The organism is Salinisphaera shabanensis E1L3A (genome assembly GCF_000215955.2).
Classification (GTDB): Bacteria; Pseudomonadota; Gammaproteobacteria; order Nevskiales; family Salinisphaeraceae; genus Salinisphaera; species Salinisphaera shabanensis.
This window is the reverse complement of the sequence record NZ_AFNV02000019.1, coordinates 1-57,671: the sequence shown is the minus strand read 5'-3', so window position 1 is coordinate 57,671 and position 57,671 is coordinate 1. Positions and strand designations below refer to the sequence as shown.

Below are 57,671 nucleotides of genomic sequence, written 5' to 3'. Positions count from 1 at the left end.
CCAGGCTGCAAGTGCGCGTACGTTCATCACCATCGGTTCGGGCTCGACCACCGGTTTGTACTATCCGACCGCGGTCGGCATGGCCAAGATCGTCAACGAAGCCGGTATCGACATCCGGGCCAACGCACGTTCAACCGGCGGTTCGGTGTTCAACGACCGTGCCGTGGGCGCTGGTCAGCTGCAGATGGGTGTAAGCCAGAACAACGTCGCCTACTACGCCTACAACGGCAGTGGCGTGGAAGCATTCGAGGGCAAGCCGGTCGACAACCTGCGCGGCGTCGCCGTGCTCTATCCGGAAACCATCCAGGTGCTCGCGCGCAAGGACGCGGACATCAAGACGCTGGCCGATATGAAAGGCAAGCGCGTCTATGTCGGCGATATCGGCTCCGGCACGGAACAGGACGTCAAGAACCTGTTCGGCGCTTTCGATATGAGCATCGACGACCTGAAAGCGCCGGTACGCGGCAGCGCGGGCAGTGCCGTCGGTCTGCTGCGCGACGGCCAGATCGATGCCATGTTCTATACCGTGGGGTTGGGCGCCTCGGCGATCACGGAGGCCGCCCAGACCGCGCCGATCGAACTGGTTTCGGTCGCACCGGAAAAGATCGAGGAATTGAACGCCAAGTATCCGTTCTATACCCGTATCGATATTCCCGAAGGGACCTATCCGAATATGGGCTCGGCGAGCGCGGTCACGCTCAAGGCGATGCTCGTGACTTCGTCGGATTTGTCGGAAGATGCCGTCTACCAGTTCATGAACACCGTCTTCAACGAAAAGAAGGACGCGTTCTATAACGATATCGCCAATCCGAACCTGAAGAAGTACTTCACGCTCGACAGCGCTCTGGAAGGCATGTCCATTCCGTTGCACTCGGGCGCGGTGAAGTTCTTCAAGGAACAGAACATCGACGTCAAGGATAGCCTGCTGCCGTCGTCGTGATCGACCGGCCTTAGCGCAACAGGATGATTGAACCCCGGCCCCTGCGGTCGGGGTTTTCACGTTTGGGCCGCGTGCAACCGGCGCCGCCTTTGAATGGCAGGAACGAGCGATGAGCGAACACGTATCGCGAGAAGCTGAAGACATCGTCAAGGCCACCGAATACGGTGGGCGTGAGCCGGCCTTGAATTGGCAACGCTGGTTGCTGGTGGCGATCGCGGTGGCGTGGAGTCTGTTTCAGCTCTATGCGAGTTATTTCGGCACGCTCAACCCGCAGAAAATAGGCTCGATCCATCTCGCATTCGGCTTTGCGCTGGCGTTTCTGGCCTATCCGCGCAAGGGCGGGCCGCTTGATCGTATCCCTTGGTACGACTGGATTCTGGCCGCCGCCAGCGTCGCCAGCGCGCTCTATATTCTGTTCAACTACTACAACATCGTGATGATTCAGGGCGGGCTGCCCGAAACGCGCGATGTCTGGGTCGGCTCGGCGCTGATGCTGTTTCTGGCCGTTGCTTCGGTACGCTTGCTGGGTTTCGCGCTGCCCATCATCGCCGCGATCGTTGTCCTGTACGGCGTGACCGGTCCGGCCGGCATCATTCCGCTGACGCCGCCTGACGTGATCTATCTGCACAACGGCTATCAATGGTCGGAGATCATCCAGCAGCTCTATATCACCACTGAGGGGATCTGGGGCACGCCGATCCAGGTCTCTGCGACCTTCGTGTTTCTGTTCGTACTCTTTGGCGCGCTGCTCGACAAGGCCGGGGCAGGTCAGTATTTCGTCGACCTGGCGTACAGCGGCCTGGGCACGTTCCGTGGTGGACCGGCCAAGGCATCGGTGGTGGCCAGCCTGTTGACCGGCGTGATCTCGGGTTCGTCGACGGCGAATACCGTCACGACCGGCACGTTCACCATTCCGTTGATGACAAAGGTGGGCTATCCGGCAGTCAAGGCGGGTGCGACCGAAGTGGCTGCGTCGGTGAACGGCCAACTCATGCCGCCCATCATGGGCGCGGCCGCGTTCATCATGGCCACCTTTATCGATGTGCCGTATTCGCAGCTCATCGTCTATGCGCTCGTGCCGGCGGTACTGACGTATCTCGGCCTGCTCTACGTGGTGCATCTGGAAGCACTCAAGCTCGGGCTCGAGGGGCTACCACGTTCCGAACTGCCGCCGTTCTGGCCCACCTTCATCAAGGGCATCCACTACCTGATTCCGGTGGCATTTCTGCTCTACGAGCTGATGTGGGCCAATCTCACCCCCGAGCGCAGTGCGCTCAATGCCACCGTCGTACTCGCGGGTCTGATTCTGGTACAGGAAACGGTCAAGGGCGTGAAGAGCGACGGCGGCTTGGTGGGCGGCCTGTGGCAGGGCCTGCGCGCCATCGTCGCCGGCCTGGAACTGGGCGCGCGCAACATGACCACGATCGCCGTGGCCACCGCCGCCGCCGGCATCATCGTCGGCATGGTCACGATGACCAATCTTGGCTACGGCCTGACCCAGGTGCTCGATGTGCTTTCGGGCGGCAATATCTGGATCGTGCTGATTCTGTCGGCGATCACGTCGCTGATTCTGGGTATCGGCCTGCCCACGACGGCGAACTATATTGTCATGGCCGCGCTGGTCGCGCCGGTGATCTCCAGCCTCGCCGCGGCCGCGGGTATGGATGTGCCGTTGGTGGCCGTGCATCTGTTCGTGTTTTATTTCGGCATTCTTGCCGACGATACGCCCCCGGTCGGTCTGGCTGCCTATGCGGCTGCGGCCATCTCGCGGGCCGATCCGATCGCCACCGGCGTACAGGGGTTTATCTACGATCTGCGCACGGCGATCCTGCCGTTCATGTTCTTCTTCAACCCCGAGTTGCTGCTGTATAACGTCAGCAACTGGTACTACGCTGCGTGGGTGATCGTCACGGCACTGGTCGGCATGCTCGCATTCGTGGCCGCCACTCAGGGTTACTTCAAGATTCGTATGACCTGGTATGAGCGACTGGTGATGCTCGCCGGTGCGCTGTTGATGCTCAAGCCGGGGTCCTGGACTGATATTGCCGGCATCGGACTGTTGATGGCCGTTGGCTTGTTTCACCACATGCGGGCAGCGCGACAGCCCGCGCAGGCGCTTTGACGCATGCGGCCCGCGGGTCGGCGTGCAACTGGGCCGACGAAAGACCGAATAAGGTCGTTAAGGTGCTAGCCAGGGCGAGGTCTGGTGCCGAGAGAGAGCGTCGGTCGTTGAGCAGGGCGGGATGCTGCGGCGGTTACCTGAAGAACGTCTGTGCGCGCTTGTGGCATTGGGATGGGTTTTGGCAGAGCCGGTGTGTCGCTGCAAGCCGAGTCGCAACGTAGCCCGAAGCGCATAAAAAAGGTCGATCGACCGACGGTTCAGACAATCCCCGCGCGATCGATCGACCTATGCTTCGCTATTCAAAATCAGCGAGTACTAGCGTTGCTGGCTGTTTTTCCATTGCTGGTACTGCTTCCATTCCTGCCAGTCCTTGAAACGCTGGTATTCAGGCGAGTCTTTCGGCATGTTCCGGAAACGCTGATAGGCCTCGTAATCGGAAAATTCCTGCTCCTGCGCGGCACTCGGCGCCGATACGGCGGTTGTCCCAACGTCGTCGGCCGCGCGGGGCTGTCCGGCCGTTTGCCGCGCCCGGTCATCCCGATTGATCAACGCCGGCTTCGATGCATCGTCCGAGTAGACACGAACGCCGTCATCGTAATCGTCGCCCCGAGCGGGACTCATCAACCCCGGCCCTTCGGCCATCTGGTCGCCCGACCCCGGTAACCGATTGTAGTTGACGGGCTCGCGCGTGCCGGTGCCAGCGCAGCCTGCAATAAGCAGGCTGCACAGGGCGACACAAAGACCGGAGGCCGCGGTTTTCATAGAGTGCTGCATACGGTCTTCGACTCGGCTTTAGAGGAATTTCAGGCGGGTGCCAACGTACAGGATATCAAGATCCTGGGCGTCGCCGGTGGCGGTGATGTTGATGTCATCCCCGGCTGCGTCGGTTTCGGTATAGCTGTAGCTCGCATCGTCCAGCGTCAGGTGATGATAGGAGGCGAACAGCTCGACGCTGTCGATCACGTCATAGACATAGGCCAGACCGTAGCTGCGGCCCTTGCTGCCATCGCCGGCCAGGTCGTTGGTCTGCATGTAGCTGGCTTCGAAGTGGTGCTTGTCGAGCACGTAACCCACGCCACCGAAATAGTTTTCTGCGGTGGCCCGGTCTTCAGCCATGTAGTCGCGCTGCTTGTAGGAGGCCGTCAGGGTAATGCCGGAGGGCAGCAGCAAAGAACCGGTGCCACCGGTTTCCTGGAAACGCGGGCTGTTGTCGTTGACGGTACCGTCGGGCTCGATATCGAAATCCTGGTCTTGGGTATCGAGATGCGAGAGCACGAAACCGGCCTTGCCGCCATCGGCGAACGGGGTTTCGTAGCGGGCGGCCAGTTCATAGGCATGGCCGTTGTCCAGCGAAGCAGACAGCACGGCGCCGCCCAGGCTGGGCGTGTCGTAGCGCACACCGTTCTGGCGCGAAATACCGTCGAAGTGGTTGGAGGCTGCCGACAGATTGGTGATCACGCGGCCTTCATCGTCGAGGAAGCTCACGCCGCCGGCATACATGGAAATACCCTGGCCACCGCCGAGATACATGGTGCCGCTATAGTTGAGCTCGGACGAGCCGTTGGCCGCGCCATCGAGCTTGCCGAACGTGAAGCGACCGAAATCGCCTTCGACATAGACATTGGCAAGACGGTTGTCGAGGAAGTCGTCTTCGCTGCCGCCGCCGTTGTTGACGTCGAAAGAGGTGGATGGGTTTTCGTTCAGGCCGATTTCATAGGCGAAACCGATGTTGTAGCCGTTGTCGAGATCCTGGGCGCCGGTGAAACGGAAACGGCTGTTGGAGCCGACGTTGTCGACGAAGCCGATATCCCGGTCTTCACCGTTGTCGGCGGCGATCGCGGCACGGTCGACCTGACCGGATACCTTGAATTCGAAAGCGTGGGCCGGCGCGGCGAACGCAAATACGGTGACTGCCGACAGTGCCGACGGCATCAGATAGCGTGAGTGCAAGGTCTTCATGGATGCTCTCCCCGAGCGGTTACGTGATCGGCGGGCACGCCTCGGGAAGCCTTTCCAACAGCGTAGATCCTGAACGCTCGGCCCTCCGGCCGGTCAGCGTCTTGTCGGCACGGAGCCGCAAAGTGCAGTGCTGTGAGATCCCCAATACGCTTATCGAACGAGCCTTAACGCTCGACGGTCGATGAAGGCTTTATGCTGCTTCAGCGAGTCTCGTTATCCCCAACAGACTCTTCGAAAAATGCTGATAGCTGCCAATGAGTTGTGCCCAATATTTAATGTCAGTTCAAATGGTGAGGCGATGGAAGTAGCGCGCCCATTAAAAGCCATATATTAGACTTTAGTCGTATATAGTTTTTTGGGTGCATACGATGCACGCCGTAGGCAGTTATGCACCGTATGGATGGTGCGTGCAAACCCGCCGTTAGAATGGTGTTCACGTTGTGACGAAAGAATGCAAATGAGCGACAGGCAGTGGATGCAGCGCGCACTCGATTTGGCACGTCGCGCGCAGACCGAGGGTGAGGTGCCCGTCGGTGCGGTGGTCGTGCGAGACGGGGCTGTGCTTGGCGAGGGATGGAACTGTCCGATCGCGCAACACGATGCCAGTGCGCATGCTGAAATCCAGGCGCTTCGCGCCGCCTGCCGCGCCGTCGGCAACTATCGGCTGCCTGGCGCTACGCTCTATGTCACCCTTGAACCCTGTGCCATGTGTGCCGGGGCGATCGGGCATGCGCGTATCGGACGCGTGGTGTACGGCGCCGACGATTTCCGTGCGGGCGCGGTGCACTCGATTTTTTCGGTTTTCGACGAGCCGCGCCTGAACCATCGTGTCGAGCATGTGGGCGGCGTATTGGCCGAAGAAAGTGCGGCGCTATTGCGGACGTTTTTCAGGGCTCGGCGCGCGATGCGCTAGCAGCTCGGTCGCGTTTTTTCAGAACGTATGGCCCCCGTTCCGGCGCGGATGGTGTGGCGGTGGAAACAGAAAAACGCCGCTTTGTCGACCAAACCCATGCGTATGGGTACAAGTCAGTGATAGCCTGCGGCGCATGACTACGAAAAAGACATGGCGCGTCGCGGTTCTGCCCGGCGACGGTATTGGCCCGGAAGTGATCGCGCAGTCCACCCGCGCGATTGATGCCCTTGTGGCGAGCGATCCGGATCTGACGATCGACTACGAGACGTTCGAGTGGCCGTCTCATGCCTGGCATGAAAAGCATGGCGAGAGTGCGCCGGCCGATTACCTGGAGCGCCTCGAACAATTCGATGCGATTCTGCTCGGCGCGCTCGGCGACCCGGGCCCGATCGACGATCCGAACCGCTACCTGCTCTCGGATGCGGTATCGCTATCGCCGTTGCTGGAAATCCGTAAAGGCTTTGATCAGTGGTGTTGTGAGCGCCCGTGCCGGCCGATGGCGGGCGCCCCGCAGTATCTGGCCGATCCGCGTGCCAACGATATCGACATGCTCGTTATCCGCGAAAATAGCGAAGGCGAGTACGTCAATCAGGGTGGCCGACTGGCGGTGGGCACCGAAAACGAAATCGCGACCCAGGTGGCTCTGTTCACGCATCGGGCGACCGATCGCATTATCCGTCATGCCTTCGAACAGGCACGCGTACGGGCTGCCGAGCGCGCCGCCGAAGGGCGCGACCGCACCTTCGGGCGCGACGCAAAAGCCAGCCAGGTCTGTGTGGTCACCAAGCGCAACGCCCAGCGTTTCTGGGGGGACATGTGGACCGACATGTTCGCCGAGATCGCCAAGGAGTACCCCGACGTGGCCACGCACCACGAACTGGTGGACGCCGCGTGCATGAAGTTCGTCAGCCATCCGTGGGCGTTCGACGTCGTGGTGGCATCGAATCTGTTCGGCGATATCCTCACCGACCTTGCGGCCGTGTTGAACGGCGGCATGGGCGTGTCGCCGTCGTCGAATATCAATCCATCGGATCGCACGCGCCCGCCGATGTTCGAGCCGACGCACGGTAGTGCGCCGGATATCGCCGGCAAGAACGTGGCCGGGCCGACCGCGATGCTGCTGACCACGGCGATGATGCTGGAATGGATGGGCGTCGAGGATCCCGCCGCGGACCGTGCGGGCAAACGCCTGCGTGAAGTTGTCGCAGCGGATCTGGCTGAACACGGGCGCGAACGACGCGCCACCGACGAAATCGGCGACGCCATCGTCAACGCTCTTTGATTTTTCACGTTTTTCGCTAACGATACCGCGGCGGGGTCTGTCCAGGCGTTGAAACTCGTATTCATCCCGTCTAGGCTCGCGCGCAATCTGTAACAAGGCCATCCAGGAGTGCCGTCATGATAGGAAGCAACAAGAGCAATCTATCGCCCCTGCTCAAGCAGGCTACCGACGTCCATGTCGATCGCGGCGAAGGCTGCTACCTGTTCGATACCGACGGCAAGCGATACCTGGATTTTACAGCCGGTATCGGCGTGACCAGCACCGGCCATTGCCATCCGAAAGTGGTCGCGGCCGCCCAGGAGCAGATCGGTAAGCTGATCCACGGTCAGTACACCACGATTCTGCACAAGCCGATTCAGGATCTGTCGGCGCGTCTGGCCGACAAGATGCCGGGCGATATCGATTCCATCTTCTATGCCAGTGCCGGCACGGAAGCCGCCGAATCCGCCATGCGGTTGATGCGTCACGCAACGGGTCGGCCCAATATCGTGGTCTTCCACGGCGGCTTTCATGGCCGCACCATGGGTTCGGCGTCGATGACGACGTCTGGTACCGCGTATACCGCCGGCCTGCAGCCGCTGATGGGCGGCGTGATCGTCGCGCCGTTCCCGAGCGCGTTCCGTTATGGCTGGTCCGAAGATCAGGCGACCGAATTCTGCTTGCAGGAACTGGATTACATCCTGCAGACGATCAGCGCACCGAGTGACACCGCCGGCATGCTGATCGAGCCGATTCAGGGTGAGGGTGGCTTCATTCCGGCCAACACCAAATTCATGCAGGGCCTGCGTGAGCGCTGCGACAAGCACGGCATGTTGCTGGGCGCCGATGAAGTGCAGGCCGGCTATGGCCGCACGGGCAAGTTCTGGTCGCACAGTCATTTCGATGTAGAGCCGGATATCGTGGTCACGGCCAAAGGCCTGGCCAGCGGTTTCCCGCTATCGGCCTGTGCCGCGCCGCGCAAGATCATGGAAAAAGGTCTGCCCGGTTCGCAGGGCGGTACCTACGGCGGCAACGTCGTGGCCTGTGCCGCGGCGCTCGCCACGCTTGATGTCATCGAGGAAGAAGGTCTGGTGGATAACGCCGGCACCCAGGGTGCGCACCTCAAGGAGCGCCTTGAACTGCTGGCCGACAAGGATGATGGCATCGGCGATGTCCGCGGTAAGGGCCTGATGGTCGGCGTCGAGTTCCAGAAGGACGGCAAGCCGGATGGCGCACGCGCCGAGAAGGTCGCCAAGGAATGCGAAAAGCATGGTCTGCTCCTGCTGCGCTGCGGCCCTGGCAAGCAGGTTGTGCGCTTTTTGCCGCCGCTGGTCGTTACCCGCGAGCAGATCGACGAAGGCGTGGATATCTTTGCCAAGGCTGTCGACTCAAGCAGCTAATCGCATAGGCCGGGCGTAAGATCAAGCCGCCGTGTTCGCACGGCGGCTTTTTTTTTGCGCTGATCCATGCCTATTCGTGTCGCTGAATTCACGGCGCTGGTACGCGCCGGCGTCTGGTTTAAAGAGCGTGCGCATGCTCGGCGGAACGGGCGCCGCGGTGCCCCTCGATGCGGCTCACAGCGCACTCGAGGAAAACGATATCGACTTTCTCGAGTGTCAGTTCGAAGGCACCCCTGAAGCGCTGTAGCGTGCCGCCTGAACCAGGCTTACGCCGCGCCGCCGAGCAGGTCCTGCATGGCCTGAAGAACAAGGCGCGTCGATGCGGGCTCGTAACCGGGGCCGCCGGAACAATGGCCGAAGTCCGATTCGATTATGCGACATTCGCCCTGCGCGATTTGCGCGATATCACGGGCGGCATCTTCGGCGGTGAAGTAAAGATCGCTACGACACGGCATGGCGATGGTCGGCGCATTGATGCTCGCAAGTGCTGCGCCCGTATCTTCGCCAAACCCCGGCATAGCGGCGATATCGCCCTGCTGCCAGGTATCGAGCATCGCCAGGAGATTGTGCGGGTTGGCCCGTAGATGATCGGTTTCCCAATGCGCGACGAGCGCTTCCATGCTCTCGAACCCAAGCGCGCGATAGCCGCCATCGCGAAAGAAGCGTTGCGAATAGGCCCACCCGGCATACACACGCGCGAAGGCGCGTAGCCCGTGTTGCGGAAAACCGCCGCTTGCCAGTGCCGGATCGGCTTGCAGCGCAGCTTTCACCCCATCAAGAAATAATGCGTTGTGTGGATAGCATTGTGCGGTCGCACAAACGGCGAGCAGGGCCCTGACGCGCTCGGGATAGAGCGCGCCCCATTGCAGGGCTTGCATGCCGCCCATCGACCAGCCAGCGACCAGACGCGGGCCGGCGTCGTTGAATCGGGCCGCGATGAGTTGCCGCTGTGCCCGTACGTTATCCGCCAGCGTGGTACGCGGAAACGCCGTGCCGGCCTGTTCAGCACAGGCGTTACTTGGCGACGACGATTCGCCGTTACCAAACAAGGCCGGAATTAGCAGGCAGTAGTCGCCGCTGCTGAGCGGGCTGCGTTTGCCCTCGGCCCAGGCGCGGTTGGCTTTCATCGCACCGCCGTAGTGCGTTGGCAGCACCACAAGGTTGTTGCCTGCGCTGTTCAGGGTGCCGCTAACGCTATAGGCGAGATGAGCATTGCGCAGCGTTGTGCCACTATCGAGGACGAAATCGCCGAGCGGTAAAGTCTCATCATGCCATTGTTCTGTATGCATTTTATCGGGCCTGGTCTATTGCTTTTAAGTAACTATTTTTAATTAAATATACAGGCTGGCATGTATATTGTAAGGGCTTGGTTAAGCGCGGCAGGGCTGCGTCGGATGACAGGGCGATCTCGCGCTGACGTTTCATACGGAAAAACCAAGGACCGATTCGATGGGAAATATCGTGGATACCGCCTCGCTGCAGGCGAGTCTTGCAGAACAGGGCGTGAAATACGCGATGGCCAGCTATGTGGATATCCATGGCTGTGTCAAAGGCAAGTTCGTGCCGCTCGACCATCTGGACAACATGTTCCAAGGCAGCGAGCTGTATACGGGCGCTGCCCTCGATGGTGTACCCCAGGATATTTCGGATAACGAAGTCGCCGCCATGCCGGATGCGGCCTCGGCGACCGTATGCCCCTGGGATACACGCCTGGCCTGGTTTGCCGGCGATCTGTATTTGGACGGCGCGCCATTCGAGGCCTGTTCGCGCACCATTCTCAAGCGCCAGCTCGAACGTGCCAAGGCCATGGGCTTTACCTTCAATCTAGGTATCGAGACCGAGTTCTTCCTCTTTCGCGATACCCACGACGGCGGCTTCGCGCCGCTGAGCGAACGCGATTCGCTGGCCAAGCCGTGCTACGACCCGCGCGGTCTGATCGACAACCTGCCGATCATCGACGAACTGGTCGATGCCATGAACGGCCTCGGCTGGGACGTGTATTCCTTCGACCATGAAGACGCCAACGGCCAGTTCGAAACCGACTTCAAATTCGCCGATGCGCTGACCATGTCTGATCGCTTCGTGTTCTTTCGCATGATGGCCAACGAGATCGCCCGCAAGCACGGCGCGTTCGCGAGCTTCATGCCCAAGCCATATTCGGACAAGACCGGCAGCGGGGCGCACTACAACATGTCGCTGGCCGACGCCGAAACCGGCGAGAACCTGTTTTCGCCAGAGAAAGGCGATCCGTATGGCTGTGGCGTATCCGAACTGGGTTATCAGTTCATTGCCGGCGTGCTCAAGCATGCCCGTGCTATCAGTGCGGTGATCGCCCCGACCGTGAACAGCTACAAGCGCCTGGTGCGTCAGGGCAGCATGTCAGGTTCTACATGGGCGCCGGTGTTCGCCTGCTACGGCAACAACAACCGCACCAACATGATCCGTATTCCCGGCGTGGGCTCACGCGTGGAATGCCGTGCAGCGGATATTGCCTGCAACCCCTATCTGGGGGCGGCGCTGGTCTTGGCCGCAGGCCTGGAAGGCATCGAAAACGCCATGGATGCCGGCGAGCCGCACCGCGAGAACATGTATCGCTACAGCGACGCCGAGATCGACGAGATGGGCGTGACCATGCTGCCACGCACGCTCGGCGAGGCGATTACCGACTTCGCCGCCGATCCGTTGGCACGGGATGTGTTTGGCGATCGCATGTTCGATGCGTACGTCGATTTCAAGCGCAGCGAGTGGGAGAGCTACCACACCGCGGTTTCGAACTGGGAAATCGAGCGTTATCTGAAATTGTTTTAAGCCATTTTCGAGTGACTGGACCACGAACCGGGAGACCTGACCGATGAACTTCAAGAAATCTTTAACGCTGGCTGTCGCAGCGATTGCACTGACCGCCAGCCTGGGCACAGCCCAGGCCGCCGGCAAACGTGATTCGTTTCGAATCGCCTGGACCATCTATGCCGGCTGGATCCCCTGGGACTATGTAAAAACCTCCGGAATCATGGACAAATGGGCCGATAAATACGATATCGATGTAGAAATCGTTCAAATCAATGATTACATCGAGTCCATCAACCAGTACACGACCGGCCAGTTCGATGGTGTGGTGGCAACCAGCATGGATGCGCTATCCATTCCCGCGGCCTCCGGCGTCGACACCACGGCGTTGATCGTGGGCGATTATTCCAACGGCAACGACGGTATCGTTTCCAAGGATGCCAAGTCGGTTGCCGAACTCGAAGGCGAGACGATCAATCTCGTGCAGCTGTCCGTCTCACACTATTTGCTGGCCCGCGCATTGGAACAAAATGGCCTGGCCGAACCCGACGTGAATCTGGTCAATACCTCGGATGCGGATATCGTTGCCGCGTTTCAGGGCAACACCGTCCGTACGGTCGTCACCTGGAACCCTTTGCTGAGCACGGTCGCTGAAACGCCCGGTTCTCACGAAATCTTCGATTCCAGCCAGATCCCGGGTCACATCAAGGACCTCACGCTGGTGAATACCGAAACGCTGAAAGTGAACCCGGCGCTCGGCAAGGCACTGGTCGGCGCCTGGTACGAAATGATGGCCGATCTCGGCGCGGATACCGCCAAGGGCAGAGAAGTGCGAGCCTATCTGGGCGAAGCCTCGGGTACCGATCGTGAAGGCTACGAAGCCCAGCTCGACGGTATGAAGATGTTCTATACGCCGGGTGCCGCGATCGAGTTCATCTCCAGCGACCAGGCCTATGAGGCCATGGATAGCGTGCGTCAGTTCTCGTTCGAAAAGGGCTTGCTGGGCGAGGGCGCAGCCAGCGCCGATTTTGTCGGTATCGAGTTTCCCGGCGATCGGATCCTGGGCGATGAGAGCAATCTCAACCTGCGCTTCGATACCACCTATATGCAGATGGCGGCTGACGACGCGCTCTAGAGCGTAGCTCACCCCGGCACTACAAACGGGCGGTCGGCGGCGAAGTCGGCCGCCCGTCTTGCGTGCAGGGGCCACGCTACCGATCATGACGCCATGAGACGTACTCCAGAACAGGCCGAGCAGACCCGGCTCAAGGTCATCGATGCTGGCCTGCGGCTATTCAGCCGGCACGGCTATTCCGGCACCACTCTGGCGATGATCGCAAAGGACGCCGGCATGAGTCGCGGCCCGATCTATTGGCATTTCAAGAACAAGGACGAACTGTTCGAGGCGGTGATCGCCTATTCGCAGACGCCGCTACAGGCGCTGGTCGACACTGCGCGTGCCGATACGCCTGATCCGGTCGACCGCCTGAGCTCTTTTATCATGGGCTGGTTCGATCTGCTGGTGGATGACAAGCGTCATCGCCAGTCGTTCGAAATTCTCATGAACAAGACCGAACTTACCCAGCGTATGGCTCGAACCGTACGTCGCGAGCGTGAACTGACTCGAGCGATTATCGAGCTGTTCGAAACGCTGATCGGCCAAGCGCGGCAACACGGCCTGTTGCCCGAGGGCGACCCTGCGCCAGCGCTGGCGCTCCAGACCTACACCTATCTCATGGGCGTAACCCAAACCTGGCTGTTCGCACCTCGATTGTTCTCACTGCGTGAACAAAAAGACTACTTCCACCGCAAGTGTCTGGCTGCTTTGTACGACCGCGCGGCAGCTTCCCCAGCGTCTCACGGAACCGTTTCCGGCTGAAGCACCGTGCGGCCGCGCAGCATGCGGGCGCTGTCAGCATCCGGTGATGCCCGCGACCGCAAGCTGTCACGTATCGTCGCCAGGCTGGAGTGGTTCGTATTGAACGCGTAATCGGTTGGCATGCGCCTTATCCACGCTGCACGCGCTTCGTCTGACCGCGGCCGCGCTCTGTTGTTCTATTGCGACCGGTGCCTATGCGCAGGCGTCGATTCTCATTAACGAGGCCGATTCCGATACGCGCACGTTTGTCGCCGCGCTCGCTACACTGAATATGGCCACAGCAGTAGGCCAGACACCGGTACGCCGGATGACGAAGGCATTCCGGATAACGCCGTCATCGGCTTGCGTATTTACGATATTCAGGGCGCGGTGCACCTTTCACCCCAGCGCGACAATGCGGTGGCAGGCGTGCCGGGTGTAGCGACGGCAATCACCAGTAACAGCTTCTATTTTCAGGATCCGGTCGGCGATGCGAACAGCGCCATCAGCGACGCCGTTCTGGTGTTTACCGGCGGTGAGCCGATCCGTCGCGACGGCGCTCCGGTCGCCGTCGGCGATGTGGTCGAAGTGGCGGGTACGGTCACCGAGTTTGAGCCCGGCGGCGACGAGACCAATCTGCCGACCACCGAAATCGTGATCGGCAGCGACGGCAGTACATGCCTGATTATGGCCAAGCCTTTGAACGAACCTCGGTAATCATGCCTAACCCGCGTGAAAGGTTCGCTTGGTACGTCGTGGTTAGCCACGCATGACCGACGGGGTTATCGCCAGTACGGCAACGCGGAACGTGAATTGGCGAACGCAACGGTGGTCTGGCGGCCAAATCGTTGCCTTCGGACATAGCCAACCCATGCAGCAGTGCACAGTGCAATTTGTCACTGTGCACTGCTGCGGTCATTATATGCGCCAAATCACGGTCGGTTGGCGTGCTGCGGTGCGGTAACGACTATTACGCTCTCCGTATCTATCGAGGAAAGACGCGATATGAATCGAGCCTGCGCTTCGCGACCGGCGTTTGACGCCCTGCGGATATTCGTTCTGTTTTTTGCCCTTGTAGTAACGGTCATTGCTCCCCAGGCGATGGCCCAGCAGTCGGGTGAAACGCCCAACGGCGATACCGCCAGCGAAGTGTTGCCACTCACGCAACTCGCCGATTTACTGGAAAACGACGAATCGCGCGCGCAGATCGTCGATCAGCTGCGGCAGGCGGCACAGGCGGGTAATGACGAGAACGCCGAGAGCGCATTGCCGCCGCCGCCCGAGGCCGGCCAGGATCCGGCGCTGGAAAAAGCCCCCGACGGCGATAGCGCGACAGCCGAACAGGCCGCCGCCAGCGAAGAGCGGGTGTCCTTTGCCCGGCGTTTCGCCCAGACCACGGCCGGGTGGGCCGAGGTAATCGGCGAGCGTGTATCGGCTACGTGGACGATGCTCACGTCGCTTGATGAAGATCGCGGCCCGGGGCCGGAATTCGATATGTCCGCGTTCGTCGCCGCGATTACTACATTTGCGTTGGTGGGCGTCGCGACGGTGGCTTCCTTTCTGGTTCTGCGTTTGCTCGCGGGCACGGTGTTTTCGGCAATCGGCCGGTTTTCACAGCGCGCCGAAACCGGCGCCGGCGTGCTGATTCGACGAGGTACAGCCATCGTACTGGCGGCAATCGTCGATGTTGCGGTCGTTCTTCTGGCCTGCGGCGCGGGCTATCTGGCCGGCCTCTACGCGTTCGGCGAGGCCGGCAGCATCGGCACGCGCGAGTCGTTGTTCATCAACGCTTTCGCGCTTATCGAGCTCACCAAAGTCGCGATTCGTGCCGTGTTTGCAGCGCGTTACGACAGCCTGCGGTTGATCAACATACCCAGTTCCATCGCCGGTTGGTGGAGCGTGCGTCTGCGCTGGTTCGTCGGCATCATCGGCTACGGCCTGCTGGTGCTGGTGCCGATCATCAACGTACAGCTGTCGTTCTTTCTGGGCGCGGTTGTGAGCTTTCTGCTCATGGGTGGCGCCTATATCTACGCGCTGGTGGTTATTTTCAAAAACCGTCAGCTGTTCAATGAACGCCTGCATCGGATGTCGGAGACGGCGTCGATCGGCTTCTTCGGTGTGCTGTTCAAGCTGATGTCGAAGCTGTGGGTGATTCTGGCCGTGGCTTATTTCACCACGCTGTTCGTTTCCAGCCAGGTCGATCCGACGAATGCGCTGCCGTTCATGTTGTCGGCGACCCTGGAAACACTCATCGCGGCGGCGGTTGCCCTTGGCCTTTCCGGCTTGCTATCGAAGGCGATCGGTAAGCGTGTGACGTTCTCGGACAACGTCCGCGCCAAGCTGCCCATGCTCGAGGCGCGGGTGAATTCCTACGTGCCCAATGCGCTCAAGGTTATTCGGGTGGTGATCCTGGTGGTATTCGCGCTGGTGGTGGCCAATGCCTGGGACCTGTTCGATCTGGGCGCATGGCTTGCCTCGGATGTCGGTCTGCAGACCGTTTCCACGCTGACCCGCGTGGCGATCGTGTTGCTGGCCGCGGCACTGCTTTGGCTGATTGCAGCCAGCATTATCGAGCACCGTCTGAACCCGAATACCGGTGCGGGCAAGCCTACACCGCGTCAGGAAACGCTTCTGGAGCTGTTCCGTAACGCATTGGCGATCGTGATCATCACCATGACGCTGATGATTTCGCTATCTCAGATTGGTGTGGATATCGGCCCGTTGATCGCCGGTGCCGGTGTGCTGGGTCTGGCCATCGGCTTCGGCGCCCAGAAGCTGGTGCAGGACATCATCACCGGCGTGTTCATCCAGCTCGAGAATGCGATGAACACCGGCGACGTAGTCACGGTAGGTGGTGTGACCGGTACCGCGGAACGACTCACTATTCGTTCCGTCGGTATTCGCGATCTGGACGGCTCATACCATATCGTGCCGTTCTCGTCGGCAAGCACTGTAACCAACTATCAGCGCGACTTCGCTTACTTCCGTACCGAGTACGGCATCGGCTACCGCGAGGATATCGACAACGCCGTCTATCACCTGCGTCAGGCTTTCGAGGAACTCAAGGCCGACGAGAACGTACGCGGCAATATCCTCGAGGACATGACCGTGCCGGGTGTGACGGCGCTGGCCGACAGCTCGGTCAATATCCGGATCATGATCAAGACCAAGCCGGGCACGCAGTGGGGCGTGGGCCGTGCCTTCAACCGGTTGGTCAAGATGCATTTCGATCGGGCCGGGATCGAGATTCCGTTCCCGCATCAGACGGTCTACTTCGGCGAGGACCGGGACGGCAAGGCGCCGCCGGCGAACTTGCGTATTCTCGAAGCGCCGGTGGACAGTGGCGAACATGCCGAGCCGCGTAAGGCACGGCGTAAAGGCGACGATGCCGCACCGGAGGAAACCGGTGATGCGCCGGCAGATACCTAGCGTACTGCTGCTTTAGGAGCGGTGACCCGCGGCCATGCCAGGCCGCGGGTTTTTTTTGCTCGCCATACGTGATTGCGACATCAACCGCATCGCGAATTATGTATGTGCTCGGCGCCGTTTAGTCGGTTATCGGATAGATTGCGGGGCGCGCCGGATTGCGCAAGCCGGGCGACGGTGCGGCGTTGTTGCGCATAAATTAGCCGCCGATGTGACAGTCCAGTGACGACCGGCGTTTGCGGCGTCTGTGCTCGATTTGTCCACAGCGTTATCCCAAGGCTGTGTGTACAAACCTGGGCGGATATTCGACCCTAGTGTGGATCGGCAAAAACCCCGTACGTCAAGGCCTGCGGCGCGTGATCAATAATTGCGCAGCGTGGCCTGAATGCAGGTCCGCCAATGCTTTGCGAGGTTTGACTACGGCTTGTCCACAGGCTTGTCCAGTGCGATTGTGAAAACTATTTTGTACCGCCGAGCAGCCCGCAAAGACCGTTCTAGGCGTCCGACTCGGCCTCGGATTCGCTCCAGTCGCGTGCCCAGCCTTCGTCGTCGCGAAACATTTCATCGCCGGCATGCTGGGTGAATTCGATAGCAATGCGTTCGCGTGGCACTTCCAGATGTTCTACACACAGGTCGAGCAGGGCGATCGCCAGCTCTTCGCGCCATTCGGTTGGGCGTCCGCGGCGGATATCGCACATCATTACCACGCCCGGTTCAGGCTCCCCCTCGCCGCAACGCCAGAGACTGCCACCGGTGAGTTCGCGAAAACCCACGCTTACGCGACGCGGTGTGGTGTGCATGCGCTCGGCGTAGGTTTCACCCAGCCGCCGTGCCAGCGTCCGTTTGGTTTCCTGGGGATATTCGATGGGCACGTCGAGTTGCAGATAAGGCATGAAGGCTTTCCGTTCGTTTGATGAACGCCCATGAATGCACATCGCAGCCAGCGCATGCAATGCGTGATGTTCATGGGGCGCCGTAACGCGCCTGGATGAAAATTGATCGATACCGATCCACACGGCCTCGCGTGGGCGATTCCGCGCTCTGTGCGCATTTTTTCCACAGGCTTATCCCGTCCTCCTGTGTGTAACACCGCATTCGGGATGTGTCCGCCCACCGCGCTGAACAATACCCACAGCAGAACCGCGAGCGTTTGTGACGAACTGGCTTTTAGGCGACGCAACTCGTCGCCAGCGCCGCTATATCTTTGGTATTCGAGGCTGATCAATAATTGCGCAATAAGCCCGCACACCCTGTGCCGCAAGCGTTTCGCGACGGTACCAACGGGTTGTCCACAGCGTTGTCAAAAGCCTGTGTGCACAATGCGGCGGCGTACTTTGTCGAGGGTCAGCAGGACGGTATCCGGTCGGGCGACGCCACGGCGCGATTGGTGGCTTCAACCGGTCAGCGGCCAGACCCAGGGCACGAGGCCGATGGTGATCACGCCCACGAGCAATGTCAGCGGCGCGCCCAGGCGTAGAAAATCGGTGAATCGATAACCGCCCGGGCCATAGACCATGAGATTCGTTTGATAGCCGATCGGGGTAAGAAAGCTCGCCGACGCTGCGATCACCACCACGATTGCATACGGCATGGCCGATTGCGACGCGCCGTGGGCGAGTGTGACGGCAATCGGGAACATGATCACGGCTGCCGCGTTATTGGTCACGATCGACGAGATCAACACCGTGCTTACAAACAGGCCAGTCAACGCGGCATAGCTCGAGCTGCCGGCCAAACCGACGAATGCCTGGGCGATCGTTTCGGCCAACCCGGTTTGCTGGACGGCTGCGCCAATGCCGATCGCTGCACCGATGGCGACCAGCAAAGACCAGTCGAGAGTCTTGCGCACAGACCCCAGCGAGCAACAGCCGGTGAGTACCATGAGTACGGCACTCGCCAGCGCACCGTGGAGAATGTCGATCAGACCGACCGCAACCGAGATCACGAGCAAGGCGATAATCCCGATTGCGGCATAGGCACGCTGGTGCTGAGGTGGATGCGAACCCTCGATCGTGCTGACCAGAAAGAAGTCGCGCGAATGCCGCTGCTGGGCGGCGAACGATGGACGTGCCTCGAGCAGTAGCGTATCGCCCGGCTGGAGCACGATATCGCCGATCTTGCGTCGAATGCGTGCGCCGTCGCGCGCGACGGCGAGTACAACCGCGTGGTACAAGCCGCGAAAGCCGCCTTCGCGAATGGTCTGACCGACCAGCGGACAGCTATGCGATACCACCGCTTCGATGAGTACCCGCGCCCGGCGCGGTGTATCGAGCTTGAAGATCTGCTCGGTGGCCGGCACCAGACCGCGCGTCTTGTGCAGATGCACGACCGAATCCACGATGCCCACGAACACCAGCCGGTCTTCCCCCTGTAGCGGTTCGCGCGGTGACACGGCGGGCAGAATATGGCCGTCGCGTTCGATTTCGGCCAGATACATGCCCGGGAGCTGGCGCAGTCCGGCTTCTTCGATGGTCTGGCCTTCGAGCGGGCCGCCGGCGGCGACCATCATTTCGACGCTATATTCGCGCGGATTGTCCATACGATCGAGCGCGGGTGTCCGGTCGGGTAGCAGCCAGTGCCCGGCGCCGATCATCAGCGCTGTGCCCAGCACGGTGATGGGCAAGCCGATCCAGGCGAGCTCGAACATCCCCAGGCCGTCGTCCAGACCCTGTTGCACGAGCAGACTGTTAACGAGCAGATTGGTGCTGGTGCCGATCAGCGTGCAGGTGCCGCCCAGGATCGCGGCAAAGCTTAACGGCATCATCAGCTGAGACGCAGACATGCCGTGTTTCCGACACCAGTCGGAGACGGCCGGGATGAGGGCTGCCACCACCGGCGTATTGTTCAAAAATGCGCTGAGTATGGCGGTTGGCACCACCAGCTGGGTCTGCGCATGGGCGATCGAACGCGGCTTTCTGAGCACGCGTGCGGCCAGCATCTGGGTTGCGCCCGTGTCGCGCAGGCCTGCGACCACCACATAAAGGGCTGCGATAGTGATCACGCCCGGGTTGGCAAAACCCGCGAAAGCCGATTCTGCGTCGATGACGCCGGTGAGCAGCAGCGCGATCAGCGCCCCCACGAGCACGGCATCGACCGCGACCGAGGTCAGCGCCAGCGCCGCAAAAGCCGCGACAAGCACGGCCAGCGTGAACAAGGCGGCTAGTGACATGGAGAGCGGGTCGGGGCTGGGCTATGCCCGAGTCTGGCCTTGGACGGGGTAAGCGAAGACACGCGACGGTTGTCTCGTCTCATTCGACTCGGGTACCTGGCGGTGGCGGCATACGATCAGTCGTCATGCGCAACTTCACGCCTCTGCTCGGCCCAGTAAGTGAAGCCGCCTTCCATATGCGCGACTTCGGTGAGCCCCATATCGAGCAGCGTCGCCGTAGCGAGGGCCGATCGCCAGCCTTTGTTGCAATACAGGATCAGCGAATCGGCATCGAGCAGCGCCGGCTTGTGATACGGGCTGTCGGGGTCGATCCAGAACTCGAGCATGCCCCGCGGCACGTGCATTGAACCGGGGATATAACCCTCGCGTTTGCGCTCGCGTATGTCGCGCAGATCGACAAGCAGCACATTGGCGTCGCCGCGGCGAGCGGCCACGTCGGCGGGTGAAAGCGTGGTTACCCGTTCCTGGGCCCGTGCGACAAGCGTCTGAGCGCTGGTTTCGATCGGCATGTTTCGCTCTCTTTGATATTCCGGCACCGGTTATATCATGCGCGCCATACAGCGAATGGCACGTTGACAGGTGAGCCGGCACCGTTGCTGTATTGGCCGTGGCCGAAACGAAAAACCGATACGCCTGGCCGTTTGCACTCCGGCGCGCGCTACAAGCAACACGCCAGGGTAATGCGTCGTCATGTACCCGCGGCCAACCCGCTTTATTATATGCGGCAATTGGATTTCGGCTGACGGGCACGAACGCGAGCGCGTAACGCGTATCGTGGATAAACGGCAGCCGCACTCTGGTGCGAAAACCTCGAATCGAAAAACTCCAGGATGGCTTGATGACCAAACACAGCGAGAAACGTTCGCTCTATATCCCCTACGCCGGCCCGACGCTGCTGGAAATGCCGTTGCTCAACAAGGGCAATGCATTCGATGCAGACGAGCGCGTGGCCTTCAACCTGATCGGGTTGCTCCCGCAGAACGTCGAAACCATCGAAGAACAGGTCGAGCGCGCCTATCGTCAGTATCAGAGCTGTACCAACGATCTCGACAAGCATATCTACCTGCGCGGGATTCAGGACGATAACGAGACCATGTTCTTTCGCCTGCTCGAAGAACATCTCGAAGAGATGATGCCCATCATCTATACGCCGACCGTCGGTCGCGCCTGCGAGAAGTTCTCCGAAATCTACCGCAATCACCGCGGCATCTTCGTGAGCTATCCGGACCGCCACCGTATCGACGATATCGTGCGTAGCGCGACCAAGGACAACGTCAAGGTCATCGTGGTCACCGACGGCGAGCGTATTCTCGGCCTGGGCGATCAGGGCATTGGCGGTATGGGCATCCCGATTGGCAAGCTGTCGCTGTATACCGCCTGTGGCGGCATCAGCCCGGCCTATACGCTGCCGGTGGTGCTGGACGTGGGCACCAACAACCAGGATCTGCTCGACGATCCCATGTATATGGGCTGGCGCCATGAGCGTATTTCCGATGCCGAGTACGCCGAGTTCGTCGATCTGTTCGTACAGGCGATCAAGCGCCGCTGGCCGGGGGTATTGCTGCAGTTCGAGGATTTCGCCCAGGCCAACGCCATGCCGCTGCTCAAGCGCTATCGCGACCAGCTGTGCTGTTTTAACGACGATATCCAGGGCACGGCGGCCGTGGTCGTCGGCTCGCTGCTGGCGGCCTGTAAGGCCAAGAAGGAGTCGATTGCCGATCAGACCATCGCGTTCGTGGGGGCCGGGTCGGCCGGTTGCGGTATTGCCGAGCAGATCGTGGTGGCGATGACCGCCGCCGGGCTCGAAGAAAGCGAAGCACGGGCCCGTATCTATATGATCGACCGCGATGGCTTGATCACCGATGCCATGAGCGGTCTCTACGATTTCCAGAATCGTTTGGCTCAGCGTCAATCCAAGGTGGATGGCTGGAACGATTCCACCGAAACCGATCCGTTGTTGACGGTGATCGATAATGCCAAGCCCACCGTATTGATCGGTGTCTCCGGCCAGCGCGGGTTGTTCTCGCAACAGGTCATCGAAACCATGCATCGACACTGTGCGCATCCGCTGGTCATGCCGTTGTCGAACCCGACCTGGAAAGTCGAGGCGACGCCGCAGGAGATTCTCGACTGGACCGATGGCGAAGCGCTGGTCGCCACCGGCAGTCCGTTCGATCCGGCGACGGTCGGCGACGAGAAGCGCCCGATCGCACAATGCAACAACGCCTATATCTTTCCCGGCATCGGGCTGGGGGTCATTGCCACCGGTGCCGGTCGTGTTACCGACGCCATGCTTATGGCGGCCTCGCAGGCGCTCGCCGAGAGTTCGCCCTTGGGCACGACCGGCGAGGGCGCGCTGTTGCCGCCGCTCTCCGAGGTGCGTGAACTCAGCCAGTCGATCGCGTTTGCCGTGGCCAAACAGGCCCAGGCCGATGGCGTTGCCCTGAAGTCCAGCGACGACACGATCACCGAGCGTGTCGAACGTCATTTCTGGTATCCGCGCTACCGTCGCTATCGGCGCGCCGCGTTCTAGCACTGGGCTGAGTCGCCTGCAAATAAGCGCGGTTCGATCGCCTTTTCGGCGGCTTCGACCAAAGTCGGGGCCGTCGAGCGCGCCGCTGTCAATGGGCACGACACGGGCGTTTGGCGCCGTCGTCTGGCTGTTGCCGCCACGGTCGCTGGCGGCCGTCTTGTCTTCGTCTGTAGTTCGTCGCTTAATCGAGCGATAACAACAAGCACGCAGCGCGTGCGATCAAAGCAGCGTCGGCGGATGCTGCGAGGAGCGAAGACATGAGCAGCGCCCAGCCCAGTTATGCGCACGGTGCGCACGCCAAAGCGTTGTCTGGTCAAACCATCGGTCAGGCGTTCGATTTCGCGGCAGCCCGCTGGCCGGACCAACTGGCGGTGGTCAGCCGCCACCAGTCGATTCGCTTGACCTATGCCGAACTCAGGCAACAAGTGGATCGCTATGCGGCCGCGTTTGTCGCGCTCGGGCTCGAACCCGGCGAGCGGATCGGCATCTGGTCGCACAACTGCGCCGAATGGCTGATCACGCAATACGCCAGTGCCAAGGCCGGGCTCATACTCGTGAATATCAATCCGGCCTATCGGCGCGCCGAGGTCGACTATGCCTTGAAAAAGGTGGGCTGTCGGGCGCTGGTGGTCATGCCGCGTCATTCCAGCAGTGACTACATCGAGATACTCGAGTCGCTCGCGCCGGAGCTGGCCGATTGCGCGCCCGGCGAGCTGGCCTGCAAGGCCTTGCCGGATCTCGAGATGATCATCCGTCTGGGCGATGAACGCACGCCCGGTATGCTCAATTTCGATGACTTGCCGGCTCGTGCTGGTCCGGCAGACGCGGCTCGAGTCGAAGAACTGGCCGGTCTGCTACAGGCCGACGACCCGATCAATATACAGTTCACCAGCGGCACTACGGGACGCCCGAAAGGCGCGACACTGTCGCACCATAATATTCTCAACAACGGCCTGTTTGTCGGCGAGGGCATGGGATTGACCGCCGACGACCGTATTGCCGTGCCGGTCCCGTTGTATCACTGCTTTGGCATGGTGATGGGCAATCTCGGCGCGCTCACCCACGGCGCGGCGGTAGTCTATCCAGCGCCTTCGTTTGAGCCGACGGCCACCCTCGAGGCAGCCGCGGCCGAGCGTTGTACGGCGCTTTATGGCGTACCCACCATGTTCATAGCCGAAATGGGCGTTCCCGATTTCGCCGACTACGACCTGTCCAGCCTTCGCACCGGCATCATGGCCGGCTCACCGTGCCCGCAAGCGGTGATGCAGCGAGTGATCGACGAAATGCATATGCAGGATGTGATCATCTGCTATGGCATGACCGAGACCTCGCCGGTGAGTTGTCAGACCGAGATGGACGACGAAATGCAGGCACGGGTGGCCACCGTCGGACGCGTCCTGCCGCACCTGGAAATCAAGATCGTGGATATCGACGGGCGGGTGGTGCCGCGCGGCGAGCCGGGCGAATACTGTACCCGCGGCTATAGCGTGATGCTCGGCTACTGGGACGATGCCGAACGCAGCGCCGAGGCCATCGATAGCGCGCGCTGGATGCATACCGGCGATCTGGCCGTGATGGACGAGGCGGGTTATTGCCGGATTGTCGGCCGGCTCAAGGATATGGTGATTCGAGGCGGCGAGAATATCTATCCGCGCGAAATCGAGGAATATCTCTATCGCCATCCCGCGGTGGCCGATGTGCAGGTCGTGGGTGTGCCGGACGCGCGTTACGGCGAAGAACTATGCGCCTGGGTCCAGTTGGCCGCGGGCGAAACACTCGATGAAGCGGCCCTGCGCGCGTTCTGCGACGGTGAGATCGCCCACTACAAGATTCCCCGTTATATCCGCTTCGTCGAGGGCTTCCCATTGACCGTCACCGGCAAGGTGCAGAAATACCGGATGCGCGAACAGATGATCAGTGAGCTGGGGCTGGCGTCGGCAGCGGGCATCGAGGCCTGACGACGACGCGTTCGAATCAGACCCCCAAACGCTCGCGCGGGTTGAAATCCAGCTCCTCGGCCATGCGTTCGTAAACCGCGCGCGACTTGTCGCTGTTGGCCGGCGGCAGGGCGATACGCAATACCGCATACAGATCGCCTGGCGTCTTGCCCGGCATGCCGCGCCCACGCAGGCGCAGGCGTTTGCCATCGCGCGAATTCGGCGGGATACGCAAATCCACGGCCCCTGCCGGCGTCGGCGCTTTTACGGTCGCGCCAAGCGCGGCCTCCCAGGGAGCGACCGGCAGCTCCAGAATCAGATCGGCGCCATCGAGGGTATATAACGGATGCGGCTTGAAGCCGATTTCGAGTAGCAGATCACCCGGCACATCCGCTGTATTGCCCGATTTGGCCTGGCCGGACAAGCGCAGCTGCTGGCCTTCACGAACGCCTTTCGGAATGGTGACGTTGAGCGCGCGCGAACGCTCGACGGTCTGGCCGAGTTCGTTGATCTCGGGCGAGCGCAACGTCACACGCCGGCGCCCGCCGGTAAACGCATCCTCCAGATCGAGTTCCACGCGGGCGATATGGTCCTGACCACGGCGCTGGCCGAAGCCCGGCCCGAAACCGTGAGTACGACGTGAGTTGCCGCCCGCTCGCGTACCGGCAAAGCCGCGCCCGAACAACGACTCGAAAAAGTCGCTGAAGGTTGATCCGTCGGCGCCGGGCGGCGGTTCAGCGTGCGCGCCACTGCTGAAATCGAAACCATGATCCCAGCCGGGCGGCGGTCGAAAACCGGTCTGAGCACGGGCGCGCTCCGGGTCGATACGATCGTAGGCCGCGCGCTTTTCCGGATCCTTGAGTACTTCGTACGCTTCGTTTGCTTCTTTAAAGCGATCGTCGGCGTCGGCTTCCTTGCTGACATCCGGATGGTACTTGCGCGCCATGCGTCGATACGCCTGCTTGATCTCGTCTTCCGAGGCGCTGCGCTCCAGACCCAGAATCTTGTAGTAGTCCTTGTATTCCAATATTTATCTCCGGTGAGTCTCGTCCTGCATGACCCACGGATTGAACATATGGGCGCGTGGCTCGGCTTCAATCGACCGCTATAAAACATCGGCCGTTGCGAGGCGCTACTTCAATGCGCTGGCGGTCGCGGTTGTCGACATGTGTGCGCGAGGCATCGTTCGGTCTTATCGTCGTCATGACGGCAGGACAGAATCAAGCCGTGTTGCGGAACCGGCTTGTATGGGCATATCACGGCTCGTCTGTCATACCCGATGAAAAAGCCGTATCGTGGTGGGCAACCGCCGCGCTCGTGCATGGCGCAGGCCGCGTCCTTTCATCGTCATCACCCGCGTCTTCAATGATCGATTATCTCAGCGGTATCGCCGAAGCCCATGAAGTGGATCCGCTGTTGTTCGTGCTGATCTATCTGGTGAGCACCGGGCCATTCCTGCTGGTCAGCGGTTGGCTTTTTCACCATATCCGCAAGCAGCGGCCGCTCGCGCTGCTCACCTTCATCTGGGCGCTGTGCTACACCGCGCCTTATCTGTACGTGCTCGCCGTCGGCCGTGATCTTCCGCTCTGGGTGTATGGCATGGTCGCGCTATTGATCATCGGCGGTCTATGGCTGGCTGCGCGCGGGCTGATGCGGCGACTGTATCGTGCGGACAACCGCTAGCTGTTCGCGGACCGGCATTTCAGACTAACCTCGGCCGCGAACGCCTCGATTGACCACGAACGCACGGTCACTGCGTTCGCCGGATAATGGGGGAGGCGCTGCGGGGCCAGGCCTTTGTCAGTCTGTCGCAGTGATACGAAACACGTATTCGTCGGCGCTTTTGACGCCACGCTGGGCAAGCATGTCCTGGCCGCCAAGTCGAGATCCGCTTTCGAGGGACGCCACCTCGCCGCGGTGCTCGAACAGCGTATTGACTTCGGCCGTATCGACGGCGAAGGGCGGCCCGTTCATCTGACTCTGATCGTAGTCGAGCGTTATGAGCAGACCGGGCGCGTCTTTGGTGAGCAACGTACATAAATGCTCGACGTAACGCGCGCGCATCGTCTGCGGCAATGCGATCAGGGCAGCGCGGTCGTAAAAAGCCTGGAACGCGCCGAGCGTTTCGGTATCGGCCGTGAAGAAATCACCCACCAGGATTTCGATGGTGCCTGCACCGCACTCGGCGCGATAACGATCGAAGCCACCTATCTCGTCGCTGTCGACGGCCAGATGCTGTTCGATGAAAAAATCCTGGGCTGCGATCGGGCTGAGTTCGATGCCGGTCACGCGATGGCCGCGCTCGGCGAGTGTGCGCATGTCGGGTGTTTTGCCGCACAAGGGTACGAGCACGTGGGCATCGGTGCCGAGTTCCAGCGTGGGCCACCACTTGTTGAGCATCGGGTGCCCATCCGGCTGATGGAAATGGGTCTGTTGCTGTGACCAGCGTTCGTGCCAGAACTCGGGCTCCATGGATTCTCCCTCGAATCAGTGTGCCACCCCCCTCAACGCGCTACATCGAGTTCGGGGTAATGGCGAAAGATGCCATCCTCATTGAACGCTATACGCCGCGCCGAGTCGAGATAGCGGGCGATCCCGGGTCGGGCGGCGACGCGTTCAGTCAATGCTGCAATACGCGCCATGGCGTGTTTGTGTTGCGTCATCGCCGCGGGGAAGGCATAGCGCAGGCCGCGTACCACATGGAATAAGCTCAAATCGGCTGTCGTGCAGGCATCGCCCACGAGCCACTCGTCGCCGGTCGGGTTGTGGGCCAGTACCTGCTCGAAGTAGTTCAGAAATTTAGGCAACCGCTGTTCGAGAAAGACGGCGCTGCGTCGTGTGGCTTCCCGTTTCTGATCCTCGTAATACAGACCGGGGCCAAGCGGATGATGGGTATCGTGGATTTCGGCCACGAAATCGGTGAGGGTGAGCTGCAGGCCGTGCCACCACAGTTGCGGCGCCTCATCCGTCGGCGCAAGCCTCAGCCGCGGGCCGAGAAACTGCAGAATGTTGGCCACGTGCGAGACTTCGATATCGCCCGCGCGTAGATAGGGCGGGGCGAACGGGGCCGCCGAGTTATGGTCGAAGTCCAGCCCCCGGTTGACGCGATCGAGGCCGTTCTCGGTGTCGTAGGCTATATCGATATAGTCTGCGTCGGCATCTTCGAGTGCTAGACGCACGAATTCGCCGCGGCCGGGAATACCCGGCCAGTAATAAAGTTCGTAGCGCATACGGTCACCACCGTTCGAGGGTTCAATCGGGCATCGCAGCAGAGCGCGCCGGTGCGGTCAAACGCGAAGCGTTCGACGCATGCGGTTGGATCGCGATCAGAGCAGGCTGGGTTGAACCGCTTCTTCGCGACTATCCACGAAACCGGACAAGCCGACGCCGACCAGGCGATAGCGGGTGTTCGGATCGGCGTCGACCCGGTCGCGCAGTGCGCAGGCGATATCGGCCAGTTCTGTGGCCGAGGTCGGCCGGCTGGGCGGTGTGAAGCTACGCGTCAGGATCTGGAAATCGGTGGTCTTGAGTTTGAGTACCACGGTACGGGCGACGCGCGGGAGCTTGCGTTCGTGGTTCGCCCACGTCTTTTCGGCCAGGCGCTGAATATGCTCGGCGAGTTCGTCGAGGCGTAGATCCTCACGCAGCGTATCTTCGCTGGAAACCTGTGCGGCATCGCGTTTTGGTTGCACGGGGCGTTCGTCGATACCGCGCGCGAGTTCGTATAGTCGGCGGCCCCAGCGGCCGTAGCGCTTGACCAGCTCGGCCTGCTCGAAGGCGCGTAGATCGCCCACGGTATGCACGTCCAGCGCGGCCAGTTTTTCTTTCATCTTCGGGCCCACGCCGGGCACCTTGCCGATCGGCAGCGGCAACAGAAAGGCATCCACGCGCTTGGGTGTAACCACGAACTGGCCGTTGGGCTTGCGCCAGTCCGAGGCGATCTTGGCCAGAAACTTGTTCGGCGCGATCCCGGCGGATGCGGTCAACCCGGTGACTTCGAGTATCTCGGCTCGAATCACACGTGCGGCTTCGGTGGCCGAAGGCATGTTGGTATGGGTAACGGTCACGTCGAGATAGGCCTCGTCGAGTGACAGCGGTTCGACCAGATCGGTATGGCGCAGGAAGATCTCGCGAATCTGGCGCGAGATCGCACGATAACGATCGAAATGCGGATCCACGAAAATGGCCTGCGGGCACAACCGTTCGGCGCGCATGGCCGGCATGGCGGAACGCACACCGAACACGCGCGCTTCGTAGCTGGCCGCCGTCACCACCGAGCGTAAACCGCGCTTTGCCACCACGACCGGTTTGCCTTGCAGACTCGGGTCATCGCGCTGTTCGACCGACGCATAGAAGGCGTCCATATCGACATGCACGATCTTGCGCAGCGGGGCAGACGCGGACGTCTCGGTCTGCGCATTCATGGCATCAGGCCCGCGTGCGCGTTGCGCGCTACCATAGCGGGCTTTGTCGCGGGCCGTACGTCGGCCTGTTCGCTCATTTGGTCAACGGCATCAATCATGGATCGTCCCCGTCATTTTACCCTGCGTTTTTCCTGTCCGGATCGGGTCGGTATCGTCGCCCGGGTGGCGAGCTTCTTCGCCGGCCACGGCGGCTGGATTCTGCGTTCGAGCCAGCATTCCGATGAAGACAGCCAGCGATTTTTCATGCGCGTAGAAGTGCGTGCGGATTCGCTTGATCTCGATGAGGCCGGGCTGTGCGAACAGTTCGAGCCGATCGGCCGTGATTTCGATATGGACTGGCAGATCAGCGACAGCGCGGTGAAAAAACGGGTCGTCATTCTCGTTTCCAAACAGATGCACTGTCTCTACGACCTCCTCGAGCGCTGGCAGTCGCGTGAGCTGGATATCGAGATTCCCTGCGTGATTTCAAACCACGACGACGCCCGCGGGCTGGTCGAGTGGCACGGGCTGCGATATCACCATGTGCCGATCGACAAGGACAACAAGCCCGAAGCCTGGGCCGAAATCGAGCGGCTGTTTGTCGAAGCCGGCGGCGAAACCATGGTGCTGGCGCGCTTCATGCAGATTCTGCCCGCCGAATTGTGTGATCGTTTCCCCGGTCGTATTCTCAATATCCATCACAGCTTTCTGCCGAGCTTCGTGGGCGCACAGCCCTATCTGCAGGCCTACCAGCGCGGTGTGAAGCAGGTCGGCGCAACCTGTCATTACGTCACGCCCGAACTCGACCAGGGGCCGATCATCGATCAGGACGTGACCCGCGTGGATCATGGCGACACGGTTCGCGACCTGGTCCGTTATGGCAAGGACATCGAAAAAGCCGTGCTCGCACGCGGGCTGCGCCACCACCTGGAAGATCGCGTGCTCATCAGCGGCCGGCGCACGGTCGTTCTATGACCGTACGCAGTCCGTGCGGGTTGGCGGTTAGGGCCGCTCGCCGCGCGGGGCCTGTTTGAGTGGTTCACGACCGACATAATTCTCGAACGCGATGGGTGCCGAGAGCAGTTCGTCGGGAATACCAAAAGCCTCGACATACGCGAGTGCGTCGGGGCGAATCTCGCCGAGCAGGGCGCCGCGCAGGTTACGCAGTGCCTTGTACTTGCCCGAAGAGATATAGCCGTAGGTCAGATACCACTCGGCATGTTCGAGTAGCGTATCGATCGCCGACAGCTGGCGCATGCGTTCAAGTGCATCCTTTTCCGGCCCGTCGGCAAGCGGCTCGACGGCATCGGCAAAGGTCTGGGCGATATGGTGATGCATGTCGGCATGGGCGAACGCCATCATGTGATCCTGGATATCGCTGAACGCCATGAACGGTTCCATATCCTCCTGCTGTACCCGCTTGTAGAGCCGGCGCGACGCGGCCACCAGCAGGTTGTGCTTGCGCAATTTGAGCAATTCGAGATGGAAATCCGCGCTGCGCAGATGATCCTCGTCGGTCTTGCGGGCTGTGAGCGGGTTGATATCGATCAGCTCGGTGCGGGCCATGCTGGTGAGTTCGCGTACCAGGGTCAGCGCCAGGTTCTGTTCGAAGCCCTTGGCGAAGCTGGCCAGCCGATTCTTCGAGACCAGGTTGAGCAGTACGGTGTTGTCGCCCTCGAAGGTGGCGAAAACGTCGATATCGCGGCGAATGGTCGCGATCTGGTTTTCGGCCAGAAAGCCCAGTCCGCCACAGCACTCGCGTGCGGTTTGGGTGGCATCGATGGCATGCCAGGAGGCCATCGACTTGATGCCCGCGGCGAGCGTTTCCACCTCGCGCGCGGTTTCATCGGTGCGATCGCGAAAACGCGCGATCAGGTCGAAGGCAGCGAAATGCATCGCATAGGTATGCGCGATGGCCGGAAACAGGCGCATCTGATGCGTCTTGTAGTCGATGATGCGTAGCTCGCTGCCATCCGCCCCACCGAACTGACGTCGGACCGTGGCATAGCGGGTCGCGATCGCCAGCGATTTCTTGGCCGCCGTGACCGAGGCCGCACCGACGCTGATACGCCCGCCCACCAGCGTGCCCAGCATGGTGAAAAAGCGCTTGTTGCTGCCGGAGATCGGGCTGTCGTAGTCGCCGTTCTCGGCGACGCTGGCATAGCGATCGAGCAGGTTTTCGCGCGGAATACGGACGTTGTCGAAATACAGCCGGCCGTTGTCCACGCCGTCCAGGCCCATCTTGGAGCCGCAGTCTTCGATGCGTACGCCGGGCGCCGGCTCGCCGTCGTCGGTTCGAATGGGCACGATGAACGCGTGCACGCCGTAGTTTTCCCCGCCGGTGGCCAGCTGGGCGAACAGCGTCACCGCATGGCCATCGCGCGCGGCGTTGCCGATCCATTCCTTGCGCGCCGACATCGTGGGCGTGTTGATCACAAACTCGTCGGTATCGGCATCGAACGTTGCCGTGGTTTCGACTTCCTGCACGTTCGAGCCATGGCCGGATTCGGTCATTGCAAAGCCGCCAAGCAGCTTGCCCGAGGCGATATCGGGCAGGTATTTCTGGTGGTGGTCGTCGTTGCCCAGAAAGATGATGCTGCCGCCGAACAGACCGAACTGCACACCGAATTTCACCACCAGGCTCAGGTCGAACATCGCCAGCGCCTGGAACACATGGATGAAACCCGCCATATCGCCTTGGCCGCCCACACTTTCCGGCATGGCGCCGATGGCGATGTCCTGTTTTTCGGTGGCCAGATATTTCAGCCAGCGCAGTACCGTCGCGCGCTGGCTTTCTTCGGATTCGCCGGTGCTGTAGGTGAAGATATCCTCGGCCAATGCATCACGAACCTGCTGCCATTTCTTGGCGTAGTCCCCTTCCAGAATCGTTTGCAGCTTGGCGGCTTCGAAGCTGGGCTCGGGCTCGTTCACGCTCTGGTCGACCGGCTCGCCGGTATCCTGAAATATTTCGGCCGAAACGCCCATGCCGCTCACGCCGTATTCGCGCGCATAGTCGGCCACGGCTTCATTGACCGATCCGTCGGAGGCGTCGCTCATGGCATCGCTCATCGCGGTCAGCGAGGGCTGGCGCCGGCCCACCTGTTCACGGATACGTCGCCGCAGACGCGCCAGTTCGGTCGCCGTGGGTGGCGCGTCCGGGTCGAGCCAGGTATCCAGCGTTTGCTGGGCCTCGTCATCGAATGCGGGTAGCTGTTCGGCGATCGACTTGATATGGGTGGATTCCGCTTGGGCCAGCGTCCCGTCGGCCCACGCGATATAGATCACCGGCAAAAGCGGCTGGAGTTCGGCATTTTCGACAAGCGCATCGGTGCGGTGGGACATGAGCGTTCTTTGTTTAGACCGGTGTCTCTTTGTACCAAACTCGAGGCGATTTCGATGCAACGGCGTCGAACGTCATCTCGTGCATGCGATGGTCAAAGCCAGCGAATTGTGTCGTTTGGCTCTTTACATTGTCTGCAGGCAGCCGACAAAGTATGAAATAAGACCGGTTTTAAACCCGTGTCATTTTCAGGCGCCAGGATCGTGCTCCCGATTGATCGTTTCCGGTGCGCACGAAGCACCGGCCCGCTCAAAGCATGCATGCGCTTCTTGTCCGGTGCGGACGCCGTGCTGCTGCTCTTCGATGCAACCTTGGAGTGGTCTTGCATGAGCGTTGATGGTGAGTTGGAACAAATCAGCCGGTTTCTCAATGGGATCGGCCACCACGCGTATATCTGTCTCGATAAGGCGGGCCGGGTGGTCAGTTCGACCCGTATGGCGCAGGACATTGCAGGACTGACGGCCACCGAGGCGCACGGGCGGTTGTTCACGCACATGCTCCCGCGTGTCGCCGACGGGCAGGAAAGCCTCGATACGATGGTTCTCGAGGGGCTGTTCAACCCCGGACAAAAGTTCACGGACCTGCGACGTCGGTACAGCCAGAGCGGTCGCTCCATGTGGCTCGAGGTAACGATCGAACGCCTCGATGGCGCGCAGGTGACCGGTATTACCTACGGCATGAGCTTGATGGACGTCAGCGAGCGTCAGCACGTTGAAGCCCATCTGCGCGAGAGTCTGCGCATGCTCCATGTGGCCGAGGAGACGGCCGGGCTAGGCCATTGGCGACTGGATCTGGCGACGCAGAAAACGCAGTGGTCCAAAGGCGTCTATTTGATCCACGGCTTCGATGAAAACAGCAGCGCAGGACTGGATGAAGCCCTCAACGCCTATGTGCCTGAGGATCGTGAGCGCGTGGCCGCCGTGCTCGAACACGCCATCGCCACCCGGCAGGATTTCGAGTTTCGCGCGACGTTGCAACGGCCCCAGGGCGATCGCCGCGTTGTACAGGTTAAGGGCCATGCCGAACTCGACGCGGCAGAAGAAGCGATCGCACTGTTTGGTGTCATTCGAGATATAACCGCAGAAAGCGCTGCCACTCGCGAACTGGTTGTGGCCCGCGATGAAGCCGCCTCGGCTGCGCAGGCCAACATGATGCTGCTGCCCACGATGAGCCACGAAATACGCACGCCCTTGAGTGGCATCGTGGGCATGCTGGAGTCGCTGCATAGTGGCAGCGCGTTGCAGACACCGGAACATGTGCTCAAGACAGTGGAGTCGGCGTCGCGAACGCTCATGACCGTGCTCAACGACGTGCTCGATCACGCCAAGATCGAAAGCGGCGAACTACAGATCGAAAACGTGGCGTTCGATCTGGCCGAGGTGGCCCATGGCACGCTCGATCTGTTTGAAGCCAGCGCCGCCGAAAAAGAGTTGACATTGGTTCGTGAGGTCGAAGGGCCGCTGGAGGTGTTAGGTGACCCGACCGGCATCCAGCAGATCATGTCCAATTTCCTAAGCAATGCGATCAAGTTCACGGCGGTTGGAAGCGTGCGCCCGGCGCTGGGCTTCGACGCGGCCACGGGGTGCCGTATCGAAGTCATCGATAGTGGCATTGGCATCGACCAGGCTACGCTCGCACAGATATTCAAGCCGTTTCGTCAGGCCGGCGCCTCGACCACGCGGCATTTCGGCGGCTCCGGGTTGGGGCTTTCGATCTGCCAGCGTTTAGCCGAAGCAATGGGTGGCTTCGTTGGCGCGGAGAGCGTCGTGGGCGGCGGCAGCCGATTCTGGCTGCAGTTGCCGATGCAAAAGGTCGAGCGCGAAACACCGCAGCGGGCTGCTCAGGGCTTCGACGAACCGGCCGGATTGCCAACGGTAAGCGGCACGATGCCCCACGTGCTGATCGTGGACGATACCCAGACCAATTGCCTGATTGCCGAAAGCCATCTGCGCGCACTTGGCGCGCACGTGGAAACCGCCAGCAACGGCCTGGAAGCGCTGCAACGTATGTGTACGCACGAGTTCGATGCGGTGCTCATGGACAACGCCATGCCCGTGCTGCGCGGTACGGTGGCCAGCGATCTGATCCGGCTGATGCCCTTTCCCCGCTGCAGCGTCCCGATCGTTGGTGTATCAGCCGATTCGAGTGGCGAGCATACGCAGCAAACGTCGAGTGCCGTGCGTATGAACGCCATGCTTGAAAAACCGTTGCGTCAGGAATCGCTGGCGGCCACGCTCGCGCCGTTGCTTGGCGACTGGCAGTGGCGCAAGAGTGCAGGCGTGGGCGCCGCGCGAGCTGTTCGGCCATGTGAAGGGCGCGTTTACCGGCGCGCTCGAAAACCGGATCGGCGCCGCCAAGTAAGCCGGCGGCGGCACGCTCTTTCTCGACGAAATATGCGAAATGGAGCTAAAGCTTCAGGTCAAGCTGTTGCGCTTTCTGCAGACGGGCATGATTCAGCGGGTTGGCAGCAGTCGTCCCGAGGCAGTGAATGTACGCGTGATCTGTGCCACCAATCGCGATCCGGCCGCCGAGGTCGCCGCAGGGCGTTTTCGCGAAGATCTGTTCTATCGCCTGTCCGTACTGCCGATCGAACTGCCGCCGCTGCGCCAGCGCGGCGACGATATTGGCCTGCTCGCGCAGAGTTTTCTGGATCGTTTCGCGGCGGAGGAAAACAAGCATTTCGATGCGCTGAGCGATGACCTCATCGCGCAGATGAAACGCCATCCATGGCCGGGCAACGTACGCGAACTGCAAAACGCGATGCGGCGTGCGGTGGTCATGAGCGCGGGGCCGAAGTTATCTTTGCCCGCTACGCTGGGCGGCGAAAATGCCCGTGCGGCGCCCGTGTCCGCGCAAACGCATGACCTCGCTCAGACCGCGGCAGACTCGGATACGCCGTTACCGCCTTCGGGCTTCGATGGCATGACACTCGAAGAAATCGAGCGCTGGGCGATCGAACGTGCGATCGAGCGTTGCGGCGGGAGTATTCCGGCGGCAGCCCGGGTGCTCGACACCAGCCCGTCCACGCTGTATCGAAAGCGCGAGCGTTGGGCGGATCGGACCGACACGGCCACCACCAGCTAGCTAGAGGCGATAGAACGCGGGTTAAGAGGACGCGCCAGGGCTCGATGCCTTGGCGTGGTTCAGGCTGGGCTGTCGTCGTAGCCCTGCGGGTTTTGCGACTGCCAGCGCCAGGCATCGGCCATGATGTCGTCGATAGTGCGACGACACTGCCAGTCCAGCTCGGTTTCCGCCTTGTGCGGATTGGCCCAGCATTGAGCAATATCGCCCGGGCGGCGGCCGACAATTTGATAGGGCACTTCACGCCCGCTTACACGTTCGAATGCACGCACCGCTTCGAGAACCGAATGACCCTTGCCAGCCCCGAGATTCCAGGTATGCAAGCCGGCCTTGTCGGTGATGGCATGGGCCGCCTTGAGATGGCCTTCGGCCAGGTCCATCACATGGATATAGTCGCGCACACCGGTGCCGTCGGGGGTGGGGTAGTCGTCGCCATAGATCGACAGCTGCGGCAGCCGACCGATCGCGACCTGTGAGACATAGGGCAGCAGGTTATTGGGAATGCCGTTCGGGTCTTCGCCGATCTCACCGCTTTCATGCGCGCCGGCCGGATTGAAATAGCGAAGAATCGCGATCGACCAGTCCGGATTCGCGGCATACAGATCCTGCAGCATCCATTCGATCATCAGCTTGGAGCTGCCGTAGGGGTTGGTTGGCCGGCCGGTGGGGGCGGCCTCGGTGAGCGGCATATCGTCGGATTCGGCATAGACCGTCGCCGACGAACTGAATACCAGCGTACGAACCTCGGCAGCGCGCATGGCTTCGCATAGCGACAGGGTGCCGCCGACGTTGTTCTCGTAGTAGGCCAGCGGTTTCTGTGTGCTTTCGCCCACCGCCTTGAGGCCGGCGAAATGGATGACTGCATCCACCTGATGCTCGGTCAACGCCTGCTGGAGGCGCGGCGTATCGCGGATATCGGCCTCGATGAAGGTCAGCGAGCGCCCGGTCAGCTTCTCGACCCGTCGCAGCGACTCGCGCGAGGCGTTCGAGAGATTGTCGTACACCACGACCTCGTACCCGGCTTCGAGCAGAACGAGCGCGGTATGCGATCCGATATAGCCGGCGCCGCCGGTTAGAAGCATCACCATCGTTGAGGACCTATCATGCCGGAGGCGATGGGTTAGGGCGCTGAGCGTTCCGGCGTGTCAGCAGCCTGCGTGAACAACGACGCCGGGCCGAGGGCCCGGCATCTACCCGTCTTTATCGGCCGAGCAGGCCAGAAAAGAACTGGTGTGCGTTGTCCTGCAGATGATCGACATCGTAGCCGCCTTCTTGAATCACGCACACCGGCATGTCCAGTTCAGCCATGGCCTTGCCAATACGGGCAAACCCTTCGGTGGTGACCGAAACCTTGGCCTGCGGATCGTTTTCGTAGATGTCAAAGCCCAGCGGCAACACCAGCACGTCCGCGCCGAAGAGCTTGATCGCGGCAACGGCTTCATCGAGTTTTTCGAAGAAGGTCTCTTCCGGCGAGCCGTGCGGCATCGGCAGATTGATGTTGTAACCATAGCCCGCGCCTGCACCGCGTTCGTCGGCATGGCCGGTGACCACCGGATAGAAGTTGGTCGGATCGCCGTGGATGGAGATATAGAGCACGTCGTCGCGCTCCCAGAAGATCTCCTGGATACCCTGGCCGTGGTGCATGTCGGGGTCGAGAATCGCCACGCGCTGGAACTTGGTGCGCAGGGCTTCGGCAGCGATCGCGGCGTTGTTCAGATAGCAGAATCCGCCGGCACCGTCGCGACGCGCATGATGGCCCGGCGGCCGGCACAAACCGTAGGCAAAGCGCTCGCCGGCGAGGATATCGTCCGCCGCGGTGAGCGCGGTCTGGGCCGAGGCATAGGCCGCCTTCCAGGTGCCTTCGCCGATCGGGCAGCTGCCGTCGGCCTGATAGCGGGCCGATTCGGCCAGTATGCCCTTGAGCGGATTGGGCGAGCGCACGAAGATGTTCGACATCACCTCGTTGCCCCAATCGTCCGGGATTTCCATCCAGCGGCGGTGCGCGGATTCCAGAAAGCGCAGATAGCCTAGATCGTGAACCTGCGAAATCACGGTCATACCGTGATCGACCGGTTTGCCGACTTCCACATCCAAACCTTCGAGCGCGGCAACCAGCGGTGGCGTGCGGGCCGGGACTTCCTGTGGTTCGCGCATCTGCCCGCGGGTCAGATAGCTTTTCGGGATGTGCTCGTTCTGGATCGGGTCGAAATAGGCTTTCACGGCAACAGTTTCCGTTTGGTCGAAAATGAATAGCGGCCAGCGCTCGGCACGCGACTAAGGCTTGCAACATACGCCGACGACGCCGGCGCCTGCAATGCATAATCGCGCAACATGAAGGCTGGGCAAAAAAAAGCCGGCGGGAGCACCCGCCGGCTTGTAGACGCTTGCGCGCCGCGTTACTTGCCGCGCGGCACGGTCTGGACTTCGACGAATTCCATGATGCCTTCGTCGCCGCCTTCACGGCCGATGCCCGACTGCTTCATGCCGCCGAACGGGGCATGCGGCGCCGGGCCGGTGCCGGTGTTCCAGCCGCAATGACCGAAGTGCAAGCCACGGATCGTCTTCTCGGCGCGTTTTTCGTCGGAAGTGAATACATACGACGCCAGGCCGAATTCCGTGGTGTTGCCCAGCTCGATGACTTCGTCTTCATCGTCGAATTCGATCATCGGCACCAGCGGGCCGAAGGTTTCTTCCTTGCAGCAGGCCATGTCGTGGGTCACGCCGGTCACGACGGTGGGCGTGTAGAACAGGTTCTTTTCGGCGTCGAGTTCGTCCGGATGCTTGCCGGCAACCAGCTTGGCACCTTTCGAAAGCGCGTCGGCCACGTGGTTCTGGACCTTCTCGAAGCCGGCCTTGTTGATCAGTGGGCCGACATCGATGTCTTCGTCCATGCCGTCGCCGACCTTGAGCGCCTTGACCTTCTCGACCAGCTTGTCGGTGAACTCTTCATACACACCGGACTGGACATAGATCCGGTTGGCACAGACACAGGTCTGGCCGCCGCCACGGAACTTGTTCCCGACCAGCTGCGTGGTGGCATGGTCGATATCGGCATCGTCGAAGACGATGAACGGCGCGTTGCCGCCCAGCTCGAGACCGAGCTTCTTGACGTGATCCTTGCTCTGCTCGATGAGCAGTTTGCCGACTTCGGTGGAGCCGGTGAACGAGATCATGGTCACGTCCGGCGAGGACATCAGCTCGCCGCCGATCTGGCTGGACGAACCCATCACCAGGTTCACATAGCCCTTGGGCAGCTCGAGGCGCTCGTGGAAGAGCTGGAACATGGCAATCATGGTCAGCGGTGTTTCGCTGGCCGGCTTGATCACGCTCGGGCAATCGGCGGCGATCGCGGGGGCGATTTTCTTGGCGATCATGCCGATCGGGAAGTTCCAGGGCGTGATCAGGCCAACCACGCCGACCGGGCGGTGGTGAACCGTCCAGCTGCAGTCCTTGGCTTTCTCTTCGAGTTCCTCGGGTTTGAGAACGTCGATATTCTTCGCGCAGTAGTCAAAGAAGCCGGCGGCGTATTCCACCTCGCCCTGGGCTTCCTTCCACGGCTTGCCGTGTTCGAGACATAGGATACGACCGATCTCTTCCTTTTCATCGATCAGGGCATCGCGGATATCTTCGAGCCATTCGCGACGGGTCTCGATATCGTTGGGTTTCAAGGCCGCTTTTGCGGCTTCGATGGCGCGCTGCGTTTCGGCCTGGCCCATCTTGGGCATTTCCGCCAGCACCTTGCCGTTCGCCGGGTTGAGGACCTCGACCTTCTCGCCGGAGTCAGCCTCGACCCACTGGCCGTCGATATAACCGGAAATATGCTTGAGCAGATACGATTCGATCATGAGTGTCCTCGGTCCTGTCTTGACGACTTGAGTCTATGAATAAGGTGACGGGCGCTTACGGTGGCCCGATAGCAATGCATGTGTCGACGCTCTATCAGTGATCGGGGCGTAACCGACCTTTTTAAAGCCTCGAAGGTGTGGCGAACGCTCACGCGGAACCTGGCGCGTAGCCATGGTGCTTGCTGACTTCGTTGAACAGCGTGTCGCCGCGTTGCCAGCGTTCGAGGTTGTCGAGAAACTGGTCGATCAATGCGTCACGCCAGCCGATGAAATCGCCGGCCATGTGTGCAGACATCAGAACGTTGCCCATGCCCCACAGCGCATGCTCGGCCGGCAGCGGTTCCTGTTCGAACACGTCGAGCGCGGCACCCGCGATCTGTTGGTTGACGAGCGCATCGACCAGATCGTCGGTAACCACGATCGGCCCGCGTCCGATGTTGATAAAGCGCGCATGCTTCGCCATGGCTGCGAAGCGTCGCGCATCGAACCAGTGTTCGGTGGCCTCGGTCAGCGGCGCCGCTACGACGACGTAATCGGCGTCAGGCAGATGGGCATCGATATCGTCGGCGGCATGCACGGCCGAAAAGACCTCGTCGCCGTCACGCGCGCGCCGGGCGATACCGGTGACATCCATGCCGACGGCCTTGCATAGCCGTCCGATTTCACGTCCGATCGATCCCGCGCCGGCCACCAGCACGCGTTTGCCGAAAATGCTTTCGGTATCGCGATGTACCCAGCGGCGTTGCTGTTGGTAGGCAATATTGGCGCGGGTGTCCTTGGCGAACATGAGAATTGCGCCCAACACGTATTCAGCAATGCTACGGTCGAAAATGCCCTGCGCATTGGTTACCGGGATATCGGAGTCGACCAGCGCGTCGAACATGAGCTGGTCGACACCGGCGCTTGCTGCATGTACCCAGCGCAAGCTGTCCGCGGCCGGCCAGGCCGCCTCGAGCGCTTCGGTACGAAAATCGGTGACGAGCAGGATCTCGCTACCGGGCAGGGCTTCGCGCAGGCTGGTTTCGTCATGGGCCACACGGATATCGCCGTAGTCACGCAGGCGCTCTATCGAGGCCGGGCCTTCGGCGGTGTCGCTTAAAACGGTTATCCGAGGTCGCGGTTCGTCGGCTTCGACGGCGTGCTCGGGGCGTGTATGGTCAGGGTTGTGGCTCATGCAGGGGTGGGCGTTACCGTGTTCACGAACCGCGCAGTTTCATTAATCATGCCGCACGGTACCCAGAGCCCGAGTCAAGCGTCAATAGCCGCTTCAAATCCCTGTGTCCACTCGTCTTGACCGGGCTTGCAAGACCTGCCTACGCTCGCGCTATGGCCGCCTTAGCCATTCCTATCCTGCGTCAAGAGGCACCCATGGTCGCGAATTTGAAGAAGAGCAATGAGATCCTATCCGCGGACCCGGATGAGCGTTACGTGCGCGACCGTCTGGTCTGGAATCCGGCTATGCACGCAATCCCGATTTCGGGCATTCGACGTATGGTCAATCGAGCCGCTGAACTCGATGACGTCGTACATCTGTCGATCGGTCAGCCGGATTTTGCGACGCCGCGCCACATTATCGATGCCCATATCCATGCGCTCGAAGCGGGCCAGACCGGTTACACCATGGACGCCGGGCTGCCTGAGCTGCTGACCGCGCTCAAGGAGTACTACAATGCGCGCTATCGCAGCACGCTGACCGAAGACAATTTTCTGATCACCACGGGTGCCACGGAAGGTATCTATCTGCTGATTACGGCCATGGCGGCACCCGGGCGTGAATTCATTATCGCGGACCCGACTTTCCTGCTTTATGCGCCTTTGATTCGCATGAATGGCGGCCAGGTGCGCACGGTGCCAACCAAGGCCAGCGAAGGGCATCAGATCGACCCCGAGCGCATCATCAACATGATCGGGCCGAACACGCACGCCATCATCCTCAATTCGCCGAGCAATCCCACCGGCACGGTGTATCCGCGCGAAACCGTGGAATGGCTGTGTCAGGAGGCGGCTTATCGAGGCGTCGAGATTCTGTCGGATGAGGTCTACGACAACCTCATTCTGGACGATATCGACTACCCGAGTGTTCTGTCCTGCGCCACCGATCTCGACGGCGTGTCGGTGGTTTCGAGCTTTTCCAAGACTTATGCCATGCCCGGGCTGCGCGTGGGCTGGATCGTGGCCGACCAGAACACGATTCGTACCCTGCGCCGCTATCACATGTTCACGACCACGGTGGCCAGTACACCAGCACAGTGGGCCGGTGTCGCGGCTCTGGTGGGCGATCAGAGCTGTGTCGATGAAATGGTGCGCGAATACTCGCGCCGTCGTGACCGGGTGGTGGATCTGGTGGCCGATACGCCGGGCCTGACCGGTTACTGGCCGCAGGGGGCGTTCTATATCGCACCCTCGTTGCCGCATGGCGTGGATGGCGGCAACCTGTGCATGCGCATGCTCGAGGAAACCGGCGTATGCGTGATTCCGGGCGATGCCTTCGGCGAGGATTCGAACAGCCTGATGCGCATCAGCTACTCGACCTCGATGGAGAAGATCGAGGAAGCCTTCGAGCGGCTCCAGCCCTGGATGGCACGCCAGCCGGAAATCCGCGGCCATAGCTAAATCAACGGCGGCACAGCGGCCGATGCGTCGTGAGTCAGTCGGTGGCCATTCGGTCATCGACTGACTTGCCCGCGCGGCCGCACCCGGCTCGCCTCGATGGCGCATTTACGACAGCCACGGTCGCATTGACGCCTTTGCCGGGCATTCGTGCCCGATAGCGTATCTCCTAAGTGCCGCCCAGGCCTTGGTCGTTTTGCGACGAGGTCTGGGCAGCCGGGTTCATTCACCCGTAGGAGCGATGCCTTGGGCCATGTTGCCGTTCAACTCGACTGGTTCGCCGGGACCGGCGTCACGCCATGTAGGCGCGCGCGTTCGGTGTCTAAGCCGGCTTTCCAGATCGGCCGCAACCACGCCTTCATCGGCTGCGACGCGCAGCGTCGCAGATTCTTGCCTAAGGCGTGAGCATCGTGAACCACGCCCACCGCCAGACTTTGTACGCCGCGCTACGAGCTTATTCTCATGCCCGGCGCGCTCGATGCGGCGCTCGGGTTGCCGCAGGGCTCGGTGGTCACGGTGACCTGCTCGCCGAGCCGCGGCGTCGCCGCGACGATAGACCTGGCCGAACAGTTGCGCGCTTGCGGGTACCGCGTCGAGACCCATCTGGCCGCGCGCCGGTTCGAAAGCCACGCCCATCTGCAAGACACCGTGGCGTGTCTCGATACGGCGGGCATCGGCGATGTGTTCGTGATCGGCGGTGACGGCGACAGCAGCGCCGGCCCGTTTGCCGGCGGCGCTGACCTGATCGCGGCCCTCGCCGAAATCGCCCCGCACCTGCAGAGCATGGGCATTCCCTGCTATCGGGAGGGCCATGCCGCGATGGCCCCCAGCTGCTCAACGAAGCACTCGATGCGAACTGCTTCTTCGCTGGGCATATGGTCAGCCAAATCTGTTTCGATGCCGATACGATCGAGTGCTGGCTCGTGCGTACGCGCGACCGCGGCGTGGCGCTGCCGGTGTATATCGGTCTTCCCGGCGTCATCGAGCGGCACAAGCTGCTTGGCATTGCCCTGCGTATCGGGCTGGGCGATTCCACTCGGGTTTTGAGCAAGAACACCGGCTTCTGGCGCCATCTGGCGCTGGAAGCACAGCCCGGACCCAAAATCATGGAGATCATCTGGGACGCCGCGCTGCCGATTGAGACGTCCTGTGGCGGTTGTTGTGCCTGTGCTACCTGTCACTGCTATATCGACGACGCCTGGATGACGTGTCTCGAACCGGCCGACGCCGACGAAGTAGACATGCTCGACATGGCCTTCGACGTGGGCGAAAACCATTCGCGACTGACCTGTCAGATCGCGTTCAGCGAACCGCTGGACGGGCTGCGCGTCACACTCGCGCCGGCCTAGCGATCTCGTATTAGTTGCACTCGGCGGCGGGTGCGCCCTGTTGTCTGGCGATCTGTGGCATCTCGCTGGCGTAGGTCACGCGTACGGGATACACCTCGCCCGCATCGTTATGCATATTGCCGATGCCCTCATATTCGAGCAGGCGCTTGGTGTCGGGATCGTAGGTGAGCTTGAGCGAGTCGACAAAGAAATTGACCAGGAACATGTCGAGTTCGGCATCGAAGACCAGCGCCTGCTTGCCCTCGAACGTGGTCGTACCGGTTTGTTTCGCACGTAGTTTGATCACCGCCTGACGGCCGGCGGCCGCGAATTTGAAGGGGACGGTCTGGCCTGCTGTGAGTTCGTCGAAATGCTGGCGCACGAGCCGGTCGAAGCCGGAGTCGGCGGCCATCGGCGGCTCGATCGTGAAATCCTTGGTTTGTTCGTCGGCATTGGCCGATTCACGCCGGAACATCGTCCAGCGGCCGTTATCGTGTCGAATACCTTCGACATAGCCGTCCGCCGGTATTTCGAGCTTGTATGTCGGCACGGTTTCGCTGTCGGCGAACTCCAGATGCTTGGTGGCGATGGTATCGCCGTTCGTGCCGACGTAGGTCACGTCCCAGCTACGCAGGGTGTCGCCCGCGAAGTGTTGCTCGTGATGTTCTGTATAACGGTATTCGCCGCCGTCGAGCGTATAGCCGTAACCATTGAAGCAGCGCGTGTCGTTGCTCTGGTCGCTGTTTTGGGCCAATACACCGGTCGCTGTAAATACGAGCACGCTGCTTGCGAGCACGAAGGCAAGAGGGCGTAGCGCTTTATTGTTATGCATGACGTATTGCTCAGTCGGCGCGGTGGCGTTGCGGCACGAACAGATAATGGGCAATGCCCCATTCGTTGCCGTCGCTATAGCCGAACAATTCGGCTACGGCCATGAAGAACATGCGCCAGCGTTGAAACCAGCGCTCGGCTTCAGCGTCGCCATAGGTTTCGCGAAAGATTTTCATGATCGGCTTTTCGGCCGCATCCATGCGTTGCAGCCAGCTGTTCGCGGTGTCGCAATAGTGGTTGCCTGACAGCCACCAGTGTTTGCGCAGACGCATGTCTTCCTGAAAATGTGCGAACAGATGCTCACTGGGCATGATGCCGCCGGTGAAGAAATAACGTGCCATCCAGTCGTAGTCGCCGTCGTTTTCGAACGCGTAGGCGAGCAACTTGTGTGCGAATACGTGCACGAACAGACGGCCGTCGTCGACCAGCCAGCGGCTGATGCGGGCGAACAACTCGCGATAGTTGCGCATGTGTTCGAACATTTCGACCGACACGACGCGATCGAAGCGTTGTGCTCCCGGATCGAAGTCGTTGATATCGCAGGTTTCGACGCGCAGGTTATTTAGCCCGCGCTCCTGCGCGATCGCTTCGATGGCTTCGCGTTGCGCGTTGGAATTCGACACTGCAAGGATCTCGGCGCTGGGAAAGCGTTTGGCGGCCCATAGCGCAAACGAACCCCAGCCACAGCCCAGATCCAGGATCCGCTGGCCGTCGTGCAGGCGCGCGCGCTCCGCGTAGAGCGCGAGCATGGCGTGCTCGGCCTGGTCGAGCGTTTTTATACCTGGCTCGAACAGGCAGCCGCTGTATTTGCGGTGCGCACCCAGTACATGCTCGAAGAATGCCGGCGGCAGTTCATAGTGCTGCGCATTGGCGTCTTCAGTATGTTGAGCGATCGGCCCGGTCGAGGCGCGATCGATGAAGCGCCGCATATGGTTGCTGCGCCATTCCGGGTCGCGCGCCTCGCGGCTGGACAGCCGGCTGGCGATCAGCCGCCGCATCCCGGTGCGCGCAATCGGATCGGGCACGATGCCCCGCTCGCACCAATCTATCGCCAGGCTACTCAAGAACGTTCTCCTTGATCATTGTTTATTGTTTTGGCGGCCAGGGAATGAACGCGCTCGTACGGCGTACGTATTCATCGTGACCTTCGCGTTTTTCCGACGCTTTCTTGTTTTCGATCGTGGGAATACCCGAAACCCGTAGCAATAGCCACGCCATGATCACCGGGCTAGCCAGTGTCGCCCACCAATATGGCGCGCCGATTGCAAGAACAACATAGGTTATCCAATGCAGCGATTCGAAAAAATAGTTCGGATGCCGAGAGTAGCGCCAAAGCCCCTGTGCGCATACCTTGCCGCGGTTCTCCGGGTTTTGCTTGAAGCGATGCAGCTGGGCATCGGCCATACCTTCGCCCACCACCGATACGAACCATACCGCGATGGCCGTCAGCGCAACGGCCAGCGACGGTGCTTCCGGCATATAGGCAATCACCAGAAATGGAATCGAGAGTATCGACGCCGCCACTGCCTGAAACAGGAAGAAGCCCAGCATGTAAAGGTCGGCTTTGGCGCCCCAGGCTTCGCGCGCCGCGGCATAGCGCGAGTCCTCCGGCGCGCCGCGCATGCGTTTGGCCAGATATCCTGCCAGTCGTAGCGCCCAGGTCAGCGCCAGCGCGGCGAGCAGAATGCGCGCTGCAGCCGGTGCATCGCCCAGTAGCGCATATTCGGCCGCGATCACGCCGACCGCAGCCGACCATACGACATCGACCAGCCCGGCATTGCGGGTGAACAGCTGGATGACCCACACCAGCGTGAGCAATATCGCGGCCGTCGCCAGGCCCACGCCAAACGCCGCAAGCGCACTCATGCGGACTCCTTTTCATTGGTGACAGGCACGAACGAACTCGCCTGCGGTAAGTACGACGAATCGATCAAGTTACGTCGACGATAGGCAGGGCGATGCGCCCACTCACTCGAATCCGCCCGGGGATCGCAGAAAAACTGGCCAGATACTGGGGATGATAGCCGTACACCAGCAGGCCCAGTCGATCGCCGGCATGCAGGCGATGGCTCACACCATTCAGGTCGAGACTGCGCCGGCCACCACCGCGAATCGGGCGCACCTGCTTGTTGAGCAGAATCGTTGCGCCGTAGCCGGCGCGCTGAACGCCGATGCCCACGAACGCGATCGGATTGCGGTCGCTGCCGCTGATCTCGATCTCGATGTGCGGGATACCGGCGATCGCCTGATTTTCGGCCTCGATCGCGGTGAGTTCGATGAAAGTGCCGCCGCTGGCCAGCTCGTCGAGATGATCCGAGGGCAGGGCGTTGACCAGACGTGCAACCAGCGCTGTTTCGTCGCCACTGGCGGGTTTGTCGCGGTTGAATACGCGCTTGAGCGCAGCCCAGGCATTGCCAGCCGTGCCGGTTGCTAGCGACCAGATTCGCGACACGCTCTGACGCCGAACGATGCCCAGCAGCAGGTCAAGCCCGCCGGTGGTGGCCTCGCCGGCAAATTCCACGGTCGGCCCGTGTTCGCCGGTGCCAACGGGCAGCGTATCGAAAAACAGGCTCGTTTCGTCGTCGAGCACGATCATGTTGCGCGGCACCTCTTGTGCCGGGGTCTTGCCCTTGAGCTTCCAGTCCAGATAGGCGAGTTCGAGCACACTGGTTTCGATGTGCTCGCCCGCGATACGCAGACTCGCGTCGGTCTGGTAGGCGATGCGGTCGATATCCTGCAGAAACGGCAGGCTGTGCCCGTACTGCATGGCGATCAGGTGGACGTCGTTGCCGGCTGCGCGCAATGCATCCGCGTTGGCGGCGGCTTCGTTGAGATTGAACAGCGTATCGCCCACGCCTTGTACGAGCAGTACGTCGACCCGGGGCGTACGCCGTGTATCGCAGGGCTCCCGCTGGCCATTGCGTGCGATTTCGCCGGCATAGAACGACGCGGGGCTGCTGTTGTAGAGCCGGTCGATCACCGTCTGCGAGAGCCCGCGGCCGGTCAGTGTCGACGCCAGCCCCTCTGCCAGCGCGCGATAGAGCAGCGGGTCAAGCCGTACGCCGGAGGTGGGTACGCCAAGGGCGACCAGTGCCGCTCCCCAGGCGGTTTTGACGACGTTATCCGGCGCCAGGCTATAGCTTAGGTCGTACCAGGTCGCGGTCGGCACGAGCGCGTCGAAACGAGGGTCGATGCAGGCACCGATGAGCTGGAAACCACCACCATAGGATAGCCCCAGGCCACCGACCACCGGATCGCCGTCGCGATAAGCCAGTCGGTCGCGCTCGGGCATGTCGTTTTCGGCCCAGTCGAGAATGGCGCTGATATCCACGCCCTCGATCTCGGGGTTCATGATTTCCACGCGCCCGCCGGAGTCGCCGAAACCACGCTGGTCGAAACTGATGACGAAGTAGCCGTCGTCGGCGGCACGACGGGCAGCCTCGGTCGACGGCAGAATACCGCCCGAAAGTACCTCGTAGACCGAGCGCTCATGGCGATTGGCCAGCCGGGCGCCGCCGAATCCGTGCCCGTGCAGAATCAGCGGCGCCGTTTCGCCGGCGGCGAGGGCCGGCTGCATGACTGTGATCGCGATCTCGACGCCATCGTTGGGGTTGATGACGGTCGCGCTGTAGTCGCGGGCTTCGAGCGGCGCGGTGCTCATGGCGGGTTACTCCACGTTCTCGTCGGCCACATGGATCGCCGCCAGTGCTTCACGTAGTGCGCTGGGAATCGTCTCGGCGCGATTGGTTTCGCGATTGACGAATACGTGCACGAAATCGCCATGAGCGCTCGGTGTATCGGCGCCGACCTGGAAAATACCGATACCGTAGGTTGTCGAACGGTTGCCCAGATGCTTGACCATCAGCCCGGCCTCCAGCTTTTCGGGAAAAGCGACCGGCGCGTGGTACTGGCAGCGCGATTCGACCACGAAACCCACGACCGGCGCGTTGTGAATATCCAGGCCGCCCACTTCAATCAGATAGCGATTGGCCGCGGTGTCGAAATACGAGTAATAGGTCACGTTGTTTACGTGGCCGTAAACGTCGTTATCCATCCAGCGGGTCGGCATGTCGCAGAACCAGGGGTAATCACTGCGATTCGGGCGCTCTTTCGACATCGGCGGGCAGCTCTCGATTCAAGGGTGGGGTTTCAAAAAAAAGAAGCCGGGCGATGCCCGGCTTCGATACGATTACGGCTGGGTTCAGGACTGGACTTTCCAGCTGCCGTCGCTTTGACGACAGGCGGTACCGTTGACCTTCTCCGGCTTGCCCTCGACGTTAGCGTTCATCGTGAACTCGCGACACGGCTGGCTGCCGCTATTGTAGGTGCGCGTCGGCGTGACGGAATAATTCGAGTTCGTGTCTGGATTGCTCCAGCTCGACGTATTGCCGGTCTGATTGGTCTCCAGCGCGCTGCCGAACTGCTGGCGGTCGCGCTGGCCGAAGTTATTGCCGATACGGCGGCCGAGTGCGGCGCCTGCTAGTGTGCCCACGACGGTTGCGATGGTGGTGCCGCTGCCGCTGCCGATCTGCGAACCGGCCGCACCGCCAGCGATGCCGCCGAGCACGGTGCCGGTATCGCCGGAACTCCAGTTCGCGCAGCCGCTCATGGCGACGGTAAGTGCCAGGGCGCTAGCAAAACTCAGGATCTTGGTCATAAGTCGTTCTCCGCTATGGCCTGTGCCGTACAGACCGGTATCGCTGAAATTGTCACGCTTGAGTGTAACCAAAACAGGGGCGCGGGTCGTCATCGCCGTAGTGAGCGACGGTGGTCGGCATATCGTGGTTGCGGATTGTGCGGCGCGATTGGCACGAATACCCGCTGAAGCCGTGGCTACGATTCGGTCTCCGGCAAGCCACACTTTATGTTCTTCTTTTCTCTAGCAAAGTGCGATTCGATATGAGCCAAGGACCGGTACTGCTGGCATTCGCGATCGTGTTCGAGGTGATCGGCACCACATGCATGAAGTTCTCCGAGGGGTTCACGCGCTTGTGGCCATCGCTGGGCATCGCGGTGTTCTATGCGGCCTCGTTCGCTTGCCTGACGCTTGCGCTACGCCACCTCGAAATCAGTGTGGCATATGCGGTATGGGCCGGGTTGGGCATCGTGCTGATCACGCTCATTGGCGTGGCGCTATTTCACGAACCGATGACCTGGTGGCGCACCGGCTGTATTGCGCTGGTGCTGATCGGCGTGGTCGGTTTGAATCTGTCGCATGCCTGACTTGCCGTTGACGACGTGCAGGGCGGTGCGGCCTACGCTCCGTTAATCGCACGTGCAAACAGCGAATGATCCACTGTGTTCAAGGCCATGCGCCATCGAGCGCGCCCATCGCTTCGCAAGCTTTGGCGTCGGCGAACAAGCGCTCGCATACGCGCATTATTAACCCAATAAGATTATCTATATCCTGTGCCGGGTTGAGAAAACCCGATTTCAGGAGATCCCCATGCGGGCATGGCTGGTAGAAGAACCCGGCGCGCCGGAAGCGCTCGAACTCAAGACGATAGACGCCCCCGAGCCGGGGCCGGACGAGATTCTGGTCGACGTGCGCGCGGTCGGCATCAATCAGGCCGACGTATTGCAGCGCAAGGGCGGCTACCCGCCGCCAAACGGTTTCGATGTGCGTCGTCCCGGTCTGGAATATGCCGGTGAGGTTGCCGCGGTAGGCGATCGCGTGACCACGCGCAAGGTGGGCGAACGCGTGATGGGCCTGATCGGCGGCGGCTCCTATGCCGAGCAGCTGGTGGTGCACGAACGCGAAGCGCTTACGATTCCGCCGCACTACGACTTCGAGCAGGCCGCGGCCATGCCGGAAGCGTTTCTTACCGCTTACCGCGGGCTTTTCCTCGTGGGCGAACTGGCGCCGGGTCAGTGGGCGCTGGTACGCGGTGCGACCTCGGGCGTGGGCCAGGCCGGCCTGCAGCTCATTCAGGCCATGGGCGCACGCGGTATCGCCACCAGCCGCAAGCAGGCGCGCCTCGACGAAATGGAGCAGCGCTTCAAATCGATCGGGTTCGACAAGGCCTATGACCTTGGCCTGGAAGACGGCGACGACGGCGTGGCCAAGGCCGTACAGGAACAGACCGGCGGCGCACACGTCGTGCTGGATTTCGTGGGTGGCCCGGCGCTGGCCGACAACTTCGATGCCCTGCGTCCGGAAGGCCGTCAGGTCCAGATCGGGCTGATCGGTGGGCGCAAGAGCGAGATCGACATGGGCAAGCTGCTCATGCGTCGCCTGAGCCTCGTGGCCATGACCATGCGCAGCCTGCCGCTGGAGCGCAAGATCATGCTCGCCCAGATGTTCGACGACCGCCTGCTGCCGCTGTTCGAAGCCGGCAAGCTCAAGCCGATTGTTGATCGCGCCTTTGCCTTCGAAGAAGCGGTGGAGGCGCATCGGCTGATGGAATCCGGCGACCATGCCGGCAAGCTGGTGCTTGTACGCGGCTAGACGCACCACTGCGAGCGGCTGGGCTGTCCGGCCTCGCCGCCGACGACTGGCGCGGGCCGCCTGGCCCGCGCTTTAAAACTTGCCGCCACGCGCTCGCGCAGCCACGGACCGGGCGCAAACAACGAACGCGCAACGATTGGATCAATCGTTGCATACGTTAAATGTCATGATGACCCAGTGCTCATGGCAGGCGGTGTGCTTCGATGGCTGAATTCGTCCCGGTCGATCCCTTCGACCTCGTAATCTTTGGCGGCACCGGTGATCTGGCGCAGCGCAAACTATTACCGGCGCTGTTTCATCGCGACGGCGACGGCCAGTTCAGCGACGACAGCCGGATCGTCGCGGTATCGCGCGGCGATATCGATAGCGAGGCCTATCGCAACTGGGTACGCGAAACGCTGGAATCACAGCTGTCCGCCAGGGAACTCAAGGACGAGGTGTGGCAGCGGTTCGCGGCCCGGCTGCATCATGTCGGTCTGGATATGCAGGCCGATACCGGCTGGGGCGATCTTGGCGCCGCGCTGGATGAAGACAAGAAACGTGCCCGCGTGTTCTATCTGGCCACGGCACCGTCGCTGTTCGGCACCGTCGCCCAACAGCTCCAGGATGCCAGTCTGACCGACGCCCGCTCGCGTATCGTGCTGGAAAAACCGGTCGGCCACGATTTCGACTCGGCCCGCGATATCAACGACGCCGTGGGTGCCGTATTCGCGGAATCGCAGATCTATCGCATCGATCATTATCTGGGCAAGGAAACCGTTCAGAACGTGCTGGCCCTGCGCTTCGGCAATTCCCTTTTCGAGCCGCTCTGGGCGCGCGGGGCAGTCGATCACGTACAGATCACGGTGGCCGAGAATCTGGGCGTGGGCCAACGCTTCGATTTCTACAACCGCACCGGCGCGCTGCGCGACATGGTGCAGAACCATATGTTGCAGCTGTTGTGCATGGTGGCGATGGAGCCGCCGGCGAGCATGCACCACGACGATATCCGCAACGAAAAGATCAAGGTGCTGCGGGCGCTCAAGCCGATCACCCTCGATGTCGTGGATCGCGTGACCGTACGCGGGCGCTATACCGCGGGCATCGTGGATGGCGAGCCCGTGCCGGGCTATCGAGAAGAGGGTGACGACCCCGAAATCAATACCGCCGAGCAGGACACCGAAACCTTCGTTGCCATCAAGGCAGAAATCGACAACTGGCGCTGGAACGGCACGCCGTTTTATCTGCGGACCGGCAAGCGCATGGCACGCAAGCTCTCCGAGATCGTGTTCCAGTTCAAACCGGTGCCGCATTCCATTTTTGGTGACCAGCCGCTCACGCCCAACCGGCTCGTGCTCAGCCTGCAACCGGAAGAAGGCGTCCAGCTCACGCTGATGACCAAGGAACCGGGGCCGGGCGGTTTCCGGATGCGCTCGTTGCCGCTGAACCTGAATTTTCCGGATGCGTTTTCGGTGACCTATCCCGACGCCTACGAGCGCCTGCTCATGGAAGTGTTGCGCGGCAACCCGGCGCTGTTCATGCGCCGCGACGAAATCGAAACCGCCTGGTCGTGGATCGACCGTATTATCGACAGCTGGCATACGCGCGGCGTGCGCACCCACGAATACATGGCCGGCAGCTGGGGGCCGACCGATTCATTCGTGCTGCTCGATCGCGACGACCGCCGTTGGGCCCAACCGGAATAGCCATGCCGACATTGCACGAATTCAAGGACCGCGACGCCTGCGCCGACGCGCTTGCGGCCACATTGGCCGAGCAGCTACGGGCGGGCATCGCCGAGAACGGGCGTGCCACGCTGGTACTCAGCGGCGGCTCGTCGCCGATCGGTCTGTTCGAACGGCTGGCGCTGATCGAGCTGGATTGGTCGCGGGTCACCGTGCTGCCCAGCGACGAACGCTGGGTCGCGCCCGATCAGCCTGAAAGCAACGAAGCCGCGCTGCGCGAACATCTGCTTTATGGTCCGGGCAACGCGGCCCGGTTGTTTGGTCTGTATCGCGACAAGCCGACCCCGATCGATGCGCAGGCCGAACTCGACGCCGAGCTGGCGCAACTGCCGCGTCTGTTCGATGCCGTGGTGCTTGGCATGGGTGAAGACGGCCATACCGCCTCCCTGTTTCCGGACGCCGCGAATATCGAAGCCTGTATGACCAGCAACGCCGAATGCGTGGTGCCGGAACGCGAGGGCGACGGCCCGGCGCGTATCAGTCTGAGTCTGAACCGGCTGCTGGCCACGCGCGCACTCCATCTGCTGTTCTTTGGCGATGCCAAGCGCCGTGTCTACAACATGGCAGGCGAGCCCGGGCCGGCTATCGAATATCCCGTACGGGGCGTCATCCATCAAAGCCACGTGCCCGTTGACGTGTACTGGTCCGACTAGACGCGGGCCGCGTGCCCGCTGGAGCGACAAGCCATGAGTCTGCATCCCGTTATCGACGCCGTAACCCAGCGCGTGATCGCCCGCAGCCGCGATACCCGGGCGACGTATCTGGCCAAGATCGACCACGCCCAAAGCGTGGGTCCGCATCGCGGCAAGCTCTCCTGCGGCAATCTCGCCCACGGCTTTGCGGTGGAGGACAAGCCGGGCAAGGACGCGCTCGCCGGCCAGCAGCGGCCGAACGTGGCGATCGTCTCGGCCTACAATGAAATGCTCTCGGCGCATCAGCCGCTGGGCGATTTTCCGCCGATTATCAAAAAAGCCGCCTGGGATGCCGGCGGCGTAGCCCAGTTTGCGGGTGGCGTGCCGGCCATGTGCGATGGTGTGACCCAGGGTCAGCCCGGCATGGAACTGTCTCTGTTCTCGCGCGACACCATTGCCATGGCCACCGCGGTCGCGCTGACCCACAACATGTTCGACGCCGCCCTGTGCCTGGGCGTGTGCGACAAGATCGTGCCGGGCTTGACGATCGGCGCGCTGTCGTTCGGCCATCTGCCGGTGATCTTCGTGCCGGGCGGGCCGATGACCACCGGCCTGTCGAACAAGATCAAATCCGAGGTGCGCCAGCGTTTTGCCGCCGGTGAAATCGGCCGCGACGAGCTGCTCAAGGCCGAGTCCATGTCCTACCACTCGCCGGGCACCTGCACGTTCTATGGCACCGCGAATTCCAACCAGCTGCTCATGGAATTCATGGGCCTGCATCTACCGGGCGCATCGTTCATCAACCCGAACACGCCGCTACGCGAGGCGCTTACGCGGGCGGCCGCCGAGCGCGTGGTGGGCATCACCGAACTCTCTGACGACTATCGTCCGATCGGGCGTGTCGTGGATGAAAAATCGGTGATCAACGGCATCGTCGGGCTGCTGGCGTCGGGCGGGTCGACCAACCACACCATGCATATCGTGGCCATGGCCCGCGCTGCCGGTGTGAAGATCGACTGGACCGATTTCGCCGAAATCTCGGCCGTGGTGCCGCTGCTGGCCCGGGTGTACCCCAACGGCGTGGCCGACGTGAACCACTTCGCCGCGGCCGGCGGTATTCAGTTCATGATCCGCGAACTGCTGGCTGCCGGGTTGCTGCACAACGATGTCTCCACCGTGGTCGGCGACGGCCTGCATCGCTATACGCAGGAGCCGTTTCTCGACGGCGACGATCTGATCTGGCGCGAGGGCGTGGAACAAAGCCACGACACCGACGTGCTGCGCGGCGTGGCTGACCCGTTTGCTTCAACAGGCGGGTTGCGCGTACTCACCGGCAATCTCGGGCGCGGCATCATCAAGATATCGGCAGTCCAGAAACAGCACCGCACCATCCATGCGCCGGCGCGCGTGTTCCCCAGCCAGGAGCATGTGCTCGAGGCCTATCAGGCCGGCGAGCTGGAACAGGACACGGCCATCGTCGTTATCAACCAGGGCCCACGCGGCAACGGCATGCCCGAGCTGCACAAGCTCACGCCGTCGCTCGGCGTCTTGCAGGACAAGGGCTATCAGGTCGCGCTCATCACTGACGGGCGTATGTCCGGCGCCTCCGGCAAGATTCCCGCCGCGATCCAGATCACGCCCGAAGCACGCCTGGGCGGTCTGATCGGCCGCATTCGCGATGGCGACATGATCATGCTGGACCCCGAGGCAGGGGACCTACGGGTCGAAGTGGACGACGCCGAACTCGAAGCACGCGAGCCCACCACCTTCGACGACCAACCCGAAAGCGAATTCGGCTTCGGGCGCGAACTGTTCGCGGTATTTCGTCGCAACGTCGGCTCGGCCGAAGAGGGCGCCTGTGCGCTGCTCGATGCGCAACCGGCCGAGACCGAAACCCGCACCACGGTCGCCGAACAGGAGCCGGCGGAATGAAATACGCTCAGACCCGGCAGGTCATGGCGATCGCGCCGGTGATTCCGGTCGTGGTGGTGTCCGATGCCGCATCGGCGGTCGAAATTGCTCGTGCGCTGGTGGCCGGCGGTATCCGCGTGATCGAGGTCACGCTGCGCACCGAAGCCGGCCTTGCCGCGATTGAAGCGATTGCCCAACAGGTCGACGATATTTGTGTCGGCGCCGGCACGGTATGGACCGAGGCCCAGGCCGAACAGGCGATCGATGCGGGGGCCGAGTTCATGGTTTCGCCCGGCATCGCCGACGACGTGAACGCGGTTGCGCAGGCCCGCGATATCGCCTATCTGCCCGGTGCACAGACGGTCAGCGAGATTGCCCATCTCAAACGCCAGGGCGTGACCGCCACCAAACTGTTCCCGGCTTCGGTCGTCGGCGGGCCCGCTGCGATCAAGGCGTTCGCCAGCGTATTTCCCGATCTCGTGTTTTGTCCGACGGGCGGTATCAAGGAAGACACCGCAAGGGATTATCTGGCACTGGATTGTGTGCCCTGTGTGGGGGGTAGTTGGCTGGTGTCTGCTGACGCCGTGGCTGGCGGCGATTGGGAAGCTGTTCGTTTGGCTGCCGAGCGGGCGGTGGCATTGTCGGACTCTTGAGCTTTGAGGGGACGATGACCGACATCTCTAGAGTTCTGGATCAGCTGGGCAGGTAAATTTGGGCGTGGGGTTTCGCATAGCAGTGCGAAACCAAAGGTCCGATAAACTCGTGAATGCCGTACGCCGGCTGCTCGAACCCACCGGTTTCGAATGAGCGGCGTAAATAATTCGCAGTTCAAGGTTTTGTTCGACACCGGCCCGCAAGAGCCCGATCACCCCAAACCTACAACTCAAGCGCTCGCCACATGAACCAACTCCCCACCGACCGATAAGGCCGCCAGATTTCGCACTCGCGCTCCAGCTGTTTGGGCTTGGGCAGCTCTTCGCGCCCGTAGGTGATTGCGTAGCCCTTGCGTACGCCCAGGTCGTGAATGGGCATCACGTCCGGCCGGCCGAGGTGGAACAGCAACAGCATTTCCACCGTCCAGCGGCCGATGCCACGGATGGCGGAATAACGTTCGATCAGCTCGGCGTCGTCGTAATCTTCAAGGCGCGACTCATCCGGCAGTTCGCCGGCCAGCTGGGCCGCAGCGAGCGCCTGCAGGCTGAGCATCTTGTTCTGCGACAGGCCGGCGCCGCGCAGGGCGGCGTCGTCGGCGTCTGCAATGCGCTGGGCTCCCGGCGTATCGCCGCCGCCGAGCGCATCGAGCAGGCGGCGATGGATGGTCCCGGCCGCCTTGCCGGATAACTGCTGGTAGACGATCGCCCGCACCAGCGAATGAAAGACATCCGGCGCGGCCGTGGTCGATGGGGCAAACGGCTCGCAGCGGTCCATCAATGCGCCGAGCGTGGGATCGACCGCGCGCAGATGCGCTACGGCCGTGTCCGCATCGAACATCAGCCGGGTGGGGCGTTCGTTCGACGCCTCGCTCATAGCCCTTGCAGGGATTCGATCGCCTCGGCAATCGGCGTATCGCCCGCGAGCACTTCAAGCGTGCGGTTATAGGAGGCCGGTTCATCCACCAACGCGAGCAGCAGGGTGGCTACGTCGTCGCGGGTAATCTCGCCGGTACGGCCCAGAGATTCGGCCAGCTCAATGTTGCCGGTGCCGGCGTCGTTGGTCAGCTTGCCCGGCCGTACGATCGTGTAATCCAGCCCGGCTGCCCGCAGACGGTCATCCGCGGCTTTCTTGGCCTCGAAATAGTGCCGCATCGATTCGGGGCCTTTCTCGGGTGTGTCGGCATTCATGGCCGACACCATGATGAAACGCTGTACGCCGTTGGCCACGGCCTGGTCGATCAACGAAATCGCACCGTGGCGATCCACGTCCTCGGTTTTCTCGGGCGGCGTATGGCCGCCGGAGCCGGCGGTGAAGACCACGGTGTCGACGTTCGCCAGCGCCTCGCTGCAATCGTCCTCCAGATCGGCAATGACGGTTTCGTGTGCGCCCAGGGCCGTCATCTCCGGCGCTTGGCCGGCGCTGCGAATCATGGCCACCGAGGTATGTTCACTCTCGGCAATCGCCTTGATCAGCCGTTGGCCGATCTGCCCGTGTGAACCTGCGACAAGTATCTTCATGCGATGCTCCTTGCTGTAACGCGCGGCCCGACCGATTGGTGGCGCGCGTCTTGAATAATGGCCTATGCCCTGCAACTTCAGGGTTTATAAAGTGAATACAAGCATACGTCGAAAGACGAAGGACCGTTCATGATCGATCTCTATACCTGGACCACCCCCAACGGTCACAAGATTCATATCGCCCTCGAGGAAATGGGGCTCGAATACACTGCCCACCCGATCAACATCGGCAAGGGCGACCAGTTCGGCGAAGAATTTCTCAAGATCAGCCCGAACAACAAGATTCCGGCGATGGTCGATCAGGACGGCCCCAACGGTAAGCCGTACGCCCTGTTCGAGTCCGGCGCTATGCTGATCTATCTGGCCGAGAAAACCGGCCGGCTGCTGCCGACGGATACGGTCAAGCGTAACGACGTCATGCAGTGGCTCATGTTCCAGATGGCCAGCGTCGGCCCCATGCTCGGCCAGGCGCACCACTTCAACAAGTACGCGCCCGAGAAGATCGAGTACGCGGTCAAGCGCTATGAGAGCGAGGCCAACCGTATCTACGGGGTCATGGATCGCCGCCTGGCCGACTTCAAGTTCCTTGCCGGCAACGACTACTCCATTGCCGATATCGCCACCTGGCCGTGGCTGCGCAGCGCCGAAACCCAGGGCGTGAACATCGACGACTACCCCAACGTACGCCGCTGGTTCGAAATGATTGGCGATCGAGAGAACGTGAAGAAGGGTTTGCAGGTTCTCGCGGATCATCACACTGATCTGAGTCAGGATAAGGATGCGCTTGAGAATATGTTTGGTAGCAAGCAGTACGAGAAGCGTTGATACCTCGTGTTGGCAGGGCGGTTTGATCCGTCTTGCTCTAGACTCTTAGACAGAAGCCATCCTCTGTTCGCTTGAGCGGGCAGGGTAAGTGAAGTTTCAAATCGAAGCCGGTTTCCGCTTGTTTGGAAGCCGGCTTTTTTGTGTGCGCGTGTTGGGAATTGGCGTCGGCGTTTTGCGAGGCGTGATTTTAGGGGGCTGCTGAAAAACCCGCCGGATT

At 61.5% G+C, this 57,671-nt stretch carries 48 protein-coding genes and 1 pseudogene (1 of these 49 running past the window's edge); 25 read left to right on the top strand and 24 right to left on the bottom strand.

The features are described from left to right. Window positions 1-940 carry the 3' portion of a TAXI family TRAP transporter solute-binding subunit gene (locus tag SSPSH_RS12600; protein WP_006912119.1) on the top strand. The gene continues 56 nt to the left of window position 1, outside the view, so only the last 940 of its 996 coding nucleotides appear in the window; its start codon lies off the left edge, out of view; its stop codon occupies window positions 938-940. 109 nt (window positions 941-1,049) lie between these two features. Then, a complete protein-coding gene (locus tag SSPSH_RS12595; protein WP_006912120.1) occupies window positions 1,050-3,062 on the top strand; it encodes a TRAP transporter permease in 2,013 nt (670 codons plus the stop codon). Window positions 3,063-3,377: 315 nt separating this feature from the next. Here the strand turns inward: SSPSH_RS12595 and SSPSH_RS12590 are convergent, their stop codons facing one another. Further along, window positions 3,378-3,824 carry a hypothetical protein gene (locus SSPSH_RS12590; protein WP_040608145.1) on the bottom strand — a complete coding sequence of 149 codons (447 nt, stop codon included), beginning with the start codon at window positions 3,822-3,824 and terminating at the stop codon, window positions 3,378-3,380. A 30-nt stretch (window positions 3,825-3,854) separates the two neighbouring features. Continuing rightward, on the bottom strand, window positions 3,855-5,021 hold the full coding sequence (locus SSPSH_RS12585; RefSeq protein WP_006912122.1) for a porin: 1,167 nt from the start codon (window positions 5,019-5,021) through the stop codon (window positions 3,855-3,857). A gap of 457 nt (window positions 5,022-5,478) precedes the next feature. Here SSPSH_RS12585 and tadA point away from each other — a divergent pair, with 457 nt between their 5' ends. From tadA to SSPSH_RS12570, 3 genes are all read left to right on the top strand, one after another. Beyond that, the gene (gene tadA / locus SSPSH_RS12580) at window positions 5,479-5,934 is read left to right on the top strand and encodes a tRNA adenosine(34) deaminase TadA (RefSeq protein ID WP_206772395.1); all 456 of its coding nucleotides are present in this window, start codon (window positions 5,479-5,481) and stop codon (window positions 5,932-5,934) included. Between the two features lie 133 nt (window positions 5,935-6,067). Then, window positions 6,068-7,216 (top strand): isocitrate/isopropylmalate dehydrogenase family protein, encoded by a 1,149-nt coding sequence (locus SSPSH_RS12575; protein ID WP_006912124.1) that lies wholly within the window; start codon window positions 6,068-6,070, stop codon window positions 7,214-7,216. A gap of 116 nt (window positions 7,217-7,332) precedes the next feature. After that, entirely contained in the window at window positions 7,333-8,595 is a 1,263-nt protein-coding gene (locus SSPSH_RS12570) for an aspartate aminotransferase family protein (protein WP_006912125.1), read from the top strand. Window positions 8,596-8,861: 266 nt separating this feature from the next. Here the strand turns inward: SSPSH_RS12570 and SSPSH_RS12565 are convergent, their stop codons facing one another. Then, on the bottom strand, window positions 8,862-9,884 hold the full coding sequence (locus tag SSPSH_RS12565; RefSeq protein ID WP_006912127.1) for an alpha/beta fold hydrolase: 1,023 nt from the start codon (window positions 9,882-9,884) through the stop codon (window positions 8,862-8,864). A 160-nt stretch (window positions 9,885-10,044) separates the two neighbouring features. On the opposite strand from SSPSH_RS12565, the gene glnT reads away from it, so the two are divergent. From glnT to SSPSH_RS12540, 5 genes are all read left to right on the top strand, one after another. Continuing rightward, window positions 10,045-11,403, top strand: coding sequence for a type III glutamate--ammonia ligase (gene glnT / locus SSPSH_RS12560; protein ID WP_006912128.1), 1,359 nt, complete (start codon window positions 10,045-10,047; stop codon window positions 11,401-11,403). Between the two features lie 43 nt (window positions 11,404-11,446). Continuing rightward, a complete protein-coding gene (locus SSPSH_RS12555) occupies window positions 11,447-12,517 on the top strand; it encodes a putative urea ABC transporter substrate-binding protein (RefSeq protein ID WP_006912129.1) in 1,071 nt (356 codons plus the stop codon). Between the two features lie 93 nt (window positions 12,518-12,610). After that, on the top strand, window positions 12,611-13,261 hold the full coding sequence (locus SSPSH_RS12550; RefSeq protein WP_006912130.1) for a TetR family transcriptional regulator: 651 nt from the start codon (window positions 12,611-12,613) through the stop codon (window positions 13,259-13,261). A gap of 342 nt (window positions 13,262-13,603) precedes the next feature. After that, window positions 13,604-13,957, top strand: a complete 354-nt coding sequence (locus tag SSPSH_RS12545; RefSeq protein ID WP_006912131.1) for a single stranded DNA-binding domain-containing protein — start codon at window positions 13,604-13,606, stop codon at window positions 13,955-13,957. A 384-nt stretch (window positions 13,958-14,341) separates the two neighbouring features. Further along, the gene (locus tag SSPSH_RS12540; protein ID WP_202962175.1) at window positions 14,342-16,669 is read left to right on the top strand and encodes a mechanosensitive ion channel domain-containing protein; all 2,328 of its coding nucleotides are present in this window, start codon (window positions 14,342-14,344) and stop codon (window positions 16,667-16,669) included. A gap of 491 nt (window positions 16,670-17,160) precedes the next feature. On the opposite strand, the gene SSPSH_RS12535 is transcribed toward SSPSH_RS12540, so the two are convergent. The 3 genes from SSPSH_RS12535 to SSPSH_RS12525 form a co-directional block, all read right to left on the bottom strand. Next, the gene (locus SSPSH_RS12535; protein WP_006912133.1) at window positions 17,161-17,559 is read right to left on the bottom strand and encodes a tautomerase family protein; all 399 of its coding nucleotides are present in this window, start codon (window positions 17,557-17,559) and stop codon (window positions 17,161-17,163) included. Window positions 17,560-18,059: 500 nt separating this feature from the next. Then, entirely contained in the window at window positions 18,060-19,835 is a 1,776-nt protein-coding gene (locus SSPSH_RS12530) for an SLC13 family permease (RefSeq protein ID WP_006912134.1), read from the bottom strand. A gap of 116 nt (window positions 19,836-19,951) precedes the next feature. Then, complete coding sequence (locus SSPSH_RS12525; RefSeq protein WP_006912135.1) at window positions 19,952-20,344, bottom strand: rhodanese-like domain-containing protein; 393 nt, start codon at window positions 20,342-20,344, stop codon at window positions 19,952-19,954. Between the two features lie 329 nt (window positions 20,345-20,673). Between SSPSH_RS12525 and SSPSH_RS12520 the strand changes: the two genes are divergently transcribed. Beyond that, on the top strand, window positions 20,674-22,368 hold the full coding sequence (locus SSPSH_RS12520; RefSeq protein ID WP_006912136.1) for an NAD-dependent malic enzyme: 1,695 nt from the start codon (window positions 20,674-20,676) through the stop codon (window positions 22,366-22,368). 257 nt (window positions 22,369-22,625) lie between these two features. Continuing rightward, on the top strand, window positions 22,626-24,326 hold the full coding sequence (locus tag SSPSH_RS12515) for an AMP-binding protein (RefSeq protein WP_006912137.1): 1,701 nt from the start codon (window positions 22,626-22,628) through the stop codon (window positions 24,324-24,326). A 16-nt stretch (window positions 24,327-24,342) separates the two neighbouring features. On the opposite strand, the gene SSPSH_RS12510 is transcribed toward SSPSH_RS12515, so the two are convergent. Further along, window positions 24,343-25,332 (bottom strand): DnaJ C-terminal domain-containing protein, encoded by a 990-nt coding sequence (locus SSPSH_RS12510; protein ID WP_006912139.1) that lies wholly within the window; start codon window positions 25,330-25,332, stop codon window positions 24,343-24,345. 338 nt (window positions 25,333-25,670) lie between these two features. On the opposite strand from SSPSH_RS12510, the gene SSPSH_RS12505 reads away from it, so the two are divergent. Beyond that, the gene (locus tag SSPSH_RS12505; protein ID WP_006912140.1) at window positions 25,671-25,988 is read left to right on the top strand and encodes a hypothetical protein; all 318 of its coding nucleotides are present in this window, start codon (window positions 25,671-25,673) and stop codon (window positions 25,986-25,988) included. Between the two features lie 117 nt (window positions 25,989-26,105). Here the strand turns inward: SSPSH_RS12505 and SSPSH_RS12500 are convergent, their stop codons facing one another. The 3 genes from SSPSH_RS12500 to dinB form a co-directional block, all read right to left on the bottom strand. Further along, window positions 26,106-26,777 carry a thiopurine S-methyltransferase gene (locus SSPSH_RS12500; protein WP_006912141.1) on the bottom strand — a complete coding sequence of 224 codons (672 nt, stop codon included), beginning with the start codon at window positions 26,775-26,777 and terminating at the stop codon, window positions 26,106-26,108. A gap of 32 nt (window positions 26,778-26,809) precedes the next feature. Further along, window positions 26,810-27,535 carry a glutathione S-transferase gene (locus tag SSPSH_RS12495; protein WP_006912142.1) on the bottom strand — a complete coding sequence of 242 codons (726 nt, stop codon included), beginning with the start codon at window positions 27,533-27,535 and terminating at the stop codon, window positions 26,810-26,812. A gap of 96 nt (window positions 27,536-27,631) precedes the next feature. Continuing rightward, window positions 27,632-28,729: a DNA polymerase IV gene (gene dinB / locus SSPSH_RS12490; RefSeq protein WP_006912143.1), complete on the bottom strand. Its 1,098-nt coding sequence runs from the start codon at window positions 28,727-28,729 to the stop codon at window positions 27,632-27,634. A 96-nt stretch (window positions 28,730-28,825) separates the two neighbouring features. Here dinB and purU point away from each other — a divergent pair, with 96 nt between their 5' ends. Next, window positions 28,826-29,683, top strand: a complete 858-nt coding sequence (gene purU, locus SSPSH_RS12485; RefSeq protein ID WP_006912145.1) for a formyltetrahydrofolate deformylase — start codon at window positions 28,826-28,828, stop codon at window positions 29,681-29,683. A gap of 27 nt (window positions 29,684-29,710) precedes the next feature. Here purU and SSPSH_RS12480 read toward each other — a convergent pair whose 3' ends face one another. Further along, window positions 29,711-32,050 (bottom strand): acyl-CoA dehydrogenase family protein, encoded by a 2,340-nt coding sequence (locus tag SSPSH_RS12480; RefSeq protein ID WP_006912147.1) that lies wholly within the window; start codon window positions 32,048-32,050, stop codon window positions 29,711-29,713. A 258-nt stretch (window positions 32,051-32,308) separates the two neighbouring features. Here SSPSH_RS12480 and SSPSH_RS19555 point away from each other — a divergent pair. Beyond that, window positions 32,309-34,225 (top strand): annotated as a pseudogene (locus SSPSH_RS19555) (PAS domain-containing hybrid sensor histidine kinase/response regulator); the annotation flags it as partial. Between the two features lie 223 nt (window positions 34,226-34,448). After that, window positions 34,449-35,132: an AAA-type ATPase lid domain-containing protein gene (locus tag SSPSH_RS19990; protein WP_202962171.1), complete on the top strand. Its 684-nt coding sequence runs from the start codon at window positions 34,449-34,451 to the stop codon at window positions 35,130-35,132. Between the two features lie 59 nt (window positions 35,133-35,191). On the opposite strand, the gene galE is transcribed toward SSPSH_RS19990, so the two are convergent. The 4 genes from galE to SSPSH_RS12440 all read right to left on the bottom strand — a co-directional run bounded on the left by galE (window position 35,192) and on the right by SSPSH_RS12440 (window position 40,148). Further along, window positions 35,192-36,217, bottom strand: coding sequence for a UDP-glucose 4-epimerase GalE (gene galE, locus SSPSH_RS12455; protein WP_006912150.1), 1,026 nt, complete (start codon window positions 36,215-36,217; stop codon window positions 35,192-35,194). 112 nt (window positions 36,218-36,329) lie between these two features. After that, window positions 36,330-37,349 carry a histone deacetylase family protein gene (locus tag SSPSH_RS12450; RefSeq protein ID WP_006912151.1) on the bottom strand — a complete coding sequence of 340 codons (1,020 nt, stop codon included), beginning with the start codon at window positions 37,347-37,349 and terminating at the stop codon, window positions 36,330-36,332. 176 nt (window positions 37,350-37,525) lie between these two features. Then, on the bottom strand, window positions 37,526-38,974 hold the full coding sequence (locus SSPSH_RS12445) for an NAD-dependent succinate-semialdehyde dehydrogenase (protein ID WP_006912152.1): 1,449 nt from the start codon (window positions 38,972-38,974) through the stop codon (window positions 37,526-37,528). A 148-nt stretch (window positions 38,975-39,122) separates the two neighbouring features. Further along, complete coding sequence (locus SSPSH_RS12440; RefSeq protein ID WP_006912153.1) at window positions 39,123-40,148, bottom strand: D-2-hydroxyacid dehydrogenase; 1,026 nt, start codon at window positions 40,146-40,148, stop codon at window positions 39,123-39,125. 194 nt (window positions 40,149-40,342) lie between these two features. Here SSPSH_RS12440 and SSPSH_RS12435 point away from each other — a divergent pair, with 194 nt between their 5' ends. Beyond that, window positions 40,343-41,587 carry a pyridoxal phosphate-dependent aminotransferase gene (locus tag SSPSH_RS12435; protein ID WP_006912154.1) on the top strand — a complete coding sequence of 415 codons (1,245 nt, stop codon included), beginning with the start codon at window positions 40,343-40,345 and terminating at the stop codon, window positions 41,585-41,587. A gap of 219 nt (window positions 41,588-41,806) precedes the next feature. Here SSPSH_RS12435 and SSPSH_RS12430 read toward each other — a convergent pair whose 3' ends face one another. Next, window positions 41,807-42,397, bottom strand: a complete 591-nt coding sequence (locus tag SSPSH_RS12430) for a hypothetical protein (protein ID WP_006913685.1) — start codon at window positions 42,395-42,397, stop codon at window positions 41,807-41,809. A gap of 62 nt (window positions 42,398-42,459) precedes the next feature. Here SSPSH_RS12430 and SSPSH_RS18515 point away from each other — a divergent pair, with 62 nt between their 5' ends. Then, window positions 42,460-42,933 carry a 2Fe-2S iron-sulfur cluster-binding family protein gene (locus tag SSPSH_RS18515; RefSeq protein WP_006912156.1) on the top strand — a complete coding sequence of 158 codons (474 nt, stop codon included), beginning with the start codon at window positions 42,460-42,462 and terminating at the stop codon, window positions 42,931-42,933. Window positions 42,934-42,943: 10 nt separating this feature from the next. On the opposite strand, the gene SSPSH_RS12420 is transcribed toward SSPSH_RS18515, so the two are convergent. From SSPSH_RS12420 to SSPSH_RS12395, 6 genes are all read right to left on the bottom strand, one after another. Continuing rightward, window positions 42,944-43,744, bottom strand: coding sequence for a hypothetical protein (locus SSPSH_RS12420; protein WP_006912157.1), 801 nt, complete (start codon window positions 43,742-43,744; stop codon window positions 42,944-42,946). A gap of 10 nt (window positions 43,745-43,754) precedes the next feature. Beyond that, window positions 43,755-44,807: an SAM-dependent methyltransferase gene (locus SSPSH_RS12415; RefSeq protein WP_006912158.1), complete on the bottom strand. Its 1,053-nt coding sequence runs from the start codon at window positions 44,805-44,807 to the stop codon at window positions 43,755-43,757. A gap of 22 nt (window positions 44,808-44,829) precedes the next feature. Then, a complete protein-coding gene (locus tag SSPSH_RS12410; RefSeq protein ID WP_006912159.1) occupies window positions 44,830-45,609 on the bottom strand; it encodes a DUF1295 domain-containing protein in 780 nt (259 codons plus the stop codon). Between the two features lie 64 nt (window positions 45,610-45,673). Beyond that, window positions 45,674-47,404 (bottom strand): CocE/NonD family hydrolase, encoded by a 1,731-nt coding sequence (locus tag SSPSH_RS18025; RefSeq protein WP_006912160.1) that lies wholly within the window; start codon window positions 47,402-47,404, stop codon window positions 45,674-45,676. A gap of 6 nt (window positions 47,405-47,410) precedes the next feature. Further along, entirely contained in the window at window positions 47,411-47,860 is a 450-nt protein-coding gene (locus tag SSPSH_RS12400) for an acyl-CoA thioesterase (protein ID WP_006912161.1), read from the bottom strand. 84 nt (window positions 47,861-47,944) lie between these two features. Continuing rightward, window positions 47,945-48,400 carry an RT0821/Lpp0805 family surface protein gene (locus SSPSH_RS12395; RefSeq protein WP_006912162.1) on the bottom strand — a complete coding sequence of 152 codons (456 nt, stop codon included), beginning with the start codon at window positions 48,398-48,400 and terminating at the stop codon, window positions 47,945-47,947. A gap of 242 nt (window positions 48,401-48,642) precedes the next feature. Here SSPSH_RS12395 and SSPSH_RS12390 point away from each other — a divergent pair, with 242 nt between their 5' ends. The 6 genes from SSPSH_RS12390 to eda all read left to right on the top strand — a co-directional run bounded on the left by SSPSH_RS12390 (window position 48,643) and on the right by eda (window position 55,111). Beyond that, the gene (locus SSPSH_RS12390; protein ID WP_021031761.1) at window positions 48,643-48,966 is read left to right on the top strand and encodes a DMT family transporter; all 324 of its coding nucleotides are present in this window, start codon (window positions 48,643-48,645) and stop codon (window positions 48,964-48,966) included. Between the two features lie 223 nt (window positions 48,967-49,189). Further along, the gene (locus SSPSH_RS12385) at window positions 49,190-50,191 is read left to right on the top strand and encodes an NAD(P)H-quinone oxidoreductase (protein WP_006912164.1); all 1,002 of its coding nucleotides are present in this window, start codon (window positions 49,190-49,192) and stop codon (window positions 50,189-50,191) included. A gap of 203 nt (window positions 50,192-50,394) precedes the next feature. After that, the gene (gene zwf, locus SSPSH_RS12380) at window positions 50,395-51,876 is read left to right on the top strand and encodes a glucose-6-phosphate dehydrogenase (RefSeq protein WP_006913684.1); all 1,482 of its coding nucleotides are present in this window, start codon (window positions 50,395-50,397) and stop codon (window positions 51,874-51,876) included. Window positions 51,877-51,878: 2 nt separating this feature from the next. Beyond that, the gene (gene pgl, locus SSPSH_RS12375) at window positions 51,879-52,568 is read left to right on the top strand and encodes a 6-phosphogluconolactonase (protein WP_006912166.1); all 690 of its coding nucleotides are present in this window, start codon (window positions 51,879-51,881) and stop codon (window positions 52,566-52,568) included. A 33-nt stretch (window positions 52,569-52,601) separates the two neighbouring features. Then, the gene (gene edd / locus SSPSH_RS12370; protein ID WP_006912167.1) at window positions 52,602-54,479 is read left to right on the top strand and encodes a phosphogluconate dehydratase; all 1,878 of its coding nucleotides are present in this window, start codon (window positions 52,602-52,604) and stop codon (window positions 54,477-54,479) included. Then, complete coding sequence (gene eda / locus SSPSH_RS12365; RefSeq protein WP_006912168.1) at window positions 54,476-55,111, top strand: bifunctional 4-hydroxy-2-oxoglutarate aldolase/2-dehydro-3-deoxy-phosphogluconate aldolase; 636 nt, start codon at window positions 54,476-54,478, stop codon at window positions 55,109-55,111. The genes edd and eda overlap by 4 nt, the downstream gene beginning before the upstream one ends. A 223-nt stretch (window positions 55,112-55,334) precedes the next feature. Here eda and SSPSH_RS12360 read toward each other — a convergent pair whose 3' ends face one another. Together SSPSH_RS12360 and SSPSH_RS12355 are read right to left on the bottom strand one after the other, a co-directional pair. After that, entirely contained in the window at window positions 55,335-55,985 is a 651-nt protein-coding gene (locus SSPSH_RS12360) for a DNA-3-methyladenine glycosylase family protein (RefSeq protein ID WP_006912169.1), read from the bottom strand. After that, window positions 55,982-56,629 (bottom strand): SDR family oxidoreductase, encoded by a 648-nt coding sequence (locus SSPSH_RS12355; protein ID WP_006912170.1) that lies wholly within the window; start codon window positions 56,627-56,629, stop codon window positions 55,982-55,984. The genes SSPSH_RS12360 and SSPSH_RS12355 overlap by 4 nt, the downstream gene beginning before the upstream one ends. A 129-nt stretch (window positions 56,630-56,758) precedes the next feature. Between SSPSH_RS12355 and SSPSH_RS12350 the strand changes: the two genes are divergently transcribed. Then, window positions 56,759-57,454 (top strand): glutathione binding-like protein, encoded by a 696-nt coding sequence (locus SSPSH_RS12350; protein ID WP_006912171.1) that lies wholly within the window; start codon window positions 56,759-56,761, stop codon window positions 57,452-57,454. Window positions 57,455-57,671 lie beyond the last annotated feature (217 nt).

Coding starts and splice junctions, on each gene's coding strand:
- SSPSH_RS12530 (WP_006912134.1), bottom strand. CDS start 19,835: ATGTCACTAGCCGCCTTGTTCACGCTGGCCGTGCTTGTCGCGGCTTTT.
- SSPSH_RS12500 (WP_006912141.1), bottom strand. CDS start 26,777: ATGGAGCCCGAGTTCTGGCACGAACGCTGGTCACAGCAACAGACCCAT.
- SSPSH_RS18025 (WP_006912160.1), bottom strand. CDS start 47,404: ATGAGCACCGCGCCGCTCGAAGCCCGCGACTACAGCGCGACCGTCATC.
- SSPSH_RS12535 (WP_006912133.1), bottom strand. CDS start 17,559: ATGCCTTATCTGCAACTCGACGTGCCCATCGAATATCCCCAGGAAACC.
- SSPSH_RS12435 (WP_006912154.1), top strand. CDS start 40,343: ATGGTCGCGAATTTGAAGAAGAGCAATGAGATCCTATCCGCGGACCCG.
- SSPSH_RS12495 (WP_006912142.1), bottom strand. CDS start 27,535: ATGCGCTACGAACTTTATTACTGGCCGGGTATTCCCGGCCGCGGCGAA.
- SSPSH_RS18515 (WP_006912156.1), top strand. CDS start 42,460: ATGGTCAGCCAAATCTGTTTCGATGCCGATACGATCGAGTGCTGGCTC.
- SSPSH_RS12420 (WP_006912157.1), bottom strand. CDS start 43,744: ATGCATAACAATAAAGCGCTACGCCCTCTTGCCTTCGTGCTCGCAAGC.
- SSPSH_RS12350 (WP_006912171.1), top strand. CDS start 56,759: ATGATCGATCTCTATACCTGGACCACCCCCAACGGTCACAAGATTCAT.
- SSPSH_RS12590 (WP_040608145.1), bottom strand. CDS start 3,824: ATGAAAACCGCGGCCTCCGGTCTTTGTGTCGCCCTGTGCAGCCTGCTT.
- SSPSH_RS12395 (WP_006912162.1), bottom strand. CDS start 48,400: ATGACCAAGATCCTGAGTTTTGCTAGCGCCCTGGCACTTACCGTCGCC.
- SSPSH_RS12525 (WP_006912135.1), bottom strand. CDS start 20,344: ATGCCGATCGAAACCAGCGCTCAGACGCTTGTCGCACGGGCCCAGGAA.
- galE (WP_006912150.1), bottom strand. CDS start 36,217: ATGGTGATGCTTCTAACCGGCGGCGCCGGCTATATCGGATCGCATACC.
- SSPSH_RS12355 (WP_006912170.1), bottom strand. CDS start 56,629: ATGAAGATACTTGTCGCAGGTTCACACGGGCAGATCGGCCAACGGCTG.
- SSPSH_RS12430 (WP_006913685.1), bottom strand. CDS start 42,397: ATGGCCCTCCCGATAGCAGGGAATGCCCATGCTCTGCAGGTGCGGGGC.
- tadA (WP_206772395.1), top strand. CDS start 5,479: ATGAGCGACAGGCAGTGGATGCAGCGCGCACTCGATTTGGCACGTCGC.
- SSPSH_RS12440 (WP_006912153.1), bottom strand. CDS start 40,148: ATGAGCCACAACCCTGACCATACACGCCCCGAGCACGCCGTCGAAGCC.
- SSPSH_RS12550 (WP_006912130.1), top strand. CDS start 12,611: ATGAGACGTACTCCAGAACAGGCCGAGCAGACCCGGCTCAAGGTCATC.
- SSPSH_RS12540 (WP_202962175.1), top strand. CDS start 14,342: ATGGCCCAGCAGTCGGGTGAAACGCCCAACGGCGATACCGCCAGCGAA.
- SSPSH_RS12480 (WP_006912147.1), bottom strand. CDS start 32,050: ATGTCCCACCGCACCGATGCGCTTGTCGAAAATGCCGAACTCCAGCCG.
- pgl (WP_006912166.1), top strand. CDS start 51,879: ATGCCGACATTGCACGAATTCAAGGACCGCGACGCCTGCGCCGACGCG.
- SSPSH_RS12520 (WP_006912136.1), top strand. CDS start 20,674: ATGACCAAACACAGCGAGAAACGTTCGCTCTATATCCCCTACGCCGGC.
- SSPSH_RS12565 (WP_006912127.1), bottom strand. CDS start 9,884: ATGCATACAGAACAATGGCATGATGAGACTTTACCGCTCGGCGATTTC.
- SSPSH_RS12585 (WP_006912122.1), bottom strand. CDS start 5,021: ATGAAGACCTTGCACTCACGCTATCTGATGCCGTCGGCACTGTCGGCA.
- zwf (WP_006913684.1), top strand. CDS start 50,395: ATGGCTGAATTCGTCCCGGTCGATCCCTTCGACCTCGTAATCTTTGGC.
- SSPSH_RS12505 (WP_006912140.1), top strand. CDS start 25,671: ATGATCGATTATCTCAGCGGTATCGCCGAAGCCCATGAAGTGGATCCG.
- SSPSH_RS12385 (WP_006912164.1), top strand. CDS start 49,190: ATGCGGGCATGGCTGGTAGAAGAACCCGGCGCGCCGGAAGCGCTCGAA.
- SSPSH_RS12595 (WP_006912120.1), top strand. CDS start 1,050: ATGAGCGAACACGTATCGCGAGAAGCTGAAGACATCGTCAAGGCCACC.
- SSPSH_RS12445 (WP_006912152.1), bottom strand. CDS start 38,974: ATGATCGAATCGTATCTGCTCAAGCATATTTCCGGTTATATCGACGGC.
- SSPSH_RS12575 (WP_006912124.1), top strand. CDS start 6,068: ATGACTACGAAAAAGACATGGCGCGTCGCGGTTCTGCCCGGCGACGGT.
- eda (WP_006912168.1), top strand. CDS start 54,476: ATGAAATACGCTCAGACCCGGCAGGTCATGGCGATCGCGCCGGTGATT.
- SSPSH_RS12410 (WP_006912159.1), bottom strand. CDS start 45,609: ATGAGTGCGCTTGCGGCGTTTGGCGTGGGCCTGGCGACGGCCGCGATA.
- SSPSH_RS12400 (WP_006912161.1), bottom strand. CDS start 47,860: ATGTCGAAAGAGCGCCCGAATCGCAGTGATTACCCCTGGTTCTGCGAC.
- SSPSH_RS12555 (WP_006912129.1), top strand. CDS start 11,447: ATGAACTTCAAGAAATCTTTAACGCTGGCTGTCGCAGCGATTGCACTG.
- purU (WP_006912145.1), top strand. CDS start 28,826: ATGGATCGTCCCCGTCATTTTACCCTGCGTTTTTCCTGTCCGGATCGG.
- SSPSH_RS12390 (WP_021031761.1), top strand. CDS start 48,643: ATGAGCCAAGGACCGGTACTGCTGGCATTCGCGATCGTGTTCGAGGTG.
- glnT (WP_006912128.1), top strand. CDS start 10,045: ATGGGAAATATCGTGGATACCGCCTCGCTGCAGGCGAGTCTTGCAGAA.
- edd (WP_006912167.1), top strand. CDS start 52,602: ATGAGTCTGCATCCCGTTATCGACGCCGTAACCCAGCGCGTGATCGCC.
- SSPSH_RS12570 (WP_006912125.1), top strand. CDS start 7,333: ATGATAGGAAGCAACAAGAGCAATCTATCGCCCCTGCTCAAGCAGGCT.
- SSPSH_RS19990 (WP_202962171.1), top strand. CDS start 34,449: ATGGAGCTAAAGCTTCAGGTCAAGCTGTTGCGCTTTCTGCAGACGGGC.
- SSPSH_RS12515 (WP_006912137.1), top strand. CDS start 22,626: ATGAGCAGCGCCCAGCCCAGTTATGCGCACGGTGCGCACGCCAAAGCG.
- SSPSH_RS12360 (WP_006912169.1), bottom strand. CDS start 55,985: ATGAGCGAGGCGTCGAACGAACGCCCCACCCGGCTGATGTTCGATGCG.
- dinB (WP_006912143.1), bottom strand. CDS start 28,729: ATGAATGCGCAGACCGAGACGTCCGCGTCTGCCCCGCTGCGCAAGATC.